The sequence below is a fragment of the Oceanobacillus piezotolerans genome, assembly GCF_003665065.1.
In the GTDB taxonomy this organism is placed as follows: domain Bacteria; phylum Bacillota; class Bacilli; order Bacillales; family Amphibacillaceae; genus Oceanobacillus; species Oceanobacillus piezotolerans.
In genome coordinates, this window is record NZ_RCHR01000012.1 from 1 (window position 1) to 57671 (window position 57671).

57 protein-coding genes and 1 pseudogene (1 of these 58 running past the window's edge) are annotated in these 57671 nt (G+C 37.6%); 22 read left to right on the top strand and 36 right to left on the bottom strand.

Going from position 1 to position 57671, the window contains the following annotated elements:
- Positions 1 to 423: 423 nt before the first annotated feature.
- A complete protein-coding gene (locus D8M04_RS18995) occupies positions 424 to 1293 on the bottom strand; it encodes a nucleotidyltransferase-like protein (RefSeq protein ID WP_121524992.1) in 870 nt (289 codons plus the stop codon).
- A gap of 281 nt (positions 1294 to 1574) precedes the next feature.
- On the opposite strand from D8M04_RS18995, the gene D8M04_RS19000 reads away from it, so the two are divergent.
- On the top strand, positions 1575 to 1958 hold the full coding sequence (locus D8M04_RS19000; protein WP_121524993.1) for a YgzB family protein: 384 nt from the start codon (positions 1575 to 1577) through the stop codon (positions 1956 to 1958).
- A 68-nt stretch (positions 1959 to 2026) separates the two neighbouring features.
- Here the strand turns inward: D8M04_RS19000 and perR are convergent, their stop codons facing one another.
- The 5 genes from perR to D8M04_RS19025 all read right to left on the bottom strand — a co-directional run bounded on the left by perR (position 2027) and on the right by D8M04_RS19025 (position 5084).
- Positions 2027 to 2470, bottom strand: a complete 444-nt coding sequence (gene perR, locus D8M04_RS19005) for a peroxide-responsive transcriptional repressor PerR (RefSeq protein WP_121524994.1) — start codon at positions 2468 to 2470, stop codon at positions 2027 to 2029.
- Between the two features lie 154 nt (positions 2471 to 2624).
- The gene (locus tag D8M04_RS19010; RefSeq protein WP_121524995.1) at positions 2625 to 3185 is read right to left on the bottom strand and encodes a cob(I)yrinic acid a,c-diamide adenosyltransferase; all 561 of its coding nucleotides are present in this window, start codon (positions 3183 to 3185) and stop codon (positions 2625 to 2627) included.
- Between the two features lie 158 nt (positions 3186 to 3343).
- Positions 3344 to 3991 carry a sugar transferase gene (locus tag D8M04_RS19015; RefSeq protein ID WP_121524996.1) on the bottom strand — a complete coding sequence of 216 codons (648 nt, stop codon included), beginning with the start codon at positions 3989 to 3991 and terminating at the stop codon, positions 3344 to 3346.
- A gap of 118 nt (positions 3992 to 4109) precedes the next feature.
- Entirely contained in the window at positions 4110 to 4580 is a 471-nt protein-coding gene (gene bcp, locus D8M04_RS19020) for a thioredoxin-dependent thiol peroxidase (protein ID WP_121524997.1), read from the bottom strand.
- 66 nt (positions 4581 to 4646) lie between these two features.
- Positions 4647 to 5084 carry a potassium channel family protein gene (locus D8M04_RS19025; RefSeq protein WP_121524998.1) on the bottom strand — a complete coding sequence of 146 codons (438 nt, stop codon included), beginning with the start codon at positions 5082 to 5084 and terminating at the stop codon, positions 4647 to 4649.
- Between the two features lie 159 nt (positions 5085 to 5243).
- Here D8M04_RS19025 and D8M04_RS19030 point away from each other — a divergent pair, with 159 nt between their 5' ends.
- A complete protein-coding gene (locus tag D8M04_RS19030; RefSeq protein ID WP_121524999.1) occupies positions 5244 to 6536 on the top strand; it encodes a glutamate-1-semialdehyde 2,1-aminomutase in 1293 nt (430 codons plus the stop codon).
- A 350-nt stretch (positions 6537 to 6886) separates the two neighbouring features.
- Here the strand turns inward: D8M04_RS19030 and D8M04_RS19035 are convergent, their stop codons facing one another.
- The 3 genes from D8M04_RS19035 to D8M04_RS19045 form a co-directional block, all read right to left on the bottom strand.
- Entirely contained in the window at positions 6887 to 8638 is a 1752-nt protein-coding gene (locus D8M04_RS19035) for an ABC transporter ATP-binding protein (RefSeq protein ID WP_121525000.1), read from the bottom strand.
- Between the two features lie 100 nt (positions 8639 to 8738).
- Positions 8739 to 9266, bottom strand: coding sequence for a nucleoside tri-diphosphate phosphatase (ntdP, locus tag D8M04_RS19040; protein ID WP_121525001.1), 528 nt, complete (start codon positions 9264 to 9266; stop codon positions 8739 to 8741).
- 217 nt (positions 9267 to 9483) lie between these two features.
- Positions 9484 to 9813: a gamma-type small acid-soluble spore protein gene (locus tag D8M04_RS19045; RefSeq protein ID WP_121525002.1), complete on the bottom strand. Its 330-nt coding sequence runs from the start codon at positions 9811 to 9813 to the stop codon at positions 9484 to 9486.
- 161 nt (positions 9814 to 9974) lie between these two features.
- Here D8M04_RS19045 and D8M04_RS20235 point away from each other — a divergent pair, with 161 nt between their 5' ends.
- On the top strand, positions 9975 to 10145 hold the full coding sequence (locus D8M04_RS20235; protein WP_187695475.1) for a hypothetical protein: 171 nt from the start codon (positions 9975 to 9977) through the stop codon (positions 10143 to 10145).
- Between the two features lie 156 nt (positions 10146 to 10301).
- Here D8M04_RS20235 and D8M04_RS19050 read toward each other — a convergent pair whose 3' ends face one another.
- Both D8M04_RS19050 and mutY read right to left on the bottom strand, forming a co-directional pair.
- Entirely contained in the window at positions 10302 to 10577 is a 276-nt protein-coding gene (locus D8M04_RS19050) for a hypothetical protein (protein WP_121525003.1), read from the bottom strand.
- 21 nt (positions 10578 to 10598) lie between these two features.
- Entirely contained in the window at positions 10599 to 11663 is a 1065-nt protein-coding gene (gene mutY, locus D8M04_RS19055) for an A/G-specific adenine glycosylase (RefSeq protein WP_121525004.1), read from the bottom strand.
- 97 nt (positions 11664 to 11760) lie between these two features.
- On the opposite strand from mutY, the gene D8M04_RS19060 reads away from it, so the two are divergent.
- Complete coding sequence (locus D8M04_RS19060) at positions 11761 to 12744, top strand: metal-dependent hydrolase (RefSeq protein ID WP_121525059.1); 984 nt, start codon at positions 11761 to 11763, stop codon at positions 12742 to 12744.
- A gap of 61 nt (positions 12745 to 12805) precedes the next feature.
- Here D8M04_RS19060 and D8M04_RS19065 read toward each other — a convergent pair whose 3' ends face one another.
- Together D8M04_RS19065 and recX are read right to left on the bottom strand one after the other, a co-directional pair.
- Positions 12806 to 13138 (bottom strand): YfhH family protein, encoded by a 333-nt coding sequence (locus D8M04_RS19065; RefSeq protein ID WP_121525005.1) that lies wholly within the window; start codon positions 13136 to 13138, stop codon positions 12806 to 12808.
- Positions 13139 to 13192: 54 nt separating this feature from the next.
- On the bottom strand, positions 13193 to 14011 hold the full coding sequence (gene recX / locus D8M04_RS19070; RefSeq protein WP_121525006.1) for a recombination regulator RecX: 819 nt from the start codon (positions 14009 to 14011) through the stop codon (positions 13193 to 13195).
- A gap of 116 nt (positions 14012 to 14127) precedes the next feature.
- Between recX and D8M04_RS19075 the strand changes: the two genes are divergently transcribed.
- From D8M04_RS19075 to D8M04_RS19115, 9 genes are all read left to right on the top strand, one after another.
- Positions 14128 to 15021 (top strand): TIGR01777 family oxidoreductase, encoded by an 894-nt coding sequence (locus tag D8M04_RS19075; RefSeq protein ID WP_121525007.1) that lies wholly within the window; start codon positions 14128 to 14130, stop codon positions 15019 to 15021.
- A gap of 299 nt (positions 15022 to 15320) precedes the next feature.
- The gene (locus tag D8M04_RS19080; protein WP_121525008.1) at positions 15321 to 15878 is read left to right on the top strand and encodes a GNAT family N-acetyltransferase; all 558 of its coding nucleotides are present in this window, start codon (positions 15321 to 15323) and stop codon (positions 15876 to 15878) included.
- A gap of 84 nt (positions 15879 to 15962) precedes the next feature.
- Complete coding sequence (locus D8M04_RS19085) at positions 15963 to 16091, top strand: YfhE family protein (protein WP_121525009.1); 129 nt, start codon at positions 15963 to 15965, stop codon at positions 16089 to 16091.
- A gap of 369 nt (positions 16092 to 16460) precedes the next feature.
- Positions 16461 to 17297 (top strand): YsnF/AvaK domain-containing protein, encoded by an 837-nt coding sequence (locus tag D8M04_RS19090; protein WP_121525010.1) that lies wholly within the window; start codon positions 16461 to 16463, stop codon positions 17295 to 17297.
- 563 nt (positions 17298 to 17860) lie between these two features.
- Entirely contained in the window at positions 17861 to 18256 is a 396-nt protein-coding gene (locus tag D8M04_RS19095) for a GntR family transcriptional regulator (protein WP_121525011.1), read from the top strand.
- Entirely contained in the window at positions 18256 to 19356 is a 1101-nt protein-coding gene (locus D8M04_RS19100; RefSeq protein WP_121525012.1) for a DUF1648 domain-containing protein, read from the top strand. The genes D8M04_RS19095 and D8M04_RS19100 overlap by 1 nt, the downstream gene beginning before the upstream one ends.
- Positions 19357 to 19368: 12 nt before the next feature.
- Positions 19369 to 19554 carry a PLD nuclease N-terminal domain-containing protein gene (locus D8M04_RS19105; RefSeq protein ID WP_121525013.1) on the top strand — a complete coding sequence of 62 codons (186 nt, stop codon included), beginning with the start codon at positions 19369 to 19371 and terminating at the stop codon, positions 19552 to 19554.
- 2 nt (positions 19555 to 19556) lie between these two features.
- Positions 19557 to 20465, top strand: a complete 909-nt coding sequence (locus D8M04_RS19110; RefSeq protein ID WP_121525014.1) for an ABC transporter ATP-binding protein — start codon at positions 19557 to 19559, stop codon at positions 20463 to 20465.
- Positions 20465 to 21241, top strand: coding sequence for an ABC transporter permease (locus D8M04_RS19115; RefSeq protein WP_121525015.1), 777 nt, complete (start codon positions 20465 to 20467; stop codon positions 21239 to 21241). The genes D8M04_RS19110 and D8M04_RS19115 overlap by 1 nt, the downstream gene beginning before the upstream one ends.
- Before the next feature lie 225 nt (positions 21242 to 21466).
- On the opposite strand, the gene D8M04_RS19120 is transcribed toward D8M04_RS19115, so the two are convergent.
- The 7 genes and pseudogenes from D8M04_RS19120 to D8M04_RS19150 form a co-directional block, all read right to left on the bottom strand.
- Positions 21467 to 22168, bottom strand: coding sequence for a hypothetical protein (locus D8M04_RS19120; RefSeq protein ID WP_121525016.1), 702 nt, complete (start codon positions 22166 to 22168; stop codon positions 21467 to 21469).
- A gap of 4 nt (positions 22169 to 22172) precedes the next feature.
- Complete coding sequence (locus D8M04_RS19125) at positions 22173 to 23027, bottom strand: ABC transporter ATP-binding protein (protein ID WP_121525017.1); 855 nt, start codon at positions 23025 to 23027, stop codon at positions 22173 to 22175.
- Positions 23017 to 23394, bottom strand: a complete 378-nt coding sequence (locus D8M04_RS19130; RefSeq protein WP_121525018.1) for a GntR family transcriptional regulator — start codon at positions 23392 to 23394, stop codon at positions 23017 to 23019. Before D8M04_RS19130 ends, D8M04_RS19125 begins: the two co-directional genes overlap by 11 nt.
- A gap of 134 nt (positions 23395 to 23528) precedes the next feature.
- A pseudogene (locus D8M04_RS20515) lies at positions 23529 to 23674 on the bottom strand (type II toxin-antitoxin system antitoxin).
- A 17-nt stretch (positions 23675 to 23691) separates the two neighbouring features.
- Positions 23692 to 24552, bottom strand: a complete 861-nt coding sequence (locus D8M04_RS19140; protein ID WP_121525019.1) for a ComEC/Rec2 family competence protein — start codon at positions 24550 to 24552, stop codon at positions 23692 to 23694.
- A 226-nt stretch (positions 24553 to 24778) separates the two neighbouring features.
- The gene (locus D8M04_RS19145; protein WP_121525020.1) at positions 24779 to 26917 is read right to left on the bottom strand and encodes an ATP-dependent Clp protease ATP-binding subunit; all 2139 of its coding nucleotides are present in this window, start codon (positions 26915 to 26917) and stop codon (positions 24779 to 24781) included.
- Between the two features lie 327 nt (positions 26918 to 27244).
- On the bottom strand, positions 27245 to 28603 hold the full coding sequence (locus D8M04_RS19150; RefSeq protein WP_121525060.1) for an MFS transporter: 1359 nt from the start codon (positions 28601 to 28603) through the stop codon (positions 27245 to 27247).
- Positions 28604 to 28924: 321 nt separating this feature from the next.
- On the opposite strand from D8M04_RS19150, the gene D8M04_RS19155 reads away from it, so the two are divergent.
- A complete protein-coding gene (locus D8M04_RS19155; RefSeq protein WP_121525021.1) occupies positions 28925 to 30055 on the top strand; it encodes a 5-methyltetrahydropteroyltriglutamate--homocysteine S-methyltransferase in 1131 nt (376 codons plus the stop codon).
- A 276-nt stretch (positions 30056 to 30331) separates the two neighbouring features.
- Here D8M04_RS19155 and D8M04_RS19160 read toward each other — a convergent pair whose 3' ends face one another.
- From D8M04_RS19160 to D8M04_RS19175, 4 genes are all read right to left on the bottom strand, one after another.
- The gene (locus tag D8M04_RS19160) at positions 30332 to 31192 is read right to left on the bottom strand and encodes a DNA-3-methyladenine glycosylase family protein (RefSeq protein ID WP_121525022.1); all 861 of its coding nucleotides are present in this window, start codon (positions 31190 to 31192) and stop codon (positions 30332 to 30334) included.
- Between the two features lie 76 nt (positions 31193 to 31268).
- Entirely contained in the window at positions 31269 to 32054 is a 786-nt protein-coding gene (gene pdaA / locus D8M04_RS19165) for a delta-lactam-biosynthetic de-N-acetylase (RefSeq protein ID WP_121525023.1), read from the bottom strand.
- A 138-nt stretch (positions 32055 to 32192) separates the two neighbouring features.
- A complete protein-coding gene (locus D8M04_RS19170; protein ID WP_121525024.1) occupies positions 32193 to 33494 on the bottom strand; it encodes a Na+/H+ antiporter family protein in 1302 nt (433 codons plus the stop codon).
- 246 nt (positions 33495 to 33740) lie between these two features.
- A complete protein-coding gene (locus D8M04_RS19175) occupies positions 33741 to 34532 on the bottom strand; it encodes a YfkD famly protein (RefSeq protein WP_121525025.1) in 792 nt (263 codons plus the stop codon).
- 148 nt (positions 34533 to 34680) lie between these two features.
- Between D8M04_RS19175 and D8M04_RS19180 the strand changes: the two genes are divergently transcribed.
- Complete coding sequence (locus D8M04_RS19180) at positions 34681 to 35850, top strand: MFS transporter (RefSeq protein ID WP_121525026.1); 1170 nt, start codon at positions 34681 to 34683, stop codon at positions 35848 to 35850.
- A 27-nt stretch (positions 35851 to 35877) separates the two neighbouring features.
- On the opposite strand, the gene D8M04_RS19185 is transcribed toward D8M04_RS19180, so the two are convergent.
- From D8M04_RS19185 to D8M04_RS19215, 7 genes are all read right to left on the bottom strand, one after another.
- Positions 35878 to 36699, bottom strand: coding sequence for a YihY/virulence factor BrkB family protein (locus tag D8M04_RS19185; protein ID WP_121525027.1), 822 nt, complete (start codon positions 36697 to 36699; stop codon positions 35878 to 35880).
- 102 nt (positions 36700 to 36801) lie between these two features.
- Positions 36802 to 37092 carry a YtxH domain-containing protein gene (locus D8M04_RS19190; protein ID WP_121525028.1) on the bottom strand — a complete coding sequence of 97 codons (291 nt, stop codon included), beginning with the start codon at positions 37090 to 37092 and terminating at the stop codon, positions 36802 to 36804.
- A 15-nt stretch (positions 37093 to 37107) separates the two neighbouring features.
- On the bottom strand, positions 37108 to 37581 hold the full coding sequence (locus tag D8M04_RS19195) for a low molecular weight protein-tyrosine-phosphatase (protein WP_121525029.1): 474 nt from the start codon (positions 37579 to 37581) through the stop codon (positions 37108 to 37110).
- Between the two features lie 476 nt (positions 37582 to 38057).
- Positions 38058 to 38723, bottom strand: a complete 666-nt coding sequence (locus D8M04_RS19200) for an SOS response-associated peptidase (RefSeq protein WP_121525030.1) — start codon at positions 38721 to 38723, stop codon at positions 38058 to 38060.
- 17 nt (positions 38724 to 38740) lie between these two features.
- Positions 38741 to 39736: a glutaminase gene (locus tag D8M04_RS19205; protein WP_121525031.1), complete on the bottom strand. Its 996-nt coding sequence runs from the start codon at positions 39734 to 39736 to the stop codon at positions 38741 to 38743.
- A gap of 61 nt (positions 39737 to 39797) precedes the next feature.
- Positions 39798 to 40577: a lysophospholipid acyltransferase family protein gene (locus D8M04_RS19210; RefSeq protein ID WP_121525032.1), complete on the bottom strand. Its 780-nt coding sequence runs from the start codon at positions 40575 to 40577 to the stop codon at positions 39798 to 39800.
- 418 nt (positions 40578 to 40995) lie between these two features.
- Positions 40996 to 41877, bottom strand: a complete 882-nt coding sequence (locus tag D8M04_RS19215) for a CAP domain-containing protein (protein WP_121525033.1) — start codon at positions 41875 to 41877, stop codon at positions 40996 to 40998.
- A gap of 452 nt (positions 41878 to 42329) precedes the next feature.
- Here D8M04_RS19215 and mreBH point away from each other — a divergent pair, with 452 nt between their 5' ends.
- From mreBH to D8M04_RS19235, 4 genes are all read left to right on the top strand, one after another.
- Complete coding sequence (mreBH, locus tag D8M04_RS19220; protein ID WP_121525034.1) at positions 42330 to 43337, top strand: rod-share determining protein MreBH; 1008 nt, start codon at positions 42330 to 42332, stop codon at positions 43335 to 43337.
- Positions 43338 to 43533: 196 nt separating this feature from the next.
- Positions 43534 to 43917, top strand: coding sequence for a hypothetical protein (locus D8M04_RS19225; RefSeq protein WP_121525035.1), 384 nt, complete (start codon positions 43534 to 43536; stop codon positions 43915 to 43917).
- Between the two features lie 435 nt (positions 43918 to 44352).
- Positions 44353 to 45519 (top strand): CaiB/BaiF CoA transferase family protein, encoded by a 1167-nt coding sequence (locus D8M04_RS19230; protein WP_121525036.1) that lies wholly within the window; start codon positions 44353 to 44355, stop codon positions 45517 to 45519.
- Positions 45516 to 46718 (top strand): acyl-CoA dehydrogenase family protein, encoded by a 1203-nt coding sequence (locus D8M04_RS19235; RefSeq protein WP_121525037.1) that lies wholly within the window; start codon positions 45516 to 45518, stop codon positions 46716 to 46718. The genes D8M04_RS19230 and D8M04_RS19235 overlap by 4 nt, the downstream gene beginning before the upstream one ends.
- A 729-nt stretch (positions 46719 to 47447) precedes the next feature.
- Here the strand turns inward: D8M04_RS19235 and D8M04_RS19240 are convergent.
- Both D8M04_RS19240 and D8M04_RS19245 read right to left on the bottom strand, forming a co-directional pair.
- Positions 47448 to 47774 (bottom strand): DUF3870 domain-containing protein, encoded by a 327-nt coding sequence (locus tag D8M04_RS19240; protein ID WP_121525038.1) that lies wholly within the window; start codon positions 47772 to 47774, stop codon positions 47448 to 47450.
- A 43-nt stretch (positions 47775 to 47817) separates the two neighbouring features.
- On the bottom strand, positions 47818 to 48966 hold the full coding sequence (locus D8M04_RS19245) for a saccharopine dehydrogenase family protein (protein WP_121525039.1): 1149 nt from the start codon (positions 48964 to 48966) through the stop codon (positions 47818 to 47820).
- Between the two features lie 228 nt (positions 48967 to 49194).
- Between D8M04_RS19245 and D8M04_RS19250 the strand changes: the two genes are divergently transcribed.
- Positions 49195 to 50535 carry a sodium-dependent transporter gene (locus D8M04_RS19250; RefSeq protein WP_121525040.1) on the top strand — a complete coding sequence of 447 codons (1341 nt, stop codon included), beginning with the start codon at positions 49195 to 49197 and terminating at the stop codon, positions 50533 to 50535.
- Positions 50536 to 50748: 213 nt separating this feature from the next.
- Here D8M04_RS19250 and D8M04_RS19255 read toward each other — a convergent pair whose 3' ends face one another.
- A complete protein-coding gene (locus D8M04_RS19255) occupies positions 50749 to 51417 on the bottom strand; it encodes a hypothetical protein (protein WP_121525041.1) in 669 nt (222 codons plus the stop codon).
- A 177-nt stretch (positions 51418 to 51594) separates the two neighbouring features.
- Here D8M04_RS19255 and D8M04_RS19260 point away from each other — a divergent pair, with 177 nt between their 5' ends.
- Positions 51595 to 53313: a DNA-binding protein gene (locus tag D8M04_RS19260; protein WP_121525042.1), complete on the top strand. Its 1719-nt coding sequence runs from the start codon at positions 51595 to 51597 to the stop codon at positions 53311 to 53313.
- Positions 53314 to 53362: 49 nt separating this feature from the next.
- Here the strand turns inward: D8M04_RS19260 and D8M04_RS19265 are convergent, their stop codons facing one another.
- Positions 53363 to 55243 carry an ABC-F family ATP-binding cassette domain-containing protein gene (locus D8M04_RS19265; RefSeq protein WP_121525043.1) on the bottom strand — a complete coding sequence of 627 codons (1881 nt, stop codon included), beginning with the start codon at positions 55241 to 55243 and terminating at the stop codon, positions 53363 to 53365.
- Positions 55244 to 55431: 188 nt separating this feature from the next.
- Between D8M04_RS19265 and D8M04_RS19270 the strand changes: the two genes are divergently transcribed.
- Positions 55432 to 57189, top strand: coding sequence for an extracellular catalytic domain type 1 short-chain-length polyhydroxyalkanoate depolymerase (locus D8M04_RS19270; RefSeq protein ID WP_246001350.1), 1758 nt, complete (start codon positions 55432 to 55434; stop codon positions 57187 to 57189).
- 252 nt (positions 57190 to 57441) lie between these two features.
- On the opposite strand, the gene ribH is transcribed toward D8M04_RS19270, so the two are convergent.
- Positions 57442 to 57671, bottom strand: partial view of a 6,7-dimethyl-8-ribityllumazine synthase gene (gene ribH, locus D8M04_RS19275; protein WP_121525045.1) — the final stretch only. 238 nt of this gene lie beyond the right edge of the window; 230 of the gene's 468 nt are visible here — the last part of the coding sequence; its start codon lies off the right edge, out of view — the gene reads right to left on this strand; it ends in the stop codon at positions 57442 to 57444.

The following is a 57671-nucleotide window of genomic DNA, read 5'->3' on the forward strand; positions in this document are numbered from 1 at the left end:
CCAATCAATTCTATGTCTTAGCTTTTAGAAGTGTTACCTTCTATTTAAAAGAAAAAACGAGTTTTCTTTTTGTCCTAACATACTGGTTGTTTTGTTCAGTTTTCAAAGAGCAAATTTGTTTTTGGCTGTTTCGCAACAGCGACTTTATTAATATAACACACTTCGCAATTTCATGTCAACCAATATTTTTAAAAATAAATGTTGTTAACTTGGTTGCTGTCTTTTTTGCGACATGGATTACTTTATCATGGGCCCATATGAAAGTCAACGTATTTTTTAAAAATAATAACCCAATGATCTAATTAACTCGATTCTTGTGTAAGGTAAATATATTTAAGTATAGAAAAAAGCTAACTAATTTAATCTTAGCAGCTAATTTTAATTACAAATTTATTGTATGATAACCGACTTAAAACGTGACGATTATCCACTAATTTTATATTTCCGTTGGTAAACACCCTTACCTTTCGTTTCTTCTAATATAGCAGAAATAACTCCTTTTTCTTCCAAATAGGAGATCATCGCTGATAAGTCTAACTTGTAATTTTTTATCTCCGGCATGTTAATCAGCTCTGCATAAGCCCATGGCTCTTCTCTTTCCTTCATAATGTCCAGTAAATGCTCTACAGATAATTCAGCTCTGCTCTTAATGACAAAATCAAGGGCAATCACCATTAATTCGATCTTCTTCTTAAGGTCTTCCTTGCTTTCAATAAACTCCTCATATAACTTATAAACTTCTAAATCAATTTGTTTTACTTGATTCCAAACAGTCACTTCGGGATAGAAGCCTTTTTCGATTACAGCTAACCGGGCTAAATAATGAAGCGAATATAAAACCTTGCTGTTGGCATCTTTATATTCTTCAGAATCAAATAGCGCTTTTGCTTCATTAAAGTTTTTGACCAGTTTGCCAAATTCCATTGCCTTACGTAAACTTCGATTATCCTCCGGAAACTCTCTTAGTTTCTCTTTTAAATGGGTTATGTACTCATTCCGGTCAAAAACCACTTTTCCATTGATAATCCATTCCACAGCTCTGCGATACCCACTTGTATCAATCCAATTGATTAGCTTTTCCTCCATTATAACGTGCAATGCTGCAGTTTCGTTCTCACTTTCGTAATGTTTCACATACCAGGCTTGTTCTGCTTCCCTAACAATAATTAGTAAGACGATATCAAAATTATCTGTTTCAGGACTATTCGGTTTGGTTTTTTCAACTGTTAATATTCCTAATGTGTTCAGATCGCTCGCTCTTTCTTGATAGATAGGCCTTAGGAAATTCTCCATTCTATTTCCCCCACTCATTCTCATTCACTAAATAAAATTAACATATCAGTGTTCTTTCTCTCTGGCTACTTATTTGTCCCCAAAATTCGACAAAATAAGCTTTTCCTTATATATTTCGTTAAATATAAAGAAATTCCTTCTTTTATAAAGCATATTTTTTATCTTTCTTCCTAATTTTATAGCATTCATCCCACTTTAAAGGCATGCAAATGAAAAGATTTATATTTTTCTAACGAGCGGGAAAATATGCTATACTAAATTTATGTACAAGGGGGAACATTATGGCTGAGGAAAAGTTAGTCTACTCAAGTAAAATTAATAAAATACGCTCATTCGCATTGATTCTTGTATTCGCAGGAATACTACTTATGTATGTTGGAATCTTACTTAAGAATGTCGAATGGTTAATGTTAATCTTCTTTATCCTAGGGGTTCTTGCAGTAGTCTTTAGTTGTGTTGTTTATTTATGGATAGGAACTTTATCGTTAAAAACGGTGTCTGTTATCTGTCCAAACTGTGAAAAGCCAACCAAAATGCTGGGACGTGTGGATGCTTGCATGCATTGTAAACAGCCATTAACGATGGACAAGAACTTAGAAGGACTAGAATTCGATGAGAAGTACAACTCACGTCGGTATATGAAAGAACAAGAAGAGCATAAGTAACTAGAAACACAAAAAATCCAAATGCGCAGAATAGCCATTTGGATTTTTTCATATTAAGCAGTCCGAGATTAATGCTTTTTGGTTCCTACTTTTTGACAATCTGGACAAGTACCGTATACCTCTAATCGGTGATGACTAACATCAAAACCTGTTACTTGCTCCGCCAGTGCTTCTACTTCATTCAATGGAGGATAATGGAAATCCACGATTTTCCCGCAGTTATTGCAAATCGTATGATAATGATCCGATGTATTACAATCAAATCTGCTTGAGGAATCTCCATACGTTAGTTCACGAACAAGTCCAACTTCACGCAACACTTTTAAATTGTTATACACAGTAGCAACACTCATATTAGGGAATTTCCCTTCTAGTGCTTTATAAATTTCATCTGCTGTTGGATGTACCATTGAATTTAACAAATATTCCAGTACCGCATGACGTTGTGGGGTGATACGGACGCCTGACTCCTTCAAAGTCTCTATCGCTTGGTTTAAACGTTTTTCAGACACAGCCATCCACCTCACTTTCCATAAAAATATATCGTATCTAATAACATTATTTATTTATAATCTTTACAATTAGTTTACCCTGTAAACGGAAAGTAGTCAACATAAGTACATTAGCAATAGTATTAATGATGTAACTATTCTAATGATTTGTTATTTACACATCTACTTTTAATGTTCTTTCTTCTCCCCCTAATACCTTGTTAACATATCTTGCAGCAACAAAGAGGAAGTCGGATAAACGATTTAAGTACCTCTGGACAAAAGGATTCTCCAGATCTTCACCTAATGCTACCACATGACGCTCTGCTCTTCTCACAATCGTCCGAGCTGTGTGCAAAGCACTCGAAGCTTTATTTCCGGATGGCAGAATAAAATTCTTTAATGGCTCAAGGGCCTGATCCCACTCATCCATTTGTGTCTCCAACTCGTCTATATGCTCCTGCTTTAATTGCCAATTCACTTTCTTTCCTTTAGGGGTAGAAATCTCTGCCCCTACATGAAACATAATTGTTTGAACGTGATGCATGATATCTAAAAATGCTTCTTTCTCGTTCCATTTTTCTTCTTCCAGAAAACTTACGGCTAACCCAATGAATGAATTTGCCTCATCACAAGTTCCGTAGGCTTCCACTCTTAGATCATTCTTCGGAACACGGTCGCCATAAACTAAAGAAGTAAGCCCCTTATCACCTGAACGCGTATAAATTCTCGCCATAGAAATCCCCCTATTTATATTATTCTTCCCAATCGTAGTTACTAACCATTCTATTAGAAAACTTGGTATTCGCCAAGCGTTAGAGAAATTGTCTCGTATCATTTGAGCTTTCCAGTTTCACGAATGACCAAATGAGTGCAACCTCAGCTAACTTAGCCCTACTTCAACCGGCAAAAAATAAATTTGGAGATTATTTTAATATCTAATGCAAACGAGCAGTGCTGAATGTAATAGAGGTCATGTGGTGCTCTCTCAGAATATGTCAATTCATTACCAAAAAATACTCTAGTATAACCAATTAATCCAGGTCTCAATTGTAAGCTTTCCTTTTGTTTTTGATTGTAGGTATTTGCAATCTCCATATACTCTGGTTTTGGTCCGATCAGACTCATGTCTCCCTTAAGCACACTATAGAGTCGTGGAAGTTTATGAAGGTTATACTTTATTAACCAAAGTCCTGTAGAGGTTACCGTACAGTGATCATCATTTTGAAAATCAAAACGATTCGGAACACCTTCTCTCCAACTGTCCAGATAAGGTTGCTGTGGTAAAAACCGGATAACTCTTGAAGGATTTGTCATTACCCTGAAGCTATAACGAATGAAGGATTGATTATCTTTCCCGGCTAAAGCCTCGCGAGATAGAATTGGTCTTCCTTCTTTCTTTGCAATCCGATAAGATATGATGCATATAAGTGGAGACAGTATACATAAAAGAAGAAAACTGACAACGACATCCATCAATCTTTTCACTGTTAAATACAACCGAGATGGGGTTAGCGGTTCACGCACTTCTATTTTCTCCATGGCCAAACACCTCTTTTTGTTAATAGATGTAATAGACTTGTACTACATCCTATTCAAGAAAAAGAGAGCATATACCAAAAAAAGAGAAGGAAACTATCGCTAGTTCCTTCTCACCTTCTTATTTTAAATTCTCTCGTATGAATTGTAATGCTTCTTCTACATGTCCTTTAACGTTCACTTTACGGTATTCCTTCTGTAGAACACCTTCTTTATCTATGATAAAGGTAGAGCGCTCAATTCCATAATATTCTTTACCAAAATTCTTCTTTAATTTCCATACATCAAAGTCATCCGCTACCTTATGGTCCTCATCTGCTAATAATAAGAAAGGTAGGTCATGCTTATCGATAAACTTCTGATGCTGTTCGACTGGATCAGGACTAATCCCTATGATTACAGCGTCCAGCTCTCCAAAGCTTTCATGATTATCACGGAAGTCACATGCTTCAGTCGTACAGCCAGGTGTCATATCTTTTGGATAAAAATACAGCACGACATGCTTGCCTCTAAAATCTGATAAACGAACCTCTTCACCGTTTTGGTTTGGTAACGTAAAGTCTTCTACTACACTTCCAACTTCTACTGCCAATTCGTTCCCCTCCTATAATTCCTATAATCCTTATATCATCCACTATAGCATATCGATTAGAAGGTTTCATTTATCTCTACTTCTCTCTCTAGATTCAAATAGCTTCATTACAAATGCAGTAGGCAGAACATAACCTATAAGTGCTTGCAATAGGGCAATAAACCTGCCAATTCCCAGTGGGGTAATGTCCCCATATCCAATGGTTAATAAAGTGACCCCACTAAAATACAGAGAATGAATCATTGAACCAATTACACTAACCTGTCTTAGTTCTCCATTTTCTACAAGGACGATTCCTTGAAGTGAAAGAATAAAATAAACGAGGCCAAAACCAATAATGACAATTAAATAAATAAGAATCAAGGCAAGAAATAGCTCTCTAGAAAACTTGCTGTCTCTTAATTCAAATTTGACATATACCCTTTTCCCTCGAATAAACTCCGTAATACTAATTAAAAGGACAATGCAAATTACAATAAATACTAACCAAGGAATAAAAGTCATTTTATACTCTCCTAAGGCTTGTCTCCTTCTAATATATGCGGATTTTTATTTATTTTTCCCTTTTTCTAAATTATGCAGGGATGTTCGTACCTTTCGTGTTATCTAGTAATTTTTGGTATAGTAGATAAGGGTTGGTTTTACATGAGGAGGAATAAAAAAATGAATTTTTCAAAATCAGAAGAATTACATAAAGAGGCTTTAGAGCTTATTGTTGGCGGAGTGAATTCACCATCTCGTTCCTATAAAGCAGTTGGAGGCGGTGCACCAGTTTATATGGAAAAAGGAGAAGGCGCCTACTTTTGGGATGTAGATGGTAATAAGTATATTGATTACCTTGCAGCGTATGGCCCAATTATTACTGGATTTGGCCATCCACATATTGCAAAAGCGATTAACAAGGCTGCTACAAACGGTGTTTTATTCGGAACACCAACTCGTTTAGAAAATACATTTGCTAAAATGCTACAGGAAGCAATTCCTTCCTTAGAAAAAGTACGCTTCAATAACTCTGGTACGGAAGCTGTCATGACTACAATTCGTGTAGCTCGCGCTTATACTGGTCGGACCAAGATTATTAAATTTGCAGGCTGCTACCATGGGCACTTCGACGCTGTTCTTGTTGAAGCTGGGTCTGGCCCTTCCACACTAGGAACTCCTGATTCTGCTGGTGTACCAGTGACAACTGCAGAAGATGTCATAACAGTTCCTTTTAATGATATAGATGCATACAAAGAGGCACTGGATAAATGGGGCGACGATGTTGCTGCTGTATTGGTAGAGCCGGTCGTTGGAAACTTCGGAATCGTGGAACCAAAAGAAGGCTTCCTGCAAGCAATTAATGATTTAACTCACCAAGCTGGGGCAATCGTTATTTATGATGAGGTAATTACAGCATTCCGCTTTACATACGGAAGTGCACAGCAGTTATACGGCGTGGAGCCAGATATGACAGCTTTAGGCAAAATTATTGGTGGTGGTTTACCAATAGGTGCTTATGGCGGCCGAAAAGAAATCATGGAACAAGTGGCGCCACTCGGACCGGCATATCAAGCTGGTACGATGTCTGGAAATCCAGCATCCATGTCTGCTGGCATCGCTTGTCTAGAAGTGTTAAGCGCTGAGGGAGTATACGAAAAATTAGATGAGCTTGGTGCACGCTTAGAAAAAGGGATTCTTGAAAAGGCAAAAGAATTCAACATGCACATTACTGTCAATCGCCTGCGTGGAGCATTAACCGTTTATTTCGGAGTAGATAAAGTAACAAATTACGAAGAAGCGCAAGCAAGTGATAGTGAAGCGTACGCTACATTTTTTAAACTTATGCTGAATGAAGGGATTAACCTTGCACCTTCTAAATATGAAGCTTGGTTTTTAACAACAGAACATACAGAATCAGATATTGATGAAACCATTGAAGCAGTTGGTCGGGCTTTTGAGAAAATGTCTAAGTAAAAGTAGAAAACTCCTCCACATACAATGTGAAGGAGTTTTTATATTACACAGGGAAATTAAAAAATATGATCCGAGGACTTTTATTAATAAAAGAAAGTCCACGTCCAGCTCCAGTGCCCAGCAACTAGCAGATCTTTTGGTGGGACGAGCATTGCGCAGTCCCAAACTTCACACTCCTCCACTACGATAACGTTCAACATAGTTGAACTTCATTAATCAAGTTAAAGGAAGTGCCGACTAAAAACGGCTTTTGCCAACGTCGGCATACCCCTAAAGGGGCATATTTCCTTTATTTCATTGCGGAGTGCTCCAGTTTGTACGTTGCTAAACGGGCACTTGCGCTTTTGTTCTTATTCATTATCCAAATTCTGTACTTGATACAAATCATAATAGCTTCCTTGTTTTTTCATTAGCTCATCATGAGAACCAATTTCAACAATTTCCCCATCTTCAATCACTACAATACGGTCAGCATGGGTAATGGTTGCAAGTCGATGCGCAACAATAAAGGTGGTTCTATCCGAGGCTAACTTTTCCATTGTTTCCTGAATGAGATGCTCACTCTCAAGGTCTAGCGCGGATGTTGCTTCATCAAAGATCAGTATTGGTGGGTTCTTTAGGAATACCCGGGCAATAGCAATTCTTTGCTTCTGCCCACCAGAAAGCTTAACCCCTCTTTCCCCCACTAAAGTATCATATCCATTTGGAAGTTTCTCAATAAAATCATGAGCGTTTGCTGCTTTTGCTGCTTCTACGACCTCTTCATCTGTTGCATCTGGATTTCCCATTCTGATATTCATTGCAATGGATTCACTGAATAGGATGTTATCCTGAAGCACCATCCCAATATTGTCTCTTAAAGATCTGGCTTTTACATCTCGTACGTCATGGCCATCTACTTTAATCGTTCCATTGGTTACATCATAGAAACGAGGAATTAAACTGATAATGGTTGATTTACCACCACCACTCATACCAACAAAGGCGATTGTCTCACCCTTCTTGACATGCAGCGTGATATCATTTAGTACAAGATTCTCTTTATTGTCATAGCGGAAGGAGACACGCTCTATGTCGACCTCTCCTTCGACTCTGCCTAATTCCTTTGCCCCGTCTTTATCTACTATGTCATATTTTTCATTCATAAATTCCATAACACGATCAATCGAAGCAATTGCTTGAACAAGTGTAGTCGACGAGTTAATTAATCTCCTTAATGGACTGTAAACTTGATTCATAAAGCCAACAAACGCCACCAATGTACCTAAACTCATCGCTCCTATTATTACTTGATAACCACCAAAAGCTACTACTAACAGTGGAGCCAAATCTGTAATTGTATTGGTCACTGCAAAGGTTTTTGCATTCCAGTCAACATGCTTCATTGCTTTATTGATAAAATTATGGTTTCTTTTATTAAATTCTCCTTGCTCATAATCTTCTAATGCAAAGCTTCTTGTTACCGGAATTCCTTGTACACGTTCGTGAAGATGTCCTTGCACCTCTGCTAAAGCTTGCGATCGTTCTCTAGTCAATTTGCGTAGTCTGGAATAAAAATATTTAACCGCAAAACCAAACAGGGGAAATAATATAATGGATACGATTGTCATTTTCACATCCAGGAAAAACATGATAATAATTGCTATTAGAATCGTAATGATATCTAACCACACGTTCATTAGACCAGTTATGACAAAATTCTTCGTTTGTTCGACATCATGTATTACCCGGGAAATAATCTCCCCGGTTTTTGTCTGGGAATAATATTTCAAACTTAGCTTTTGAAGATGATCAAATAGTTTCTCTCGGATATCATAAAGAACTTTATTACCGACCCATTGCGCAAGATATTGCCGTATATATTCAATAGGCGGTCTTAAAACAAGAAACACAACAAAAGCAATTCCCATAATCCAGAAAAGTTCATTCAGCTTATCCGAACTCGACATTGTTTCTGAAGCAATTATATTATCAATGACATACTTTAAAATAAGCGGCATTAATAAGGGGATTCCAAATTTAATAATCCCTACAATAATTGTCCAAAAAATCCGCCATTTATATGGTTTAACGAACTCCATGTACTGTTTTACACTGCTCATTTATATCTTCCTTTATTCGTAATTGCAAAGGAGACCGTCACAAAGCCAAATAAACATTATCTACCTTTGACTTGTTTGAACAGCCTCCTATTTTTCTTAGTTAACGATACGTTAAATAACGTTCATACCAATTATCGACAAAGTCTGGAGCAAAAGGCCCCTTACGTTGGCGAACCCATCGAATTAAATAGTCTATATTATTATGTAGAATTCTGTCTAAAACGACAGGATAATTCATTGCCTTCTTGTGGACAAGATATTCATCCTTATCTAAGATATCATATGTCATATCTGGGTATACCTTTAAGTCCAGATCATAATCGATATATTTAAGCGCCTCATCATCATAAACAAAAGGCGAACTAATATTACAATAATAGTAAATACCATCCGTCCTGAGCATCCCGATAATATTGAACCAATACGTTGCATGGAAGTAACATATTGCTGGCTCTCTCGTAATCCAGGTCCTTCCATCACTTTCCGTAACCGGTGTTTTATCATTCGCACCAATAATAATCGTTTCCGTACCCTTTAAAACGAGGCTGTTTTCCCAAACACGATGTAGTTGCCCATTATGCTTATAGCTATGTATTTGTATTTTAGATCCTGCTCTTGGAGCAACCATTCTATCTACCTCTCTTATTATTCCGAGTCACCTTTCACTTATTATATAGATAATAATGGAAAAATTAAAGTGAAACTGCTTGCAAAAGGTTTCCGGGGGAGAAAGAAAGGATGAGTAAAGATAGAGAAATGATTACAAACCCTTATTTATATTCACTTAAACATATAAAAGGGTTTCCTGATTAGGAAACCCTTAAAAGTAAATTCGGAATAATAATTTACTTTTTATTAGCTTCAGATTGTTGGTTCTGTCTTCTCACTTCTTGAACATTTGTTTCAGAAGCAAACTCAGTTCCAAACTGACTAGTTCCTTGTGCAGATTGTTGATTTTGTCTTCTTACTTCTTGAGCATTTGTCTCAGAAGCAAACTCTGTACCAAATTGACTAGTTCCTTGCTGAGACTGCTGGTTTTGTCTTCTTACTTCTTGAACATTTGTCTCAGAAGCAAATTCAGTACCAAATTGTCCAGAACCTTGAGCAGCTTGTTGGTTTTGCTGTCTCACCTGCTGAACGTTAGTACCTGAAGTAGTGTTTTTTGGATTAGCCATCAATATCACCTCCGCACGTATTAATCTATCCAGTATTAAAATTGTTATCCGAGAAATTCAGAAAGATTAATATGTCAGTTATGGTAAAAGTTGTTAGGTTATAGATGGCGGAAATCACACAAATTATAGTTGAAAAGATTCCCTCTACAGGAGGAAAATAAATGAATCCAAGAGACTTCAGTGAGTTGTCCATGATGAGCAAAACCCAGTGGAAAGAAGATGAATTACAATATTATCAGCAAGCTTTATCCCAAGTTCTCCCATATATTAACGCAGAAGGATTATCTATTTTACATGAAATTAATGAGGAATTGCATCAGCGAAACGAGTAAATGTCGATTCTCAACCTTAGAGAATCGACATTACATTTTCACCAGGCTTCCGGAAAGGTTTCCTTAGAAGGTGAAAAGCACCTTAGGAGTGACTGTCTCTTCTTCTCAGGCTTCGAAAATATCATCTTTTAAATTGGATACATCACCCTTGAATTCCTAATCTTCACCTTCGAGATCCAATTTATCGCCATCGAATTCCATTTCTTCACCTTCGAGATCCAATTTATCGCCATCGAATTCCATTTCTTCGCCTTTGAGACCCAATTCATCGCCCTTGAATTCCATTTCTTCGCCTTTGAGACCCAATTCATCGCCCTTGAATTCCATTTCTTCGCCTTTGAGACCCAATTCATCGCCCTTGAATTCCATTTCTTCGCCTTTGAGACCCAATTCATCACCCTTGAATTCCATTTCTTCGCCTTTGAGACCCAATTCATCGCCCTCGAATACAAACTAATCAATATACTTCATCATCTTCTGGTGAGAGACAGGGAATGGATAATCCTTTAATTCATATTTTTTTACAAACCGTGCTGATTCCTTTGTAACTGTACCCATCTTCGCTTCGGCAGCACGAATTTCTAAGTCCCATTTAATATGAGAGAAAACGTGGGTTAACTTCCCTTTAGACACCATTAACTCCAGATGAACTCCATAGTTCTGGAATACAAAATCAGTAATCTGGTTAACTTTAGCGATTGGAATCATTGGGAATTGCCACAGATCTGCTAGTAATCCATTACTAGGTCTCTTTTCGATTAGGTATTCTTCTTTGTCATTCTTAATAAGCAGTACAACATATTCCATTAGCTTTTGCTTCTTCGCTTTCTTTTTTACTGGCAACTGTTCTTGAATTCCCTCTTCGTATGCTTTACAATGCTCAGCTATTGGGCAAAGCATACATCCTGGGGATTTTGGTGTACAAATCGTTGCACCAAGATCCATAATTGCCTGATTGAAGGAAGAAGGGTCCTCTTTTGAGATAACTTCTCGTACATATTCTTCCATTAGCTTCCGTGTCTTGGCTTGAGCTATATCATCTTCTATTTTAAGCACTCGGGAAAAAACGCGCATGACGTTCCCATCTACGGCAGGCTCAGGCTGGTTATACGCAATAGATAGTATAGCTCCCTTTGTATAAGGTCCAACACCTTTTAATTCTCCTAACTCTTCCGGTGTATCAGGAACTTTACCATCGTATGTTGCAACTACTTCTCTTACTGCGGATTGAAGGTTTCTGGCACGTGAATAATACCCTAATCCCTCCCAAGCTTTTAATACATCTTGTTCATCTGCTTCTGCAAGGTCATAAACAGTAGGGAATTTTTCCATAAATCGGTAGTAATACGGGATAACTGTATCTACCTTCGTTTGCTGAAGCATAATCTCTGAAACCCACACTCTATAAGGGTCCTGGCTCTTTCTCCATGGCAAATCCCGTTTATTCGCATAATACCATTGCAGTAAATCTTCTTGGAATTGTAAAATGTTAAATGATTTTAATACTTGCTTTACCAAAGTTGCACTTCCTTTATGTTACAATAAAAATAAATTAATTTTTCTAGGGAAAGATAACATTACATCCTATACTTATACAGTTAGGAAGGAGTCGAATATGGATACTGGAACGCATATTGTAATGGGGGTCGCGCTAGGCGGTTTAGCAACAATTGACCCTGTCGTACAAAATGATCCAACACTTTTTCATGCCGTGTTAGTTGGAACGGTTGTTGGCTCACATGCACCCGACTTTGATACTGTCTTTAAACTGAAAAATAATGCTACTTACATTAGGCATCACAGAGGTGCATCCCATTCCATACCAGCTGTTATTCTTTGGGGTCTCCTCGTTTCCGGGATTATTTTTCTATTTGTTCCGGAAGTAAATTACTTGCACCTATGGCTTTGGACATTCTTAGCCGTGTGTATACACGTATTTGTAGACCTATTTAATGCATACGGGACCCAAGCATTTCGCCCGTTTACCAATAAATGGATTGCCCTAGGTGTCATTAATACTTTTGACCCATATATTTTCATGCTGAATGTAGGAGCTATTCTGGCATGGATGTTAGGTGCAGACCCTGTCTATTCATGGTTTGTGATTTATTCTGTAATTGTACTATATTACATTAAAAGATTTATGGATAAAAGAGAAATTGTGAAAAAGATTAAGGAAAATATTCCCAGCACTGTGGCAATTGCTACTTCCCCCACCCTTAAACACAACAATTGGCGGGTTGCAATTACGACAGAGGATAAGTTCTTTGTAGGAATAGTGGAGAATGGACATATCGAAATCGTGGATGAGTTTAGGAAAGTGCCATTACCAGATATGGATGTTATGAATAAAGCTTTAACAGATAAAAATATCCAGTCCTTTTTAAACTTTTCTCCTGTTTACCGTTGGGAGATAAGTGAATATGAGCATTTTACCGAAGTTCGCTTTACCGATTTACGTTATCGTTCCAAAGAATATTATCCCTTTGTTGCTGTGGTGAAACTGAATCCTGACCTGGAGATTATTAGTTCCTACACAGGCTGGATTTTCTCTGAACATAAGCTGCAGCGTAAATTAGTTGTTGAGGATATCCTATAAAAATGTAACATAGTAGAGGTGCGAATTTAACCGAAGTTCGCACCTCTACTGTTACCAAATACTATTTTACCTTTTTTCCTAATAAAGAAATCGGTAATGCTTCTTCTTTTTCATACATTTCATTTAAGATATTAATTCTATGTCCCCAAGCAAACACACCATTAATATAATTTATTTTAAACGTAAACCCCGGCTCCATTTTTAATTGATAGATTTCATCTGCTGAAAAATCTTCCGGATTCATGGTATAAGCCATTGCAACTTGCATTTTTCTTTCGTTAATTTGAACCTCTGATATATTTCCTAATTGCTCCGCTTTTTGGGCCTTTTCCTTCAATCTCCCTATTTCTCTATATAATTCTTCAACTGAATAATCACTATATCTATAGTTCATCTAATCTCCCCCTATGTCCTATTTTACATGTAAACAGAAATGAATTACAGCAGACTATAAGCCGGTATTCACATACTCCTCCAAATACCGGTTTATTAGATCCATAGAAAATCCTTTTCTATATAAGCCTTCTTTTATTTTGTTTTGCAGCATATAGCCCTCATGCTTAGCCTGATATCTTCTGTTTAACTTGTCCCCTTGGTAAACCACAGCTTCCCATTCTGCTGTTTCATCCTTCTTGTCATCTACTTCTGCCAAAGCGTCTTGGATAACCGGTTGGGTAAATCCTTTTTGCATCAATGTAACCTGAAGCTTTTGGAGTTGATTTTTAAAAGCTTCTTTTTTACTAGGCTTCAGCTTTTTTTCAACCCATTTATGCACCTTTTCTATCTGTATTTCATATGGATATAGGGTGATTGCATTTGCTGCAATAGATTCGGAAACGCCCTTTTCCATTAGTTCCTTCTTAATTAATTGCGGGCCTTTAATAGATGTATTGATTCTGGTTTGAACAAACATCTCAGAAAACAGCCTATCATCTAGTAATTTTCTATTTAGCAAACGCTCCATAATTACGGAAATATGATTAGGCTCTATTTCCTTCTTCATTAAGTAATCCTTCATTTCCTTAACGGTTCGCATTCGGTAACTTAGATAATTAATAGCTAATAAATAGGATTTCTGCAGGTTGTCTTGTTCAAGCAGTTCTTCAATGGTCTCCTTATCAAGTTCAAGCCCTTTACGCAATTGGAACTCTATCAGAATAGCTTCATCTACACTAAAAGCATAATCTTCTTTCTGGCCATCTGTTAAATAAATATTATATCGATCTTTTCGTTTTTGTTGTGTGGTAATTCGGGATATTTTCTTCATTGTCTTCACCCCTATTTCTATTATCCTAACATAAAAGCCCAAGTCTTCGCACTAACTAATAGAAAGCGTTATCGGTTAAACTATAATTATAATTGGAGAAAATAAGGAGGAAGCTAATGAATTTCTTACTAACTGGCGGTACAGGATTTGTAGGTAAGAAAGTGACGGAAGCTTTGCATGACAATGGACATCATACCTTCATCATAACGAGAACTCCAGACAAATACGAAAACACAGAGAAAACAACCTATATTGATTTCAACTTTCCAATGGAAGAGCTCCCATTAATTTATGGTGTCATCAATCTAGCTGGTGAATCGCTCTTTGGGTACTGGACTGAGAAAAAGAAAGAAGCCATCCTGAGTAGTAGAATATCTATAACTAACAAAGTAATCGATACAATTAAAAGATTAAAGGAAAAACCGAAAGTATTCATTAATGGGTCTGCTGTGGGGTTCTATGGAAATTCCAATGAACTTATTTTCACAGAAGCTACAAAAGAAGCTGGAAGCGATTTTCTAGCAGATGTTGTCGTGAAATGGGAAGCAGCAGCAAAACAAGCTGAAGAATTAGGAATTCGCACAGTCTATTCTAGATTTGGGATTATATTAGGACATGGGGGCTCACTGCCTTTAATGAGCCTGCCTATTAAACTATTTGCCGGTGGCAAGATAGGTTCTGGGGAGCAGTGGTTATCATGGATTCATATAGACGATGTGGTTCGTTTAATGTATTTCTGTCTATTCCATGAGGATATTAGCGGTGCCGTTAATTTCACGGCCCCGAAACCAAAACGGAATAAAGAGTTTATGAAAACATTGGCAGCTGCATTAAAGCGTCCCTATTGGCTTACGACACCTTCCTTTGTCATTCAGACTGTTACAGGTGAAACGGGACAATTAATTACAAAGGGCCAATATGTAATCCCGCAAAAAGCACTGGATCACCAATTCCAATTTTCTTATCCAGAGCTCAAGATAGCGCTAGAACAAATATTTAATAGAGATTAATTTATTGTTAAAAATTCCATAGAAATTTAACAAAAAAAAGATTTGCATTTTGAATAAATCATTGTAAAATGTAAGTATCAAATGATAAGTGAGATGAACGTTATATAGATTATACGCATACATCATAACTACATAGGGAAGGCAAATGGTGCGCCACCAGTTAATACTGGTTCTAGTGGGTTCGATTCCCACCCCGAATTTTTGTTGAAATTTTAAATAAAAATTCGTGGGTGGGACATTCACTAGTATCCTTATGGAGTCTAGTCTTGTACCCGCCTGGATTAAGGAGGGTATTTTTTATGCTAAAAATTCGCGAGCTACACGAGGTACCAGTATTATTTGAACTGATGTCACACCCAGATGTATTCCCTTATGTCAGACACAAAGCTTATACAACAGATGAATTCTATTTCTTAACAAAGAAAACTATCGAGGAAGAAGAGGAAAGAAAATTAATTTCCCGCACCATCCTTGATGAGTATCAGCATCCAATAGGTACAATAAATTTATTTGATATAGAGGATAACTACGGATTTCTAGCAACTTGGATTGGCCAGCCTTTCTTTGGCAAAGGCTACAACAAAACTGCTAAAGAACAATTTTTTGATGAATTATTTTATTCTCATGACATTGAAGGTATATTTATGAAGGTAAGAAAGACAAATACCCGTTCACTTAAGGCGGTATTCAAATTGCCTTACGCTGCTTTTGCAAATGAAACCTATCCAGAAGTATATCAAAGGATCAATGCAAAAGAAGATGTTTATGATTTGTTTGTGATTACCAAAGAGCAGTATGCTGCATATCAGCAATTTACTGGAAATGCAGATGAAGCAACTGGTGAAGAAGTTTCTTAAAAACTGATTATTCTTAATCCCTCTACTCATGAATATTTCTGCTTACAGAGGGTAAGCTAAGATATAAAAAAGTGAGGGATGACCATGGCTAAATATAGTCCTAACCAACGAAATAAGGTGCTCAATAAAACGCAAGAAGTTCTCTATCAAAAAGAATTTAAACAAGCAGATCGTATCTATCAACAATTATCACAAAGAGGAAGAGGACAATAACTAGCCAACACAGCTAAAAAAAACGGTTCCGTTTATCTATTTTTGATGAACAGGAACCGTTTTTTTAATATATTTTATTATTTGGCGTAGTTGCTATATTCCCTCATTCCCTTTTCCCTTACAGGCAATCTGAACAGTCCTCTCACTATAATCTTCTAAAGACCATGTAAAATCCTCTGTTTCGCACCCCATATTCTTCTCAAACAGAACAAACTCCCGATGGGATTGAAAATTAGTAACATCCCCGAGCCATGATGTAAATGTAGCCGAAGCCTTTTTTAAAAGCTAACCTCGCTAAACTTAGTTTTAATGTTTTATATAATAGAATACGGGAATACAAAAAGCACAAAACGATAGGAGGTATTTGATATGGTAAAACAAGTTATTGGTTCTTACAACTCAGAAGAAGAGGCTATTCTAGCAGTGAATAGACTTGAAAGAGATGGTTTTGAAGCACAAGATCTTACTATCGTTACAAATAGAAGAGGAAATACAGAAGCATTAGAAAGACAAACAAATATAAATGTAGAAAACGGTACAGCATCATCAAAAGAAGATGAATCATTCTGGGAAAGTATTAAACGACTTTTCACCGATGAAGAGGATACTAATTCCGTTAACCCAACTGATCAACTGATTAATTTAGGTTTAACAGAAGAAGATGCTGCAGTATACAGAGAAGATCTTGCAGCTGGAGGAATTTTGCTGCTATCAGATAGAAATCCTGCATTAGAGACTCCGTTCGATGAAGTAGCAGCTACTCTGACAGATACAGAACCTGATGTAGTTGACAGAGAAAAAATAAAAAGACGTGAAGAAGAGCTTCTAATTAATAAAAACAAAGTTCAAACAGGCGAAGTACAAGTTGATAAAAATGTAGTTGAAGAAAAGCAAAATATTGAAATTCCTCTAGAGAAAGATGAGGTTCATGTTAAGCGCAGACCTGTCTTAGACTACGACGACTCTACCGAACCTATTGAAGATAATGAATCTATCCGTATTCCTATTGTGGAAGAAGAAGTGGAAGTAAGGAAAAAACCAGTCGTCAAAGAAGAGATCGTTATTGATAAATCTAAAACCTATGATACCAAACATGTAGCTGATACTGTTAAAAAAGAAGAAGTAGATATTAAAAGTGAAGATATGCTAGAAAGGGACAAGCAGAATCGAGGTTCATTAAATAATGATTCAGATAAGTTGTTTTAAAATACAAGTTGAACAATAAACAGAAACAATCATCTCTAAAAGCAAATGATTAGCTACTCCAAAAGATCCGAACTAATTCAAACTAAAAATTTGAATAATAGTTCGGATTTTTCTTTTATTTCATTCCATGATTTTAGCAGTAATTGTTTTAGCAAGGAAGTATGACATCGAAGGCAGAAAATCTATTATATTGCCAGTGAATGAGGCTTTTTCAAATATCTCTCCACTTTATCCACTAATGTTATCCACAAACATTTAATAATTGTGGATATTTTTTCAGGATCCTTATCTTACCTCGCTTTATTTATCCACAAGGGAACGATAATGTTTTTGTCAACAAATTGTGCATAATGTGGATAAACCAGTGGATAACTGATTAATTCTAGTTTTATCGCTGTGGGTAAATACCTTCAAAAAGAAGACACTTTCCTATCATACTTAGATATCGGATACAATGCAAATGTTTTTTTTATCATGGATAAAGTATTGACCCTTTGTTCTAACTGTTATATACTTAATATAACAGTTAGAACAAATGAAAAAAGGATGTGAGGATAAAATATATGATTGTTCAATTAGATTTAGAAACCGATGAGCCGATTTATGTTCAACTAAAGCATCAAATTATTGAAGGTATTGCAAAGAAACAGCTCAGGCCTGGAGACCCGCTTCCTTCTGTTCGTTCCATGGCATCCGATATTGGAATCAATCTCCATACCGTTAATAAGGCCTACCAGCAATTAAAGCAAGAAGGCTATATTCTTATCCATAGACAGAAAGGGGTTGTCATTCAGCCAGATGGGGTACCAGAGGCAGATGAAGCCTATAAGGATGATTTGTTTAAGAAGCTTAGGCCTTTCATAGCTGATGCTGTTTGCAGGCAGATCGATGAAGATGAATTTATAAAATGTTGCAGCAATATCTTTGCAGAATTTAATCAAGAAGAAGGTGAACTTTGATGAATATTCTCCTGTTTTTAGTTGTCGTATTCCTTCCTATTTTTATCATGACCATCTTTATTCCGTATTGGACTAGAAAAACGGAAAGTTTCGGCATTACCATTCCTGAGGAAATTTACTTCGATGACAAGCTTAGAAAGATGAGAAAGCAATATGCCTTTACCATGAGTTTTTTCAGTATCCTTATCACCATTGTTTTTATTTTTATCGGCATTAGCTTCACCAATGATGAGCAAACATTAAGCATCCTTTTTGCAATTGCTACAGCAGCATATCTCGGGATTAGCTTCGCCGTTTATCTTAAATTCCATCAAAACATGAAGGCATTAAAAGCAAAAGAAAACTGGAATATGAGCAAATCTCAGCAGGTATTTGTAGATGTTCGTTTCAGAAATCAAAAGCTGATTTACTCTAACATATGGTTCATACTCCCAATATTCATTGCTGCTTTTCTTATTTTTATTACTTTTCAAGCTTACCAAGATATCCCTGAACAAATTCCAATGCAATACAACTTTGAGGGGGAAGTTACGAACTGGGCAGAGAAGTCGCATCGTTCTGTCATTCTCCATCCAGTAATGATGGTCTATCTATCTCTCATATTCGTACTAGTTAATATCAGCATTGCAAAGGCTAAACAGCAAATAAATCCGAATAACCCAAAAGAATCGATACAGAAAAATATTATCTTTAGAAGAAGATCCTCAGGCTTTTTGCTGATTACCTGTTTCGGATTGACTTTAACATTTACATTGATACAGCTTTCTTTGATTTATCCTATTAGCTCCAGCTTAATCACAAGACTTCCACTTATCATTGTAGTAATTATTATTGGAGGAGCCATTATTCTATCCGTTACTACAGGGCAAGGCGGCAGCAGATTAAAGAATCATTCACATGAAAGTACAAATATAACCGCTCGTGATGATGATAAATACTGGAAACTAGGGCAATTTTATTTTAATAAAAACGATCCAGCACTTTTCTTAGAAAAACGCTTCGGTATAGGCTGGACCGTGAATCTTGCCAGACCCTTGGCATGGATCATTTTATTAGCTGTTATCGGTTTGGCATTTGGTATCCCATTTTTACTAACCTAGGAGGAATGCTACATGGATATTAACTGGGCAATGATTGCACCGCTCTTTGTTATACAAGGCTTACTGCTTATTTTTGCCTTACTGGATTGGGCAAAGGCAGAGGATTATCGCGGGTCAAAATGGATGTGGCTTTTTATCATTATTTTCATTAGTATGGTTGGACCTGTTCTTTACTTTTTATTTGGAAGGAAGCGGTAAGGATGACTCTTTTATCTGTAACTGATCTTACAAAGGAATATCAAAGCAAGAAAGCTGTCAAAGCTATTAGCTTTTCCTTCGAAGAAAATCGCTGTATCGCTCTACTCGGTCCCAATGGTGCTGGAAAAACAACGGTACTGCGAACACTCGCGGGATTATTAAAGCCAACTTCAGGCACTATTTCCTTTAAAGGCTATAAACCGAATGAGGATATTCGGTCCTTGATTGGCTATTTACCGCAGTACCCTGTCTTTCATGATTGGATGACTGGTTTAGAATTTCTCATTTATAGTGGTCAACTTGCAAACATGACGAAACATGAGGCATACGAACGAGCTGATGAATTATTAGAGCGTGTCGGGATTGCTGATGCAAAGAAATTGAACATCGGCAAGTACTCTGGAGGAATGAAGCAGCGGCTAGGCATTGCCCAGGCGATTATTCACCGACCTAAACTGCTCATGCTCGATGAGCCCGTTTCTTCGCTTGATCCAATTGGAAGGCGTGAAGTGCTAACCTTAATGGAAGAATTGAAGAAGGAAATGACGATTCTATTTTCCACCCATATTCTCGGTGATGCGGAGGAAGTTAGTGACGAACTGCTTCTGCTTCGTAATGGGGAAATTATTGAATCTGGCAGAATGGCAGATTTGCGCGAGAAATATCAAACTGCGGGGATTACACTCACTTTCCATTCTGACCTGGAGAAGTATAAAGAAGAACTTCATGCTTTACCAAGTGTTCGAAGCGCTTATATCGAAAGGGAAAAAATCATCGTTTCTGCTGATAACCTGGAAAAAGCAAGACTAGAAATCTTACAGATGGCAATTAAGAATCACTGGCCTCTAACAAGCTTTGCGATTAACCGTGCCTCATTGGAGGAAATGTTTATGAAGGTGGTGGCTGAGTAATGCAATGGATGACACTATTAAAAAAAGAATTGATTGAAAATTGGAGAAACCGAAAGTTTATCTGGGTTCCGCTTGTTTTTATTCTACTCGCTATTATGGAGCCTTTATCTACTTATTATATGCCAGAAATATTGGATGCAGTTGGCGGACTTCCAGAGGGGACGGTACTTGATATGCCAGAGCTTCCACCCGGTGATGTACTCATGTTGAGTTTAGCTCAGTTTAGCAGCCTAGGTGTCCTGCTTATTGTTCTTCTGTCTATGGGAACCATTGCAGGCGAAAGAAAAAGCGGGGTTGCTGAACTTATTCTAGTAAAGCCAGTTTCCTATACTAACTATATTACAGCAAAATGGCTTGCCCTTTTTATCCTTGTGTTTATTGCATTTCTCCTTGGTCTAGCTGGTGGCTTCTATTACACTACGATTCTATTTGGTGAGCTGCCAATGTCTGCATTCTTTTATACTTTGCTTTTTTATAGTCTATGGTTAGCTTTTGTTGTAACGATCTCTATCTTTTACAATACAATTTTTAATTCACCAGGACTCGTTGCATTTGCGTCGATTGCAACAATTATCTTAATGAGTGTCATTACACAAGTGTTTGGCCATGTTCTAGATTGGAGCCCAAACCAGATATCTGCTTATCTATCGCAAATGATGGTAGAAGAAACGGTTTCGAAAGACTTAATTGCAACAGGATTAACAACGGCTGGGATGACCATTATTTTACTTGTGTTGTCTGTCATTATGTTTAAACGTAAAGAGCTTGCAAACTAGCTAAAAGAGGCTGGGGAATGGATGCTAATGGTAGTAGAAGGTGTTTTCCGGAAATATACTTCGCTTTCCGCGGGCAACGTCTCAGCCTCCTCGGAAGAAGAGCACTTCCTGCGGGGTCTTCGCTTGTTGCTTTTCCCGCAGGAGTCTACGTATATTTCCTCCACTAACTTGGTGCTTCGTTCGTTTTTTGGATTAAAACATTAGTTATGTCCCAGTCGCTTCTTTTTATTTTAATTTTACTGTAGTTATTCTTCTAATAAATAAGAATGTCCCTATATAGAGAATAGCACTAACGACAATCATTTGATAAAAGAATGTCATATCAATACCTGATAAGGTATCTACTATCCAATCGATCAACCAGCCTTGTGCAGTGCCTAGTAATAGAACGATGGCAATTACTCCAATAAAACTACCTGCTCCCAATAATCCGAATCGATTGAATGATAATCCAATAATCAATGATATCGTCATGAGAAGAAACATGATGGCAGTATCTAGCACAATGCGATTGATAAAAGTGTCCTCCAATAAGGCTGCAAAATGTAAGAAGTTAAAAGTGGTATGATTCACTGCTTCCATATATATGATGGTAATCTGTTGAACCATGCTAGAAAAAACTGCTTTCGTTAATGACAAAAGGAAAAAGAAGATTCCTAGGCTTATAAAGATGTTTTTTCTCGTCGCTCCAATCTTTAGTGAATATAGAATCTTTTCCTTTACAGACAAAAATCCAAATATACCTGCATAAAAATATGTAGCAAACGGAAAACCAAAATAAACCGAACCAACTTCTTCACTTAGTAAAAGATCCGAAAGGAAAACAGAAACAACTAATATACTTAATAAGATCGACCAAAAGATCATTAAATTATGACGTTGGTCAGCCCAATAATAATAAAGCAATCCTTTTATTTGTCTACCCATACCCTTACGCCCCCTCCTTTTCTGTTAGATAAATCATTAATTCCTGAATTGGTACACCTTCTACATCTAAACCATGCATTTTCGCTTCTTCTGGTTTACCGTAAACATAGGCCGTCATCATTCCTGCAAGCTGCTTTGTTTTAATCACTTCTTTATCTGCAATAAATGCTTGCACTTTTTCCAATGAGCCAGAAACCGCCATGGCGTGATCTCTTAAGATATCTGATTGTTCGTGGAGAACCACCTTACCTTCTTGCAGAATCAAGACCTCTTCGAATAACAAGCTAACTTCGTCAATTAAATGTGTAGAGAAAATAATCGTCCGTTTTTCTGACTGGTATTCCTCTAATAAAATCTCATAGAACTTTTTCCGTGATGGTGCATCCAGACCAATATAAGGTTCATCAAAAATCGTAATTGGTGCTTTGCTTGCCAATCCAACGGTAATTCCAAGTGCTGACTCCATCCCTTTTGAAAGTGTCTTCACTTTTGATTTTGGATTGAGTTTATACTCTTTAATTAGTTCGTCAGCCAATTCCTGATCCCATTTTGGATAAAAGTACGAAAAGATTTTTAGTACATTTTTTATTGATAAATCCTTCTTGAAGTTTTGTCCTTCTTTAATTAAGCAGATGGATTCCGTTAAGCGCCGATTATCAAAGGGATTTTCACCATCAATTAGAATACTTCCCCCACTTGCTAAAATTTGACCTGAGAGTATATCCATAAAAGTCGTTTTCCCCGCGCCATTCCTGCCGAGCAATCCGTATATATTGGGTCCATCGAGTGTAAAAGAAACGTTGTCTAACGCCAGATTATCGTTGTATCTTTTCGTTAGGTTCTTTACTTCAATCTTCAATTGGAACATCCTCTCTTTTTACCATTTCTAAAAGCTCTTCCTTACCAATATGCAGTTTATTTGCTTCGCTTTTTAATGGCAGCACATAGGTTTGGTAAAACGACTTTTTCCGCTTTTCTACCAATATCTCTCTTGCATCCTCTGTTACAAACATGCCAACACCCCTTCGTTTAAATAGAATTTCCTCCTCTACAAGCTCATTAATCCCTTTTGCAGCTGTAGCTGGATTGATTTTATAGAAAGCAGCAAATTCATTCGTTGATGGAACACGCTCTTCTGCTTTTATCTCACCATTGATAATCGAATCCTCGAGTTGTTCTTTGATTTGAAGGAAGATTGGCTTGCTTTCATCTAATGATTTTTTCATGAATAGGTTCCTTCCTTGATTGGTTAATTACTTATGTAACTAACCATATAACTTATTAGATTGATTGTCAATATTTTAAATAAAAAAAGTGCACAGGAATTTCATCCTGTGCACTTTAGATAGGAAAGACAGCTTTATTCTTCTCTATTATTTTTATTTTGTGTTTTTGGCAGTCGTCCAGCCTTCTTAATCGATTCACGGAGTAAAAATTCAATATGACTATTTACGCTCCTGAACTCATCATTTGCCCACGCAATGGAAAATTCTTCTTTTTCGCCACAGGAACCCCTGCTGCCTCTATGCTCTCTTCTCAATTAGATTATCAGTAGGCTGTCTCTTCGGTAAAACAATTAAATGCTCTCCATCTGTATTGATAACAATATCACCATAGGATGCAGTAGAGTAGATTAGTGCATCTATCCGATCTAAATTCTCTATAACCCTTTCCACTGGATGTCCATAGTGATTATTCACACTATAGGTTAGGATGGCAATTTGAGGCTTAACTGTTCTAAGAAAAGGAAAGGATGTGCTGGTATCTGAACCATGATGTGCTACTTTAACGACTTCTGCTTCGATATTGTTATTCATGATCTCCACTTCCTGTTCTATTTCCACATCACTCATCAGCATAAAATCTACCTCTTTATAGCTTATCTTCAATGCGATGGACGATTGGTTATTATTCTTATTTTTCCCATGTGCATTTAGCACTTTGATCTTCACTTTTGTATCTAAGCGGATGGTTTGATTTTTTTTTGCTATTGCTGTTGGAATATCCTGTTTGCGAATTTCCTTCATATAGTTAGCAAATGATTTGGTTAGATGAAATTTACCTGTATCTAGAATTTGTTTCACTTTAAATTCTCTCATTACCTTAGGAAGACCACCGATATGGTCATAGTCAGGGTGTGTCGCGATCAGTAAATCTATTTCTTTAATGTGCTTCTCTTTCAAATAAGTCACTACCTTCTCTCCCGCTTCAGGAGGGCCAGCATCGATTAGAATCGTTTTATCTGATGGAGTTTCAATGAGAATACTATCTCCTTGACCAACATCTATGAAATGGACATTCATTCCTGATTCTTTCTCAGCATGAGCCGTTATTGGAAAAAAGATAATGAAGATAAGAAAAGATAAATATACCTTTTTCATCATAACACCCTTTGTTATTGGCTTTTCGTTAGTTTGTGAAAAGCAGGCCGATATTATTTATTGTGTTACTCCTATGCAAGAAAAAATTATGAAAGAAATATAACGTTCATGTTTTAAACGTGAACTCTAGCCCTTTTACTGTAAAAATCAGCGGATTCCAATAAATTTTAGCGTAATGAAAAAAAGAAGCCCCACACTATAACATGTGGAGCTTCTCCTTCTCAATACATTATGCTTTTTGTACTACAATTTCTTCATCTATCACATCAACATTCACTTTCTCGATATCTGTATCTTCTAACAGTAAGTCTGTTAGTTGATCTTCCACCTTATCTTGGATGACTCTGCGTAATGGTCTTGCACCAAAGCGAGGATCATAACCAAGTTTTACAAGTGCACGTTTAGCTTCTTCTGTAATGTTGATGGTAATGTTGTTTTCTTCAATTGTTTCTTCAAGCTCAGCAAGCATCAAGTCAACGATAGCCAATAAGTTATCTTCTGTTAATTCATTGAACTTCACAATTGCATCAAATCGGTTCAAGAATTCTGGCTTGAAGAAGTCACTTAATGTTTCTAGTGTTGATACGGATTCATGTGTATTCTTATTAAACCCAACATTTACTTGTTTTGCACCTGTTCCAGCATTACTTGTCATGATAATGACAGTTTCTTTAAAGCTAACTTTTCTGCCTTGAGAGTCGGTTAAATGACCATCTTCCATGATTTGCAAGAACATATTTTGTACGTCTGGATGTGCTTTTTCAATTTCATCCAGCAAAATAATGGAATAAGGATTACGACGTACTTTCTCTGTTAGTTGACCCGCTTCTTCATGACCAACATAGCCTGGAGGGGAACCAATAATTTTAGACACAGAATGTTTTTCCATATACTCACTCATGTCCAGGCGAATTAACGCTTCCCGGGAGCCAAATAGTTCTTCAGCTAACGCTTTTGTTAATTCTGTCTTCCCTACACCTGTTGGACCAACAAATAAGAAGGAGCCAATTGGACGATATTTAGATTTCAATCCTGCACGGCTGCGGCGGATTGCCTTAGCGATTTTGTTTACAGCATCTTCTTGACCAATCACTTTTTCACTTAAGTTACTTGCAAGATTTTTCATTTTTTCTTGCTCATCGCTTTGCATTTTTGTTACAGGAATACCTGTTTTTTCTTCGACGATTAATTGAATATCAGATACATCAACGTCGACTACTTTTTCACTATCAGAAGCTTTCTCCAATTGTTTTTGCAATTGGATTTCTTGATAACGCAGGTTTGCTGCGCGTTCATAATCTTCTTTTTCAGCTGCTTCTTGTTTTTCTTTAACAATTGCATCTAAACGTTCTTTAATAGATTGCGAATCGCTTTGTGAATTCTTCAAGTTCAAACGTGAACCTACTTCATCCATTAAATCAATTGCTTTATCTGGTAAGAATCGATCTTGAATATAGCGACTGGACAATGTTGCAAAAGCTTGAATTGCTTCATCTGAATAGTGTACATCATGGAATTTTTCATATCGATCTTTAATTCCATTCAAGATTTTGATTGTATCTTCTACAGATGGCTCTTTCACAATAATCGGTTGCAAACGACGTTCAAGAGCAGCATCTTTTTCAATTTGACGATATTCTTTAAGTGTTGTTGCACCGATGATTTGCAATTCACCACGTGCCAACGCAGGTTTTAAAATATTCCCTGCATCCATTTGTGAATTCTCTGCTGTACCTGCACCAACTATGAGATGAATCTCATCAATAAATACAATGACATCTTTACGAGATTTTAGTTCATCGATTAATTGTTTCATACGTTGTTCAAATTGGCCACGTATCCCTGTATTAGCTACTAATGATGCAACATCTAATAAGTAAATTTCCTTATCTAATAGCTTTGTTGGCACATTACCTTCGACAATTTTCACAGCTAGTCCTTCTGCGATGGCGGTTTTACCTACACCAGGCTCCCCGATTAGAACAGGGTTATTTTTATTTCTTCTATTTAAAGTTTCAATAACTCGTTTCACTTCTTGATCACGGCCGATAACCGGATCAATATTTCCAGCACGAGCTGAATCGGTTAAATTCGAACCTAATTGGTCTAATAGACTGTTTCTTCTGTTTGTTTGTTGTTGTTGTGTTCTTGTATTGGCTTTAGCCTTACCATTTCCTTGTTGAAATTGATTAGAAAATGCTTCAGCATTGCCAAATGGGAACCCAGAGAAGAAACCTGACTGATTCATGATTTGTCCTTGGATTTCTTGAAAACAATCCGCGCAAAGATGCATTTCCATCTTTTGATTATTCATTTGCATCGCCGCATTCACAGTTGCTTCATTTACACCACATTTTTGACATAGCATTTTCCATTCCTCCTTATATAATTACCTCTACTTCATGTAGAGTTTGACTTTGACTATCTTTGACTATATCTACATTATACTCTGACCTTTTTTGACTTTCAAGTGTTTTGATCAAATTTTTTCGTGATTTATTTTATAATAAAAAAAACAGACGAGGATGAAATCGTCTGTTTGGATTTTTGATTTATTATCAGATGTTGAATGTGGCTGTTGATTTCTCCTCCTCTTGCGTTTAATTCTTTGCTTTTTTAAACTTTGATAATGGATATAATTGAACTATTGCGTCATCATGGATTGTCTTTACAAGGTATTATTCGAGTTTGTTAATTAAGCTGTATGCCTTCTCTCTAGTTGTACAACCCGATCAAAACTAGCATATTTTTCTTGAACGATCATAAAGGATATGGCTCCAAGAAGACTCGGAATAGCAAATGCCATGAATGCATGCTGCGGAGCTAAATTCGTCGTCAGTAAAAATGCGATGGCCACAGGAGCAAGAATTCCTCCAATTCTCCCAACTCCCACTGCTATACTTAATCCTGTTGCTCGAATCTCTCTAGGATAGTATTCCGAGACATATGGATTAACTAAATTCTGTGTTCCGACTGTACAGGCACCAGTTAAAGCAATCAGTAAATATAAAATAAGAGTATGGGAGGTCAAGCTTAACAAAACAAAACTAAGAGCCCCTATAAAGAACATGGATACTAACACTCTGCGATGTCCGATGCGCCCTACTAAGATACCACCAAATATAGATCCGGTCATTTGACCAAGTGAGAGGACAAGATTAAAAGATAAGCTTGAAGATAATCCATGTCCAGACTCCATCATGATTTTTGGAAGCCATGTTGTTAAACCGGTAATCACTAACATCGAGCATCCCATTGCAAGCCAAAAGGCCAATGTACTGATAATCCTATTATCAGAAAACACTTTTTTAATAGGCAATTTCTTGGTACTTTCTGTAAGAACCTTATAATCAAATTTATCTGTTGCTTGATAGTTGCCATCCGGTTCGATTTTATTAAGAATACTAGCGATCTTATCCCCTTGTTTACGGCGGAGATAATAAGAAACGGATTCTGGGAACTGTTTCATGAAAAACGGCAAAGCTATGAATGGGATTATGCTAATCCAATATAAAAATCTCCAACCCAAGCTTTCCATCCAATACATCCCTATTAAAGAAGCAAAGATGGCTCCGATAGAATAACCACAATACATAATTGCAACCGTTAATGCCCTTATTTTCTTAGGAGCGTACTCTGTCATCACAGCTACGAGAATTGGCATAACTCCACCAAGCCCCATACAAGCAATAATGCGCATGATTAGGAAAATATCTGCGTTCGGTGCAAATCCTGAGAAAAATGTAAAGCAGCTAAATAATATTAAACAAATGGCAATCGCTTTTTTTCGCCCAATAACATCAGATATTGAACCAAATAAAAATGTACCAATCATTGTACCAATGACGGAATAGCTGCTGATTGCCCCTGCTTCTACCACGGTAATATTGAAATCCTCCATCATCATTGGCAATCCGATACCATATAAAGCAACATCATAGCCATCAAAGGTAATAGCAAAAAAACACCAAAGAAATACTAGTAAGTGAAACTTATTAAATTTACTGTTGGCCAGAACTTGTGACGTTTGAACAGTTTGCATAAACTTTCTCATTCCCTCCATGTTTTGTTAACCCTGCTCCTGTATTTATTCCGTTACCATTCTTATAGCTCGGGAAAAGTAATTAAGTTGAATCTTACCATTTGATAAACGATATTAGGTAATTCAAAAAATGTATCATTCACCATAGTTTAAAACTATAACGAGTGTCTGATTTTAGCTACAGCACTATAAAAAGCTTTCAAATGAACAGATATAGCTTAAAACTATGTCAAGAGATAGATTTTATGTGTAACGCTATATAGCTATTCAAATGTTACACTTAATTCACAACAATAAGATGAGAATCTTCTCATGAAGGGAGAATGGGTACATATGACAAGTAAATTACCATTGAGGGCTGACCATGTAGGGAGCTTTCTAAGAACAGAAGCTATTAAAAAGGCTAGAGAAGCATATGCGAACGGAGAAATTGATCAACTAGCTCTTAAAGAAGTGGAAGATAAAGAGATTGAAAAACTTGTACAAAAACAAATTAAGGTGGGTCTTAAATCAATAACGGATGGTGAATTTAGACGCTCTTGGTGGCACTTAGATTTTTTATCGGGTTTAGAGGGTGTAGAACAGTTTGAAACAGAATACGTTAGTAACTTTAAAGGGGCAAAAACAAGGAATACTGCCATTAAAGTTGTTAGTAAAGTAGACTTTAATAATCACTATATGTTAGAACACTTTAAATTTTTAAAAGAGGCAGTTGACAAATATGGCGATGGCAGTCAAATTCCTAAGTTTGCCATTCCAAGTCCTAATATGTTATTCACTAGAATTCAGGGTGATGAGTATTATAAAGAAAACAGAGAACAGTTCTATAAAGATACAGTAGCAGCTTATCAAAAAGCAATCCAAGCTTTCTATGATGCAGGTTGTCGCTATTTACAATTAGATGATACTTCTTGGATCGATTTTGTTTCGGAAGAACGTATAAATGCAGTGGTTGAAAGACTTAACATAGGGGTACAGGACATCATCAATACGAGAGTTCGTTGTTTAAATGAAGCCATTTCTAAGAAACCCGAAGATATGATTATCACGATGCATATTTGTCGCGGAAACTTCAGGTCTACATATATTACAAGTGGTGGTTACGATCATATTTCTGATGCCATATTTGCTGACTTAAATGTAGATGGACTTTTCTTGGAATATGATGATAAACGCTCTGGAGATTTCGAACCATTAAGAAGTTTTAAACGTGATGACCAAACTGTAGTGCTAGGTTTGATCACATCTAAGTTCCCAGAACTAGAAGATCCAGATAACATTAAAGATAGAATAAAAGAAGCTAGTCAATATATTCCTTTAGACAACTTAGCATTAAGTCCTCAATGCGGATTTGCTAGTACGGAAGAAGGTAACATTTTAACAGAAGAGGAACAATGGAATAAAATAAGTCACATCATTAACATTACTGAGAGTGTATGGGATAAAGTTTCAACCAATAAATGATAATCAATATTAGAGTAAATAGCCTCTCAGGAGTATCGATAAAAGCCAAATTTCTCAAATAAAATGACTGATATAGGTACCGTACCCCAAAAGTTAGAGTTAAGAATCTAACTTTTGGGGTGTTTTGTTTTGCGATAATAATGAAAAATTACAATCGTAATTGGATATTTAAGAGGAAACCTAGGATATTACTTATTTAGCAAAAAAATAGGATTGTTCTTTACCCCTGATCCGCCCGCCTCCACAAACAGTTTCCATTCCTCACCACTTCAAGAACTACTCAATACTGCGCCACAACGTCAAAGATGCATAGCTGCGATAAGGTTCCCACCCCAAGCTCATTTCGGAAAGCTCATCTACGGTTGGCTTTTTGTCCATGGTCAATAATTGCTTTACTGCATTTTGAATTCCAATATCGGCTTTCGGGAATAAATCTTTTCTGCCAAGACCAAATAAAAGCCAGTTCTCAATTGTCCATGGTCCTATGCCGCGGATTTTGACTAATTCAGCAAGCACTTCCACATCTAATTTCAACCGCAAATCATTTAAGTCTATTTTTCCTTCCACTATTAGTTTGGAAGTATCTATTATATATTCTGCCTTTCTCGTACTGAATTGCATACCTCGTAATTCTTCTACTGTTAAAGATGCAACACGCTCTGGAGTTGGGTAAAACCACACCCCATCTACTTTCTCCCCATATGCTTCTATAAAACGGGTAGACAGCACATAGGCAAATTTCATATTCAATTGCTGATGGATGATTGTTTTTATTAAGCAGAAGTAGAGATCAAACTCACGTACAATTGGTGTTCCAGGATATTTCGTGAACAAACTCTCCAATATCGTCCCAGTAAAGTGTTCTGCAACTACTGACAAATCAAATTCCCATTGAAATAAGTCATAAATATAGGGCAAAAGCTTCTCTTTATTTTTCTCACCCGTTATTAAAAAGGATGGTTTCTCGGTTGTACCTGTCGCTTGAACTTGTACAATTTGCCGTTCTTCTTCCATTACTACGGGCACTTTAACCGATCGTTCCTCCATATCAAGGGCAATAACCGGGTCAAAGGATAAACGGTATAATGTATAGTCGAAATCATAAATGGTAGGCAATACTACTTTTTCAGTCCACATATCATCACTCTCCCTTCCTTTACTATATCCAATTATGAGCACAGAGAAAAGCGAGACAGAATTCTGTCTCGCTGCTTTACAACCCAATTATTTCTTTAGGGAAGATATCTTTCATTAATAAATCATCCAAGCTCTTAAATTGATAGCCTTGTTTCTTTAGTTCCTTAATGACTTTTTCCAGTGCTTCTGCATTATCAGAAGAAACTGCGTGAAGCAGAATGATTGCACCTGGATGCACTTGAGTCATGATTTCGTCATACGCATACCGCCAACCCTTTTGTTGATCGGTTTTCCAATCATTGAAAGCAACGGACCAGAATACATGTACAAGTCCTAATTCCTTCGCCCACTTTAATGTTTGCTCATTAAACATGCCACGAGGTGGTCTTAAGTATTTAATTTCCTTCTGGTCCGTAATATCTGCTACCGCTTTTTCTAATGTACGAAGCTCTTCTCCAATTGCCTCTTTGTTCATGATGGTGAAGTCAGGGTGATGATAGGAATGGTTTCCAATAATATGTCCTTCATCTACCATTCGTTTAATTAAATCAGGGGCACTTTTCACATAATGGCCAGTAACAAAAAATGTTGCCGGAACTTCTTCCTTTTTCAATACATCTAATATCTCATCACTGTAGCCTTGTTCATAGCCATTATCAAATGTTAAATAGACAACCTTATCCCCAGAGAAATCCGCATAGTAGGCCCCATATTTCTCTAGCATCTCACGATATTTCCCAATGTCTGGGATTTCATGGTTACTATTCTTTTGATAGCCCCATCCATAAGCATTCACACTGCTTAAAGGGATAAGAACAAGGAGAAAGGTAAGTAAAAAGATAATGAACGTTTGTTTCCGCATAAAAACAACCCACCTATTTTTTTCTTACCTTTCCCAGCCGCTGATGAAATTATTCTATAATTACGTAACATATGAGTGAAACACTTTGCCAGTGGAAAAGCATTCAGTTTATCATTTTCACCGAACTTTTAACATCTTCTATAAAACCATTGCGGCAATCCACCCAAAGATAAATAGCGGAATATTAAAGTGAATAAATGTTGGTACACATGTATCCCAAATGTGATTATGTTTACCATCTGCATTTAACCCCGCTGTAGGTCCTAATGTACTGTCAGATGCAGGTGAACCAGCATCCCCCAGTGCTCCGGCTGTCCCAATTAATGCTGCTGTCGCCATAGGTGAAAATCCTACTGCCATACAGATCGGAACATAAAGGGCTGCTAAAATAGGTACTGTACCAAATGATGAACCTATACCTATCGTAACGAGCAACCCAACCGCAAGTAAGATTATTGCAATGATCGCTTTGTTATCCCCTAAGACAGACGATACTTCTACTAATGCATTGACTGCTCCTGTCTCCTCTAATACCGTAGCATAACCTGACGCAGATAACATAACAAAGGCAATTGTACCCATCATCTTTACACCATCTGTGATAATGTCGTCCCCTTTATTATAAGGAACAACTAAAGTAGCGAACATAACAACTAAACCTACTAACGCACCGATGATTAGATTGTCCGTTATAATCTGTGCGATAAAAGCTGCTAGAATCGCAACGATGGTAAGGGCATGTTTCTTATTAAACCTTATTTCCTCTTTTGCTTCATTTACAACGAATGATTCCCCTGATGTTCCTTGTACCTCTCGATCTTTTCGATACGTAATGAATATCGCTATAAGTAAACCAACAATCATTCCTATACCAGGAATAATCATCGATAATGCAATTTCATTCATCGTGATGGCTGCGCCGCTCTGTGCCATTCCATCATAGATGGTTTGGTGGAAAATAATCCCATAGCCAGCTGGAATCATGATATATGGAGCCTTTAATCCAAATGTCAAAGCAGTTGCTACTGCTCTTCGGTCCATTCGCATTTCATCAAATAACTTTAATAATGGCGGAATAAGTATTGGAATAAATGCAATATGCACAGGGATTAAGTTTTGAGATAATGATGCAACCCCAGCAATAACGAGTAGCAGCATCGTTTTCTTCCCTGTTAAAACTCTAATGAGATAATTTACTAAAATACTTGTTATCCCCGTATACGTAACTGCAACAGCAAAGGCACCAAGTAAAACATAGCTTAAGGCTGTATTCGCTTGACCACCCATTCCACTAACAAATAAATCTATAGATTCAACTACGGATAATCCTGACATCAAGCCAGCAACAAGTGCCGCAGCAATAATCGCTATAATGACATTAACACGCAATAAGCTTAGGATTGTCATGACAATTACTGATATTACTACAATCCATTCCATTTATGTTTCCCCTCTCTTACTCTTTTCTCTTCATTACTTCACCATGATAAAGTAATGAAGTGTATAAATCAACCCCTTCTATATAAGAAGTAATTTTAAAAAAACTTTCATTTAGTGTGAAGTTACTCTTTCACTTAAAGAGCAATTTACTAAAGAGTTGTTGTTCTCTACTTAAACTATGCTGCTCCCAAACATCTCTTTTTACAGTAAAAAAACTCTGAGCAATAACACTCAGAGCATCTCCGTCTATTTTAAATGGAAAGAAAAGGATACATGATCCTGAATCGGTATCCATCCACCAATACCTTGTTTCGTTACATTTTTCACAACAATTGCTTTATTTGAACCTTTTAATTCGATATAAACTTCGCCAAAGGTTACTTGACCTTTTTCGTTTACAGCTGGAGCATATGCTTGCAGTGTTCCATATTTTTCAGCTGGAATGGCATAGGAGTTTTCCTTTTTCGTATTCTTGCCAATTATCGTGTTGTAGGATAAAGGAAGTTTCGTTTTTTCCTTTGTTTTTAACAACATCATTCTTTTTACATTTTCAGGATTTGATATTTTATTTGTTAAGGCACCTCTAATTTCTTTTTGCTCTTGTTGAGAGTAGCGCATTTCTTGACTGCTGTCTCCTCCAAGGTTATTTAATTCATTTAAATTTATCTTTTCGTATTCCCAGTTAATGCTCGTCTCTAATGATTCATAGTTCAATGGCCAGCGTCCTAAATAAACCATTCCTCGATAACCAATCGCTACTGGAGAAGGATTTAGTGTTGTTTCATTTAGCATTTTGATTAACTCCGGGTTTTCAATTGGGATCTTTAACTCTTCTATTAATTCCTTTGTTAGCTCACTTGGTTCAAATACCTCTTGATCATCTGTAGAATTAGGATACGTATTTTCTTTAGATATATCTAAAACATGGCTTGGTATAGCATAGGGATTCTTCTCCTCTGACTCTTCAGCAAAACTCATAGTAGAAAATAACAGCAGAAAGGAAAATCCGATTATGGCAGCAAAGATCTGTTTATTCATGTTTCCCATCCTTTCGTTTTCGCATAGTTTCTTCTAGCAGGCAGGAAATTATACCAAGAATGCATTGAATTTTTCTTTTAAACCATTTAGATTTAATATAGAAATAGACTTTATTACAGTTAATAACAACTAGAAATTCGGAGGAATTATGGTCTCAGCAAATACTCGATTTTGGATTTTAATTTTATTAGTAGCAATATCAGGTTTTTCTCAAGGAATGCTTATGCCCCTCCTGTCCATTATTTTAGAACAGAATGGCGTTCCTTCTTCTATTAATGGCCTCCATGCAACAGGGTTATATATTGGTGTCTTAGTCGCTTCCTTTTTCATGGAAAAACCCCTGCAGCGCTTTGGGTTTAAACCTATGATCCTGATTGGGGGGCTTACCGTTGTTATCTCGCTGGCACTCTTCCCTTTTTGGCAAGCTTTATGGTTTTGGTTTGTATTAAGGGTTGCAATAGGAATCGGGGATCAAATGCTTCACTTTGGGACACAGACATGGATTACCACGACTACACCAAAGGAAATTCGAGGAAGACGTGTTGCTTATTATGGCATGTCGTTTGGGTTAGGTTTTGCAATTGGTCCATTGATGACACGACTTCTCTCTATCCATGAATCACTCCCATTCTTTGCCTCTGCGGCATTAAGCTTTCTTGTATGGTCTACCATGCTTTTTGTTCGTAACCAATGGCCACAGGAGGATATAAATTCAGTAAAAGCAACCTCGTCATTCAGCCGCTTTGCCGATACATTAAAGCTAGCCTGGATTGCATTATTGCCAGCGTTCGGTTATGGATTTTTGGAGGCATCTTTACATAGTATCTTCCCAATTTACGGGCTCAGAATTGGACATGAAGTGGGGATGCTCTCCTTAATCATTCCTTGTTTTGCTGCTGGTAGTTTAATCACTCAATTACCTCTAGGTATTCTAAGTGACAAAATTGGAAGAAGAAATACGCTGCTTATTGTCCTCATATGCGGAACACTTTGCTTTGTTGGCGCAGCTGTTTTTGAAACATCTGTTATTGCATTGTTCTTGTTCTTTACACTAGCAGGTATGCTTGTTGGGTCCCTATATTCCATGGGAATCGCCTATATGACAGATTTATTGCCAATCCATCTTCTGCCAGCTGGAAACTTAATGATCAGTATTGCATTCAGCTTAGGAAGTATTGGTGGTCCTTTTATAGGTGGAATATTCGTGGAACTGTTCAAAGAAATATCCTTCTTCTACCTTATTGTTATGGTCTTAGTAGTGATTACAGCCATGATTTCATTGAAAAAAAGCTCTCTTTCTAATATGAGTAATTCATAAGAAAAGATAGCTGTCATAATCTGACAGCTATCTTTTCTTTCGATATTGTTCTATAGTAGCATTAACGACACCGCCTAATAGAATTATTATTCCAAAGAGATAGAACCATAACATAAGTATAATAATTGTTCCGAGACTTCCATAGTTAGCTGAATAGTTCGCAATCTCATTGACATAAAATGAAAAACCAAATGAAACAATTTGCCAAAGAATGGTACCTAATATAGCACCCCAAACAGCATCACGGAAATAAATTATTTTATTTGGTGCCAGCTTATACAATGCAAGTAAGACAATAAAGAAAATCACAGTGGAAATTACCCATCTAAGTGTACCCCAAACTTGCAGGAAATCATCCGATAATCCAAAAAACGAAAAGATAAATTCTCCAATTATTCTGCCAAATATCGGTAGAAGGAGTGAAATAATAATAACCATGACCATAGCAACAGTTAATACAACAGCAAGTAACCTCATAGCAATAAAAGAACGGTCTTCTTCAATCCCATATGCCTTGTTAAATGCCTTCATTATCGCATTAACCGCATTAGATGCTGCCCATAATGTCCCGATAATCCCAATGGATAACAAGCCGCCATTTTGCTGGTTTAATATTTGATTGACATTCGTTTCGATGAGCGTTGTTATTTCACTAGGAGCATACTGCCCAATAAAGTCTAATATCATCTGCGAGTCAATTGGTATGTATCCAATTAGGTTGAACAAAAACAATAAGAACGGGAAAAGGGATAAGAGAAAAAAATACGCTAATTGTGCGGCCCAACCAAATACATCCACTTCATCTATTCGCTGATACAACCTCTTGCCAATGTTTATTACATTACTCATGCAACTCTCTCCCATACAACAAGGTATATTTTTTTATAAAAAAATCGGCTTTTGCGGCCGATTTCTTTTAATAATATATACCCTAAGGGATTTTTTATTAACTTATAATTCTTGATGATTCTTATTCGTAAATTTTTCGATTGTTCCTTCCACTTGTTCCAAAGCGTTAATAGCATTATCTGCTCCGCTTGCAATAGTCTGATTCATACGATCCACTGACTCACGAATATTCTCAATTGCTTCAGAAGGATGTTGAATGTAATAAGACGAGCGCTCTTTTGCTACTTCTAATCTGTCTTTCGCATAATCTCTAGTGTCTTTATCCAATAAAGCAATGATACTTCCAACTGTTGCTCCGATAACCATTCCTGAAACTAATCTGCGTCTACCCATCATCAATCTCTCCTTTTATGTAAGTGAATGTTGCTTTTTAATATAGTTTAATAATTCCTTGCATCCTTCAGTCACTAACGAGTAAGTATAATCAAAATCACCTGTGTAATAAGGATCTGGAACATTGGACTCTCGTGGTTCCTCAATGAAGTCCATTAATTTCCTAACGACGATACCATCGATTGGTTTAGAAAATTTCTTTAATCCTTCTATATTCTGATCGTCCATTGCAATAATATAATCGAATGATGACCAATCCTTCTCACTTATCTGTCTAGCGACGATCCCCTCATAAGTAATTTTCTCCCTATCCAACACCTCTCTTGTACCTCGATGCGGTCCTTTGCCAATATGCCAATCTCCAAGCCCACTGGAATCCACTTTGATTTTATCAGATAAGTTCTCTTTTTTCACGAATTCGCGGAAAACCGCTTCAGCCATAGGAGATCTGCAAATATTGCCTAAACAAACAAATAAAACATGAATCATGATATCACCTTTTCACTCTTTATTTCTATTATAAGCAAATCGCAACCTCTTAAGCAAAAGTTATACTAGCTATTTATCCAAACCGTCTAAAAGGTAATATAATATTTTTGGGTTTTAGGAATTAACGACTGTTTTCGTATCCTTCTGGCTTTCATTTGGTTTATGAGTGACCGCTTGGTTGTTTTCTACTTTCATTTGGGAGTTCATACAGCTCATGAATGACCGTTTAAGCGATTTCACCTTGCATAAGGGCTTTCATAAAGCTTATGAATGACCGTTTGAGCTATTTCACTTTGCATTCGGGACTTCATAAAGCTTATGAATGACCGTTTGAGCTATTTCACTTTCCATTCGGGACTTCATACAGCTCATGAGTGAAATTCCACCTTCTTTAACCATACTAGTAGCTAGAGAAGAAAAGGAAAAAGAGAAATCTGAATAAAAATCCCCACTCGCCACCCGAGCAGGGTTTCTATCTATGTGATAGGCATAATACATTGCTCATCATTATTCTTCGCAGAATTTACATAACTTGCAACATCATAAGCCTGTAAATCATCTACTTCGATAGACTGTAAAAATTCACTAGCCTCATTCGGATGCAATTTGACTGGTTCGATCCATTTCTCTTCCTTTTCTTTCGGCAGAATAATCGGCATGCGGTGATGGATTTTCTGCATAAATGGATTCGCATCCTTTGTCAGAATCGTACAAGTAAACAATGTCTTCCCTTCATCTTCCCATTTATCCCAAAGACCAGCAAAGGCAAATAAACTTCTATCCTGTAATTGAATACGTTTTGGCTGTTTCCCTTCCTTTGTCGTCAACCATTCATAAAAGCTATCAGCAATAATGAGACAGCGCTTCTGAGCCATTAAACGCTTGAAGCTAGGTTTTTCATGAGCTGTTTCACTTCTGGCATTAATCATCTTATAGCCGATTTTCTCATCATTAGCCCATGAAGGCACTAACCCCCAACGTAAGTATCCAGCTCGCTTTTCCTTGCCATTATGAATAATTGCCAATACGTTTTGACCTGGAGCGATGTTATAGCTCTGATGATATTCTTCAATCGGATTTTCTAAATCAAATTCATTTAGGATTTCCAGTTCATCTGCAAGTAATGTATATCTTCCACACATTTCCCTTCCCCCTTTGATTAAAAGATGCTTAGATCCCATTGTGTTGCTATATGACGAAGCAAACGGATTCCCGCAATACTATTTCCTTGTTTATCTAAAGCTGGACCATATACACCTATTCCACATCCATCTAAAAACGGTAAATATTCATTCCTTATTCTTGGTGGCGCGAGGGCAATAATCCCACCAGAGACACCGCTTTTCGCCGGTATGCCCACGTAAGCGGCAAATTTCCCAGATGCATCGTACATCCCACAAGTAAGCATCAATGACTTTGCAAGCCGCGCAATTTGGCGAGGAATTATTTCCGTTCCTGTCTTCGGATCCTCCCCATCATTAGCTAGGACCATCCCCATCACCGCAAGATCATCCAGCTGGATTTCTATAGAGCATTGTTTGAAATATGTATCCAATGTTAGCTCAAGCTCAGATTCTAAGAAATCCATTTCAAGTAAATAATAGCCAATCGCTCGATTACGGATCGAGGTATCACATTCAGATCGATATACTTCTTCATTAATCTTTGGCCGATACCCTAACATTCTTCCGAAAAGATTTAATAATGGATTTAATTTTTCATCCGAAGTTTTCCCTTCCAACAGCGAAGCAACAGTAATTGCTCCTGCATTCACATATGGGTTGAAGGGCTTTTTTACTTGCCTCATTTCCAAATGCATAATGGAATTAAATGCTTCTCCCGTCGGCTCTACATCAATACGGTCTAAAACGTAAGAAATTCCTCTTTCCATACATGCAGTAATAAAAGTAAACACTTTTGAAATACTTTGGATCGTAAATGGCACATCGACTGTACCTGATTTAATCTTTACTCCATTAATCCCAACAATGGAAATACCTAAATCAAGTTTATTTGCTCGCTGTAACTCTGGTATATAGGAGGCTACTTCTCCATTCTCTGTATGACGCAAGTAAAACCTCACCCAATCATCGACATAATTCTGTAGCCAGTCCTCTGTCAGTTCCGTGTTTTTGTTTGGTGCTCCTTGTACCAATTCAACCACCTCCATCATAGTATTCATCATTTAAAGATAAATATTGCAAAAAAAAGAAGCGTTAGTTTGCTTCTTCATTCATTCTTTTCTCACGGACATTTCCATATGACTTTTCCTCTACTTGTATTGTTTCTAGACTCTCTCCAATAATTCCTTGAACGTTTTTCGCTAATTCAGCACTTTTCCATTTTTGGTATGTTTCAGGATAGATGGGGTCGTGTATCTCCAACGAAATGTCGGACCCTTTAATTCTTCCATTTGATCCTTCTAATATGGGATACGTACCATCTATCGTTACTGGGACAATTGGAACATTTGCCTTTGTACCCAATCGAAAGCTGCCTGGTTTAAATTCATTTAATTCCCTGCCATGGCCTCTCGTCCCTTCTGGGAAAATAACCATCGAATGACCGGCCTTTAAATGATTAATCCCTTGCCCAATAGCTTGCATCGACTGCCTTCGATCACCTCTATCGATAAAAACACAATGGATTAGTTCCATCCAGTCACTCACAATTGGCAGCTTTTTAATTTCTTCCTTAGCAATGAATCCAACTGGCTTTCCTAAATATCCAAGCATGGCAAGAATATCAAACAGTCCTTGGTGATTGGCAACAAATAAAACAGCTTCGTCAGGGAGCTTCTCTCTGCCTTTTACGCTTATGGTAGAACCTGTTGCTTTAATGACTTTTTTAGGAATGGTATTCGGTATAGTAAATATCTCTTCATCTGATACCTTCTCTGGGTTTCTTTTTAATTGATTCTTGGTTTTTTGGAGTTTAAAAATTGTACTAAGTATAAGTATTCCAGAATATATGTAGATTCCTATTGTACGAATCAATTTTTCTCCTCCTTTATAAGGTTACATTATCATTATAAAGGATGTCTTTCAGAAAAGAGAAATAGTTTGATAGAACTATTAATGTTTTACTAATAGGAACAAAGGCGCAAGAGCCCGTTTAGCAACGTACAAACTGGAGCGCTCCGCAATGAGATAAAGGAAACACGACGACCGTAGGGACATAGGAAGTTCGACTATGTCGAACTGTTATCGTAGTGGAGGAGCGTGAAGTTTGGGACTGCGCAATGCTTGTCCCACCAAAAGATCTGCTAGTTGCTGGGCTCTGGAGCCGGACGTGGCCTTTCTTATGATAAGAATTATCCACAGATTATTCATTTATAATTTCCAAGACTAAAAAAAAGAGACTAGCTAGAAGCTAGTCCCTTCATTAAAATCCATATTAAATCTGTATCCAGACTTATTTACCAATAAATTGCTGTGTCCAAACATTTCCGTTTTCTACATAGCCCACACCAATGTGTGTAAATTGGCCATTTAGAATGTTAGCGCGGTGACCTTCACTATTCATCCAAGCGTTAACAACTTCCGCTGGAGTACGTTGACCCTTAGCAATGTTTTCACCTGCTGTTTTATAAGAGATTCCGAAGCTCTTCATCATATCGAATGGAGAACCGTATTTAGGACTATTGTGGTCAAAATAGTTATTTACAGCCATGTCATTTGATTTCTCACGTGCTACTTTACTTAATTCTGTATCAATTTCAAGTGGTGCTAAACCTTGCTTAGCACGTTCTTGGTTTGTTAGCTCAACAACTTCTTGTTCAAATTGGCTTAATTCAGAAGCTTGCTTTTCTGTTTCAGCTTTAGCTGGTTGAGTGTTTTCTTTTGCTGGTTGTTGAACTGGAGCTTGTGCTTTCGGCTGTTCAGCTTTTTTAGCTGGAGCTTGTGCTTTCGGCTGTTCAGCTTGTTTTGCTGGAGCTTGTGCTTTTGGCTGTTCTACTTTCTTTTCTGGTGCTTTCTCTTTAACTGGTTGTTTTACCTCAGCTTCAGTTTCATTTGCCTTTTGTTCTTGAGCAGGCTGCTGTTTTTCTATCTTATTAATGTTGATAGAATCCCAATTTACGTTAAATTGATCCATAACACGCTTTACGATAGAATTAATTTTATCTGTATTTATATTGTCACTTGTGATTTGACCTTTTTCCCCATTAATAGAGTAGTAGACTTTATATGAAGCATTTGCAGCATCTGTATTAGCTGATGCATCTGCATTAGTAATAGTACCTCCGAAGATAAATGCTGTTGATAATACAGCTACCATTCCTACTTTTTTAAGCATATATATTACCTCTCCTTATAAGTTGGTTTAGCAAGAAGCATTGCTGCTTGTCTTGCAGGAACATCATAGCACGACTTTCTTGTAATATTTATGCCATATTCTAGCAATCGGGAAAAAGCCATATCCAGTTTTCCCCAATTATCAGGTAGGCCTTGTCAGACAAAGAGTTCTGTTGCTTCTAATTTTTAGCAGTGGTACCATAAAGAGGGTGAATATGATATATCTACAATAAATTCAGGATTGACAGGTTTTTGTTTGGCTGACTTTGTTACAAAGACCCGAAATTTGTAAATAAAATGTTACTTGATTTGGGCCTGTGAGTTCGATAAATTTATATATATCAACAATTTTAGACATATTAAGAGAAGACTTATTAGACGATGCAAAATTGTAATAATCAAACAATTATTCAAGTTAAGATAAGAAACTCATACATCATTGGAGGAACGGTTATGTTTTCAAATGCAGAAATTGGAATCGATTTAGGTACTGCCAATATCCTTATTTATTCAAAGTCCAAGGGAATTGTTTTAAACGAACCATCTGTCGTTGCAATAGATATTAATACGAAACAAGTAGTTGCAGTGGGGACGGAAGCGAAAGAAATGATCGGAAAAACGCCAAAAAATATTATTCCTATACGTCCATTAAGGGATGGAGTAATAGCTGATTATGATGTTACTGCGCAAATGCTGAAAGCTCTGCTTAAAAAGGTAAGTAAAAAAGCTGGCATTTCCACACGTAAACCAACTGTAGTAGTTTGTACACCTTCAGGAAGTACCTCCGTAGAACGCAGAGCTATACATAATGCTGTTACTAGCTATGGTGCAAAACAGGTTCATCTTATTGAGGAGCCTGTAGCAGCAGCTATCGGAGCTGACTTACCAGTTGATGAGCCAATTGCTAACGTGGTATTGGATATCGGTGGTGGTACATCCGAAGTTGGAATCATTTCCTTCGGTGGAGTTGTAGCATGCAATTCTGTTCGTGTAGGTGGCGACAGATTAGATGAGGAAATCATTCAGAATATCCGTAAACACTATAATATCCTTATTGGTGAGCGTACCGCAGAAAATATTAAGATGGAAATCGGATACGCGCATAAAAATCATAAGGAAGAATCTATGGACATCCGTGGACGTGATATGGTAACTGGATTACCGAAGACCATTACGATTACTTCTTATGAAGTCTATTCTGCCATTCAGGAATCTCTTGAACAGATTCTTGATGCAGTACGTGCAACACTTGAAGAATGTCCACCAGAATTAAGTGGGGATATTGTCGATCATGGTATCGTTATTACAGGTGGCGGCGCCTTGCTGAAAGGAATGCAGGAATGGCTCTCTAATGAGCTTAATGTACCTGTGCATATTGCAACAAATCCTTTGGAATCTGTCGCAGTTGGTACGGGAAGAGCACTTAAAATGATAAATAAATTACAAAAAGCAGCAAAATAATGAAAAGCTCATGCAGAAGTGCATGGGCTTTATTCATTTCTTTAAATTTTATACTAGGCTGAAAAAATAACTAAAGTGAGTTTTTCCTATCCAAATTCGTTAGCTTCTAATCTTCTCTAAAAAAGATGTTGAATCGCACGTTACGTGTTGTTATATACTTATAGAAGGATGCTACGAACAAGGAGGTTAGATAAATATGGATGTTGTCTATATATCTACAATTGCGGTCACGATTATGTTTGTGATGATAGCTGGTTTTCAAGTACTACTTTCACTTGGTTATCCAGTTGGCGAATTCGCAATGGGAGGCTTTTATAAAGTACTGCCAAAAAAATTACGTATAGTCAGTGCAGCAAATGCAATTCTTCTCCTTTTTATGGGATATGTTTTTCTTTCTCATTCAAAAATTATAAACGGTTACCCTTTCATACCAACTACTATATTAATCTGGATATTCACCATTTTTCTAGGACTAAATACAGTAGCAAATCTCATTTCCCAGAGTAAGAAAGAAAAATTAGTTATGACACCATTATCAAGTATTGCTTTTGTATTATGTTTAATTATTGCAGCTTCATAATGAATAACGTTTTGTATGCTTGGCCAAGCCTCTAGGGAGATTGTCCATTGTTTCTATATGGAGAGATAGTTGTTCAAGGCATTCATAATGAAATATTTTTAGAGCTTGTTTTCATTGTTCTTTCGCCGAAAATGGGCTTACATATAACACGACATATCCACTACGGCTATTATTCTTAAAAAAATTATAAAAATTCTAAAGAAACCGTTTACAAAAATATGAATATGCTCTATACTAAGAATTAATAAATCGTGTGAAGGCGAATTCTTCGTTTAACACACACGATTTAACCAATGATAACCTTACTGTCTAATCTGTTCACATTCCTCTTCAAGGTTTGTTCCAACAGTTATGAGCCAGTTCAATCTAAATTACAGGACACCTGTAACTAGATTTGAGCTGGCTTTTTTTTATCCACGTAAAGGAGGTAAAACGATGGCAGGGGCACTGGAACATATTAAAGTCCTAGATTTATCCAGAATTCTAGCTGGACCGTATTGTACCATGGTTCTTGGAGATCTCGGTGCAGCAGTTCTCAAAGTGGAAGCACCAGATGGAAGTGACGACACACGAGAATGGGGACCACCGTTTAAGGACGGTGTCAGTGCATATTATCTCTGTGCCAATCGCAATAAAAAAAGTATCACGATAAATTTAAAAGAAGAAGAAGGCATCGAGATAATTAAGGCATTAGTGAAGGAAAGTGATGTTGTTATTCACAATTTCAAAGCTGGAACAATGGAACGCTTAGGAATTGGGTATACCGCATTAGCTAAGGTAAATCCACAGATTATCTATTGCTCCATAACTGGATTTGGCGAGAATGGACCATATAAGGATTTACCAGGGTACGACTTCATCATACAGGCGATGAGTGGGTTAATGAGCATAACAGGTGAAGAAGATCATGAACCACAAAAACTCGGGGTAGCAATCACTGATATTTTAACTGGTTTATATGCTGCAGTCGGAATTCAAGCTGCTTTATTGGAAAGAACACAGTCTGGCCTAGGACAGAAGCTTGATCTTTCTTTATACGATTCCGCGGTTAGTTCACTCGTAAATATTGGAAGCAATTACTTAATGACTGGAAAAATTCCAAAACGCCTTGGAAATAAGCACGCTAATATCGTCCCGTATCAAACTTTCAAAACAAAGAACGGAGAAATGGTAATCGCAGTTGGTAACGACAGGCAATTTGAAAGCCTCTGTCGTGTGCTCGGTAAGGAGGAACTTAGTAAAGATTCGCGATTTGCTACGAATCCAGACCGCGTTAAAAATCGGGAACAGCTTATACCGATCATACAGGCTGAACTTTATAAGCAACCAACTACTTATTGGCAGTCCCACTGTAATCATAATAATATTCCATGTGGTCCCATTCAAAAGTTGGACCAAGTAGTAGATGACCCTCAATTACAAGCAAGAGATATGTTCATAGAGTGTGAGCATCCAACTGCAGGTGTAATTAAAATGATTGGCAGTCCATTAAAACTATCACGCACCCCAGTAGGCATACGTCACCATCCACCAGCTGTGGGGGAACATAACAAAGAAGTTTTATCAAAACTAAAATGGAGCAAAGGAGAGGAAAAAGAATGAATTTTGAATTCACAGAAGAACAAAACATGCTAAGAAAGACAGTGAGAGATTTTACGGATAAGGAAATTATGCCTTACATTGCGGAATGGGATAGAGAAGGCAAATTTGATCCCACTATTCTGACAAAAATAGCCCAATTAGGGCTAATGGGAGTGTGCATTCCTGAGGAATACGGCGGTGCTGGAATGGATTACAATTCCTTGGCGATTGTTTGTGAGGAATTAGAGCGCGGAGATACTGCATTTCGTACAGCTGTATCTGTCCACACAGGGCTTAACAGTATGACGTTATTACAATGGGGCACAGAAGAACAAAAGAGAAAATATCTCGCGCCACAGGCAAAAGGGGAAAAAATTGGCGCATTCGGACTTACCGAGCCAGGTGCAGGATCTGACGTAGCCTCTATGCAAACAACAGCAGTAAAAGAAGGAGATTACTATATTTTAAATGGGCAAAAAACTTGGATATCCCTGTGTGACATAGCTGACCACTTCCTAGTTTTCGCCTATACCGGTGACCGCTCAGAAAAACATAGAGGGATTTCTGCATTTATCGTAGAACGCTCGTGGGAAGGCTTTTCTTCTAAAGCAATTAAAGGAAAGCTCGGTATAAGATCTGGAAATACAGGAGAGATATTTTTCGATCATATAAGAGTGCCAAAAGAGAACTTACTTGGCAAAGAAGGAGAAGGCTTTAAAATTGCCATGTCTGCTTTAGATAATGGACGTTTCACTGTTGCTGCTGGTGCTGTTGGACAAATTATGGCTTGCTTAGAAGCAAGCGTGAAATATTGCCACGAGCGGGAAACCTTTGGTAAAGAAATCGGAAAACACCAGCTTGTTCAGCAAATGATCGCCAAGATGGAGGCCGGATTCCAAATGAGTCGCTTGCTTGTTTATCGAGCTGGTGAATTGAAAAATCAAGGGAAACGCAATACGAGAGAAACTTCTCTTGCAAAATGGCAAGCATGTGACTTTGCAAACCAGGCTGCAGACGATGCAGTTCAAATCCATGGTGCATATGGATATTCCGACGAGTATCCAGTCGAGCGCTATTTACGCAACTCCAAGGCACCCGTTATTTACGAGGGTACACGTGAAATCCATACGATTATGCAAGCCGAATATGTTTTAGGTTATCGCGAAGATAAGCCATTAAGCAAAATGCTGCCTGCGTGGGAAGTTCAGGAGTTAGTATAAAATAGAATAGTGGAGCAAATCGTGGGGAGATTTGCTCCTCTATGCTTTTTTCCTTTCAGTTGATTTGGGGATTGTTTACTTGTTCGGCTTTTTATCCTCCTTATTTAAGGCCTTTTCTCTCTGTAGGAATCGTTTGTGTCTTCATTTGGCTAATGAACGACCTTTTCTCTTTTTGCGAGTAGCATTCGTGTCTTCATCTGCCTTATGAACGACCTTTTCTCGCTTTGCGGGTAGCATTCGGGTCTTCATCACCCCCATGAAAGACCTTTCCTCGCTTTGCGGGTAGCATTCGGGTCTTCATCTGCCTTATGAACGACCTTTTCTCACTTTGTGGGTAGCATTTGGGTCTTCATCTGCCTTATGAACGGCCTTTTCTCTTTTTGGAAGTAGCATTCGGGTCTTCATCTGCCTTATGAACGACCTTTTCTCGCTTTGCGGGTAGCATTCGGGTCTTCATCTGCCTTATGAACGACCTTTTCTCGCTTTGCGGGTAGCATTCGGGTCTTCATCACCTCCATGAAAGACCTTTTCTCACTTTGTGAGAGTCATTTGGGTCTTCATCCCCCTCTTGATCAACCTTTTCCATCGCTTCCAGAACCATTAAGTTCTTCATCTATCTTATGAAAGACCTTCTCCTTTTTGCTGGAATCATTCTGGCTTCCATCTTCAGCAAACCATACAAATTCAAAAAAACCAACCAACAATATCCAGTTGATTGGCTTCCTCTATTTATTCCCCTGCAATACCAGATCCAGCATATACCTCGTACTGCTTATATAAATCTCTTAACGCAGAGGCAAGGGCATTTCCGGCTTTTCCCAAATAATGTGCTTTGATAATTTCTACAGGCTTTTCAATTCCCTCTTGGAGGCTGTAGCCTCTAAGCAAACGCTGAATAAAATCTCGTCCATGTTCGGTTGCAAGTGTGCAGTTTGCTGCTACAATAACTCCATATTTTTTATCAATCTCTGCTGTAATGGTTAATGTCTCATAAACGCTTTTTGCTGCCATTCCAGAGGGCAGTCGTGCATGACCAGCCATAAATACGGTATTCATCTCTTGCTCATACCCTTCCAATTGAAATACTAGTTCAGTATAATCATAGATGAGATTCAGTAATGGTTACTCCTCGTTTTGCCATTTCCTTGATATAAACATCTCCAGGTACAATTTTTTCTGGAGGGTAAACACCATTTTCTTTTATTATGCCATTTCCTATCAATTGTGCAACTACGGAAATCGTATTCGCTGTTGCTCTTGCCATTGCAGTTACATTAGTCACTCGGTCTTTATAGGTAACCATCTCATATTGATAGCTGTGTGATTCCCCTTCTTTTGTACCGGATACCACTACCCGTAATAGTACAACATCGTCTTTATCTTTTAAATCCACTATCGGGTCAAGCAGTTTCAAGAATACTTGGCGAGGATTTATTTGTGCTCCGTTTACTTTTACTTCATATTCTTTTCTCGTTAAGTTGAGGTCCACAAGAAGCTTGAATTTCTCTGCATGGCCAGGGTAGCGTATCGTTTTATATTCTAAGGTATCGATATTAGGAAACGAAAGAGATAAGGTAGAAGTGCCACCAGAAGTGTGAAAGGCTTCTAGCGGTCCAAATTTTTCAAAATGAACCGTTTCAATTTCTGATAGAGAGGGGATTTCCTGTTTGGTCCCGTTTCGGATAATAAGAGAAGGATCTGTGTAATGGTCAAATACTCCTTCCATGGAGAATACATGATTATACTCCAATGGCGGCTCTGGTTTAACTGGAATACCTCCTACATATAATTTAATTGATTGTGTCTCATCCAGCTTGCTTGCCCCATATCCTGATAAAATATTTATCATTCCAGGAGCAACGCCTAAATCAGGAATAATGGTTACCCCAGCCTTCTTTGCCTCGTCATCCAGTGCCAATACTTTATCGGTAATATGACCAATATGGCCACCTAAATCAACAGAATGTACGCCAGCTTGGATAGCAGTCCTCGCCACCACTTCATTAAATGAATAAAAAAGTGCATTAATTATCACATCGAACTGCTCGATAAACGCCTTTAAATCCGCTTCGTTACTTGCATCAACTTGATAAGGTGTTAGTTTAGCAGATTGGAGTGTGTCACAAACCTGTTGAACACGATTTAAATCGATATCTGCTAGCCCAACTGCTGTAACCTTTTCACTATGAATTAAGTCCCTTGCCGCTTCCTTCCCCATCAATCCTGCACCTAATACACCTATTTTCATCTAGACCCTCCATTCTACTTTTCAATTAAAATATAAGGAGTGTAACTTACTTTATTAAAAAAACATTCTTGCTATTCGAAAAATAATCAACATGCTTTCACAAAACGTATAAAAAGCACTTTATTATATTCTATTTTTGATCCTTAGATATATACGTATCTACCCATTTAATGAACGTTGCCTTTTATGTTATACTTGATAAATATTTCAACATAGAAGGGATTTATTATGCAAAGTAATCAAAAGTGGTCTTCAAAAATAGGATTTATTTTAGCTTCTGCTGGTGCTGCCATCGGATTAGGAGCTATTTGGAAATTTCCATATATGACGGGTATGAATGGTGGCGGTGCCTTTTACTTAGTGTTTATTGCTTTTACCATTATAATAGGGCTGCCTATTTTAATTGCTGAATTTATTATTGGAAGAGGCGCTGGAACAGAAGCAGTACAAGCTTATAACAAGTTCGCACCTAAAAGTTTGTGGTCTTTTATCGGGCATTGGGGTGTGGCTGGCGCCTTTCTGCTAATGTCTTTTTATAGTGTAGTTGGAGGGTGGGTACTGATATATAGTGCATTATCCATACCAGGTCTGATTATCAAGGAAAATGCCAATTATGCCGAATTATTCGCACAAATTACTGGCAGTCCTCTTATCGTTATTTTAGGTTTAGCATTGGTTATGCTTATCAACATTGTTGTCGTATCATTAGGCATTCAAAATGGGATAGAGAAGGCAAGCAAAGTATTAATGCCTTTGTTATTTATCTTTTTTATCGTACTAGTTATACGTGCTGTGACTTTTGAAGGAGCAATGGAGGGTGTTCGTTTCTTTCTTCAGCCGGATTTCTCTAAGCTGAATGCAGAGAACATCTTATATGCTTTAGGACAATCATTCTTTTTATTAGCAGTGGGAATCTCAGTAATGGTGACATATAGCTCCTATCTTAGTAAAGATGTGAGCATTCCGTTTGCTGCTGGTTCTGTGTCGATCATGAACATAATTGTTACGCTGCTAGCTGGTCTGGCTATTTTCCCAGTGGTATTTGCCTTTGGTCTAGAGCCGACAGAAGGACCTGGTTTATTGTTTATTGTCTTGCCTGAGGCATTTAGTGGCATGCCATTTGGCGAATTGTTCTTAAGTTTATTTTTGCTATTATTCCTATTCGCTGTATTAACTTCTTCCTTTAGTATGCTGGAGATTATTACAGCAGCATTTACCAATAAAAAGAAGCGTTCTCGGAAAAAAGTCGCTTTTCTGGCAGGTTTGCTCGTCTTTATTGTGGGTATCCCTGCTGCTCTATCATCGAACGTATTAGCAGAATTTAAGATCTTTGGATTAACCGTGTTTGATGCAACTGACTTCTTGGTAAGTAATATCATGTTACCTGCTGGCTGTTTGTTTATCGCATTGTTTATCGGTTACAGAATGGATAAGTCAATTGTGAAAGAAGAATTCACAGCCGCAAATCAGTTATCACAAGGGTCGTTCCAAACCTGGTATGGAATCATGCGATACTTGGCTCCCATTACGATTATTATTGTGTTTTTAACGTCTTTAGGTATTATTTAATGAATTGGTACCTCTAAAAGGCAACTACTTTAGGTATGGATGTCATAGAAAAAGCTAACGCATTCGCTCATTTAGCAAATGTGTTAGCTTTTATTTTACTTGTTCTTTATTTACCGTTCAGATACTTCTAATCTAAATTCCTAACATGAAAAAATTCAAACTGACGATTCTATGCTAATAAAATAATTGTTTGAATTTAGGCAGTATTTATCTCTAATCCTCTTCAAATTGATATAACAATTGATAATTCGATTCATCAAGCAACTCTGCAACGTGAACACGTACCCCATGCCCAAATACAACTTCATCAGAAGTCATCGCAACAATCATTGCTTTGGTATTGTTTTTAACATCGTGATAGATATCTCCAACAACTGGTTTTAACGTTTCATCATTTTCTGCTAAATAGCTAATGGATTCATCTTGTAATTGCTGCTCTTCTGGAACAAGACTCTTATCATAATAAGCAATCTCCTGACTCGCCTCCGCTTTGCCAGGAACCATGACCACATACTCATTATGCTTCACACCATTATCCCTTGTTGTAACAACATTGCCATCTTCTACACTTTCCACTTTCTCAATTTCATTTAATGAATAGTGATCAAGAAAATCTGGTGCTGGTTTCACGATTAAGATATAGTCACCAGGCTGGGCTTTTGCAGTTTCGTCTATCGTATACCGCTTCCCATAAAATATAAAGGTATCATTGTGTTTTGGTTTGTAATATTCAATCTCGCTCGCTTTCGTTAACACTTGCTTCATATCCTTTAAACGGTAAAGGTGGACGGATTTGTTAAACATTGCTTTGACACTGTATACCTTGTGCAATTCATTTTGATAAAAAACAAATTGGCCTTTTCGAACCTGTAGTAGCTTCATTTTCTTCCTCCTATCAACATATGTAGACGGTTAGTACTATATTCCCCTTATTACAGCCCATAAAACAGAATAGATGGTTCTACTATCTTAAGTTTATACCATAATGGAAATCATTTTTGAAACCTTTTCCTCTTTCACATCGTATATAAGTTATCAAATGCAGAGGAGTGTGAATATATGCTAGGAATTCTAACAACAACCATCCTTTCATTTATTCTTTATTTTATTATTAGCTTGTTTCTTATTCTTACAACTAAGAAAACACGTTTGACTACAATCAAAGCGGTTATATTTGCATTTATCATCTTGTTTATTTTAAACGCAGTGGTTGTATATCTCACTTTACCAGCCATCACAGTCCCTAACATGGCTATCCTTAATCTAGGGGTTGCCTTTATCGGAATGATAGGAATTTATTCATTTACCCTGACAAAGCCTTTTATAGGAGCAAATATAAAGTTTGACACAATCTCAGTCGGGATAATTGCAGTTTCGATTCTTGCACTTATTGTCTTTTCCATTCTTGGCATTTCAGCGCTTAATAATTCCTATGAATCCATAGCTAAGCAAGAGGTGGAAGAAGCAAAGCCTTTAGATAAAGATGCAACACCAATAGTCGTCTCACCAGAATTTGCTCGCAACAAAGTACAAAAATCAATGAGTGTTGTTCCAAATACCCAATTTTATGACCTAGGAAAGCTGCAAGTACAAAAGATTGGCGATGAAGTTGTATTTGTTGCTCCTGTCGAGTTCTCAGACTTTTGGCGTTATTTCCGAGGAAATGAAACGGAGGGATACTTCACCATTTCCGCTACCGATATCAATGCACAACCGAAGTTTGTTCAGAGTAAAATGCGGTACACAAATTCAAGTTTCTTCAATCATAACATCAATCGTGTTATTTATAGCGCCTTTCCTAATTATATTCAAAGTGGAGAAGCACAAATTGAAGTCGATGATCAAGGAAAACCGTGGTATGTTCAAACCCTTTATCAACCAATTGGTTTAACCAACAAGCCTGATATGTCGAATCTCCATGTAGCTGTTGTAGATCCTGTTTCTAGTGAGGTATCCCTGTATGACGTGGCTGAAGCACCCGCATTTGTAGAGGGCTCCATAAGTTCTGAGCTTGCCTCTACAGAGAATAATTACTTTGGTAAATATGTTCATGGTTGGTTAAACTCTATCTTTGGTAAAAAAGACGTGAAAATCCCAAATGAGTCTGGTACAGAAAGCGATGTTACTCCAATATTTGACGAAAATGGAGAGATGCATTACTTTACCGATATGTCGTCACCAAAGGAAAACATCGACTCCGCTTTAGGCTATACCTTGATTAATGCTAGAACTGGAGAACTTGTCTACTTTAATGGTGCACAGAATAACGGAATTATGGACAGCAAAGGAGCCAGAGAAATTGTAAACAAGGAATTCCCTGAAAAAAATTGGACTGGATCCATGCCCATCCTCTATAACATTGACGGAAACCCAACCTGGGTAGTTAATGTATTAGATCCAAACGGACTCTTTAAGCATTATGCCTATATTAAAGCAGCAGACTCTGACTTTGTCGTTTTCGGCGATACTGCGAGACAAACATTGGATGCTTATCGGTTAGCGCTTGCCCAAGACCCTAGTAATGTGGAGTCTACTGGTAAAACAGCTTTGGAAGACCGGAATGGTATTATTGACCGAGTAGTCGTAACAACCAAAGACACAAGCCAGCTTGTTCAATTTCTATTAGTTGGTGATAAAACCATTTATACCGTTAATTCCTCCAAAGCTCCTTTGTCTGTTTTCTTACAAAGAGGAGACCATATTAATTTAGAAGCGAATATCCTAGATAATGGAACTGCAATTGTCGAGACCATTACGATTGAAGGATTAACTGAATAGAAAATAAAAAAAATGGCGGGTCACATTCACGCCATTTTTTTCTTTCACTTTACTTATTCTTTTCAATCTCCTCAACTAGCAAGGATAATTCTTCCCATCGCTCCATTTTTGCTTCTAATTCGGACTCTACCTCTTGCTGTTGGGTAAAAAGTTCCTGTACCTTCCCAGCATCACTGCCAGCATCGATAATAGCTTGCTGCAATTCTTCCAATTTGGATTCTAACTCCATAATAACATCTTCTATTGTTTCATATTCCTTCTTTTCATTGTAAGAAAGCTTCCTTTTCGTTTCTTTCAATGGTTTTTGCTTTGGCTTCTCAAGTTTCGATTCTTTAATAATTGCTTGCTTCTTCTCCAAGTAATCACTATAATTCCCAAAAAGGTGGGTAATCTTGCCTTGCCCTTCGAATATAAACATCTCATCAATCACACGATCTAAGAAATAACGGTCGTGAGAAACAGTAATAACGACACCGGGAAAATGGTCTAAATATTCTTCGAGAACACTCAATGTCTGTGTATCCAAATCATTTGTCGGCTCATCTAAGAAAAGAACATTTGGCTCTGTCATTAACACTTTTAATAAATACAGCCTTCTTTTCTCTCCACCGGAAAGCTTGCGGATATAGCTATATTGCTCATATCTGGAGAATAAGAAGCGCTCCAGCATCTGCTCAGCAGTAATGACTTGCCCATCCTTTGTATGAATGACCTCTGCTACCTCTTTGATATAATCAATCATCCGCATTTCCCCATCGAGTTCCTGGTCTCCCTGGGTATAGTAGCCAATCTTTACGGTCTCACCAATTTCGATTTCCCCACTATCTGGCTCAATGCGACCAGCTAGCAAATTCAATAACGTAGATTTCCCAGACCCATTCGGCCCAATAATGCCAATACGATCTCCAGGTATAATCAAATTGCTAAAATCTCGAATAAGAACTCGATCCTCATAAGTCTTTGAAATATTGGTTATTTCCATGACTTTTTTTCCTAATCTAGTCGAACCAACTTGAAATTCAAGATTTTGTTTTTTTGTATCAAAGCGTTTGTCTTTCATTTCTTCCACACGTTCAATCCGTGCCTTCTGCTTCGTCGTCCTCGCCTTTGCTCCCCTTCGTAACCAAGCAAGCTCTCGTTTAAGCGTATTTTGGTGCTTCGCCTCGTTTGCTATTTCGAGGGCTTCTCGCTCTGCTTTCTTCTCAAGGAACATCTCATAATTTCCTTCATAGATGTATAAATTACCCTTGTCTAATTCATAAATTTTATTGGTGACACGATTCAAAAAGTAACGGTCATGCGTCACAAGCAGTAAGGAGCCTTTATAGGTCTGCAAGTATTTTTCCAGCCATTCTACTGTGTCATTATCAAGGTGGTTTGTCGGCTCATCCAAAATTAATAAATCTGCAGGCTGAATCAATGCCTTTGCAATCGATACCCGCTTCTTCTGACCTCCTGATAATTCCCCAACTTTCTTATCAAACATCGTGATTCCCAGCTTAGTTAACACAGTTTTTGCCGCTGTATTTGCTTCCCATGCTTCCGCTTCATCCATCTTTTGCTGCGTCTGCAGAAGCCTAGACTGAGCTAATTCGCTGTTTGGCTCTCTTTCCAGTTGAAGCAGTGCTTCTTCGTAGTCTCTCATCACTTTCATGATCGGAGCCTCACCATAATAGATATGCTCCATTACCGTTTGATTTTCATCCAATTCTGGCTCTTGGGCTAGATATTCGATTCGATAATCTTTTGCATGGTGAATCGAGCCTTTCTCCGCTGCATCGATTCCAGCTATTGCTTTTAAAAAACTCGACTTACCTGTACCATTCACTCCAATTAATCCAATTCGTTCCTTTTCTGCTATCGTACAGGAAATATCATTGAACAGTACTTTCTCACCATATGATTTATATATATTCTCTATCATTAACATAAGCAATCTTCCTCAAATCTTCTGTTAAAATTCTATCTTTCTATCTAAGTTTAGCTTAGTGACACGTTTTTTTCCACTTTATCCCGACTGGCTGTAAAATCCCCTACTTTAAAAATATATATGTAACTCATTTGTAACTTCATTCCTTTATTATGAACAACGTTCAAACTAAAAAAGGGGGACGTTACTTGTTAAATGTAAAAGCGATGTATCTGTTAGGTTGGATTGGTCTCTTGGCTGTTCTTGTATTTATTATTCCTATAAGTACAGAAGCAGCCGGCACAACGGTCAAAGGCACACATGGAGGAAAGACATACCAGCTTTATCTTCCTGATAAGTTTAGTGAAGATGAAAGCTACCCATTAATGGTAATGCTTCATGGTTGTACACAAGATGCCACCCAATTTGCAGCAGGCACAAAAATGAATGCGCTTGCAGACAAAGAAAGATTTATCGTTCTTTACCCTGAACAAAACTCTGGAGCAAACATGAATAAGTGCTGGAATTGGTTTGAGACCGCCCATCAATCTCGAGGAAGTGGCGAGCCAGCTGCTATTGCCGGTATGGTCCAAAAGATTGAAAGCGATTACGTAATTAGTGACAATCAAGTATATGTTGCTGGTCTTTCAGCTGGTGGAGGAATGAGTGTTATCATGGGGGCAACTTATCCAGACCTGTTTGATGGAATCGGTGTAGGAGCTGGATTGGAGTACAAAGCAGCAATAACTATGGTCGAGGCTTTTACAGCTATGTCAAGTGGGGGACCTGATCCGGTAAATCAGGGCAAACTTGCGTATCAAGCAATGGGCAGCAGAGCACAAACGTTGCCAGTTATTGCTGTTCACGGTACTTCTGACTATACCGTTAATCCAATCAATAGTGACCAAATCATCAAACAATGGGCTACAACTAATAATTATGTTGAGACTGGCTCATCAACTGGTTGGATAGATGACACTCCAGACCATACAGAAAATTTGCAAGTTCCAGGAGGCAGAGCTTACACAGTTTATGATTATCATAATACGGAAGGCAAGCTTTGGATGCAGAAAGTAATCGTACAAGGTATGGGGCATGCATGGTCAGGAGGAAGCACAGCGGGCAGCTATACAGATCCCCAGGGGCCGGATGCTAGTCAGATGATGTGGGACTTTTTCCAAGAGGTTGGCGACCGTCCTGATATCGTTACCACAACCGCTAATCCAAAAGGCGGAACTTATCAGGATTCCGTTGTTGTAGAACTTCAAGCCGATAGGGAAGCGACAACCTACTATACCTTAGATGGAACAGGACCAACCACTGATTCTACCGTTTATACGGAACCAATTACTATAGACAAGGACACAACCCTTAAGTTCTTCAGTCAAGATACGAGCGGAATAGCAGAAAACATTAAAGTGGAAGAATATAAGATTACAGATATTGTACCGGGTGATGAGACTGTTATCTCGTCTATTGCAAGTGAAGATGGATTTGTTGGAAGGTATGCAGTTGATGGAAAAGGAAATGGAACTGTAAAAGCTGGTGATAAAGGCATGTATAATATCGATACGTATCGAGGTATTCTTTCCTTTGACACAAGTAATCTTACCGAACCTATCCATCATGCGAAAATCAGACTGTACAAAAAAGCATCTCAAGGTGTGGTCAACTCTCTTCAAGTCGATGTTAAAAAAGGAGTATTCGGCAGCAGCTCAGCAATTGAACAAACCGACTTCGCAAGTACACCTTCTGCATCGAATATAGCAACCAGTAAAAACTTTGGAGGAGAGTACATCGAAATTCTACTTCCAGAAAGCAGTTATATTCACATTAACCAAAGTGGTAAAACACAATTCCGATTACAGGCAGCTACAACGGCAGGATTTAATGCAAATAGCATAGAGTTCTATGGTGGAGAAGAGGAAAGCAAAGCTCCGCAACTAATAATAAATAGCCAGAATTGAACCAAAGGCGTAAGCGCCCGTTTAGCAACGTACAAACTGGAGCACTCCGCAATGAGATAAAGGAAACACGATGAATGTAGTGAGTCGATGTTGACTTATCGTAGTGGAGGGGTGTGAAGTTAGCTAGTTGCTGGGCGCTGAAGCCGGACGTGGCCTTTCTTGTATTAAGAATAATCCAAACTGCAAGTTTTATAATTTCCTATATACAGAAAAAAATCGAGTAGTGCATTAAAATGCATTACTCGATTTTTATTATCCCAACTGCTTCAAAATATTTGCCATTTCAATGGCATTAGAAGCACATTCTGAACCTTTATTGCCTGCTTTTGTTCCTGCACGTTCAATGGCTTGTTCTATTGTCTCCGTTGTTAATAATCCAAAAATAACCGGCTTTCCAGTTCTTGCAGAAGCATTTGCAATTCCTTTCGCCGCTTCATTACATACGTAATCAAAGTGTGGAGTCGAGCCACGAATGACTGTCC

Bases quoted from the DNA above. Each gene is read 5' to 3' on its own strand.
- D8M04_RS18995 (WP_121524992.1), bottom strand. From the start codon at position 1,293: ATGGAGAATTTCCTAAGGCCTATCTATCAAGAAAGAGCGAGCGATCTG.
- D8M04_RS19000 (WP_121524993.1), top strand. From the start codon at position 1,575: ATGGCTGAGGAAAAGTTAGTCTACTCAAGTAAAATTAATAAAATACGC.
- D8M04_RS19010 (WP_121524995.1), bottom strand. From the start codon at position 3,185: ATGGCGAGAATTTATACGCGTTCAGGTGATAAGGGGCTTACTTCTTTA.
- D8M04_RS19015 (WP_121524996.1), bottom strand. From the start codon at position 3,991: ATGGAGAAAATAGAAGTGCGTGAACCGCTAACCCCATCTCGGTTGTAT.
- D8M04_RS19025 (WP_121524998.1), bottom strand. From the start codon at position 5,084: ATGACTTTTATTCCTTGGTTAGTATTTATTGTAATTTGCATTGTCCTT.
- D8M04_RS19030 (WP_121524999.1), top strand. From the start codon at position 5,244: ATGAATTTTTCAAAATCAGAAGAATTACATAAAGAGGCTTTAGAGCTT.
- D8M04_RS19035 (WP_121525000.1), bottom strand. From the start codon at position 8,638: ATGAGCAGTGTAAAACAGTACATGGAGTTCGTTAAACCATATAAATGG.
- ntdP (WP_121525001.1), bottom strand. From the start codon at position 9,266: ATGGTTGCTCCAAGAGCAGGATCTAAAATACAAATACATAGCTATAAG.
- D8M04_RS19045 (WP_121525002.1), bottom strand. From the start codon at position 9,813: ATGGCTAATCCAAAAAACACTACTTCAGGTACTAACGTTCAGCAGGTG.
- D8M04_RS20235 (WP_187695475.1), top strand. From the start codon at position 9,975: ATGAATCCAAGAGACTTCAGTGAGTTGTCCATGATGAGCAAAACCCAG.
- D8M04_RS19060 (WP_121525059.1), top strand. From the start codon at position 11,761: ATGGATACTGGAACGCATATTGTAATGGGGGTCGCGCTAGGCGGTTTA.
- D8M04_RS19065 (WP_121525005.1), bottom strand. From the start codon at position 13,138: ATGAACTATAGATATAGTGATTATTCAGTTGAAGAATTATATAGAGAA.
- recX (WP_121525006.1), bottom strand. From the start codon at position 14,011: ATGAAGAAAATATCCCGAATTACCACACAACAAAAACGAAAAGATCGA.
- D8M04_RS19075 (WP_121525007.1), top strand. From the start codon at position 14,128: ATGAATTTCTTACTAACTGGCGGTACAGGATTTGTAGGTAAGAAAGTG.
- D8M04_RS19080 (WP_121525008.1), top strand. From the start codon at position 15,321: ATGCTAAAAATTCGCGAGCTACACGAGGTACCAGTATTATTTGAACTG.
- D8M04_RS19085 (WP_121525009.1), top strand. From the start codon at position 15,963: ATGGCTAAATATAGTCCTAACCAACGAAATAAGGTGCTCAATAAAACG.
- D8M04_RS19090 (WP_121525010.1), top strand. From the start codon at position 16,461: ATGGTAAAACAAGTTATTGGTTCTTACAACTCAGAAGAAGAGGCTATT.
- D8M04_RS19095 (WP_121525011.1), top strand. From the start codon at position 17,861: ATGATTGTTCAATTAGATTTAGAAACCGATGAGCCGATTTATGTTCAA.
- D8M04_RS19100 (WP_121525012.1), top strand. From the start codon at position 18,256: ATGAATATTCTCCTGTTTTTAGTTGTCGTATTCCTTCCTATTTTTATC.
- D8M04_RS19105 (WP_121525013.1), top strand. From the start codon at position 19,369: ATGGATATTAACTGGGCAATGATTGCACCGCTCTTTGTTATACAAGGC.
- D8M04_RS19110 (WP_121525014.1), top strand. From the start codon at position 19,557: ATGACTCTTTTATCTGTAACTGATCTTACAAAGGAATATCAAAGCAAG.
- D8M04_RS19115 (WP_121525015.1), top strand. From the start codon at position 20,465: ATGCAATGGATGACACTATTAAAAAAAGAATTGATTGAAAATTGGAGA.
- D8M04_RS19120 (WP_121525016.1), bottom strand. From the start codon at position 22,168: ATGGGTAGACAAATAAAAGGATTGCTTTATTATTATTGGGCTGACCAA.
- D8M04_RS19130 (WP_121525018.1), bottom strand. From the start codon at position 23,394: ATGAAAAAATCATTAGATGAAAGCAAGCCAATCTTCCTTCAAATCAAA.
- D8M04_RS19140 (WP_121525019.1), bottom strand. From the start codon at position 24,552: ATGATGAAAAAGGTATATTTATCTTTTCTTATCTTCATTATCTTTTTT.
- D8M04_RS19145 (WP_121525020.1), bottom strand. From the start codon at position 26,917: ATGCTATGTCAAAAATGTGGTGTAAATGAAGCAACTGTGAATGCGGCG.
- D8M04_RS19150 (WP_121525060.1), bottom strand. From the start codon at position 28,603: ATGAGAAAGTTTATGCAAACTGTTCAAACGTCACAAGTTCTGGCCAAC.
- D8M04_RS19155 (WP_121525021.1), top strand. From the start codon at position 28,925: ATGACAAGTAAATTACCATTGAGGGCTGACCATGTAGGGAGCTTTCTA.
- D8M04_RS19160 (WP_121525022.1), bottom strand. From the start codon at position 31,192: ATGTGGACTGAAAAAGTAGTATTGCCTACCATTTATGATTTCGACTAT.
- pdaA (WP_121525023.1), bottom strand. From the start codon at position 32,054: ATGCGGAAACAAACGTTCATTATCTTTTTACTTACCTTTCTCCTTGTT.
- D8M04_RS19170 (WP_121525024.1), bottom strand. From the start codon at position 33,494: ATGGAATGGATTGTAGTAATATCAGTAATTGTCATGACAATCCTAAGC.
- D8M04_RS19175 (WP_121525025.1), bottom strand. From the start codon at position 34,532: ATGAATAAACAGATCTTTGCTGCCATAATCGGATTTTCCTTTCTGCTG.
- D8M04_RS19180 (WP_121525026.1), top strand. From the start codon at position 34,681: ATGGTCTCAGCAAATACTCGATTTTGGATTTTAATTTTATTAGTAGCA.
- D8M04_RS19185 (WP_121525027.1), bottom strand. From the start codon at position 36,699: ATGAGTAATGTAATAAACATTGGCAAGAGGTTGTATCAGCGAATAGAT.
- D8M04_RS19190 (WP_121525028.1), bottom strand. From the start codon at position 37,092: ATGGGTAGACGCAGATTAGTTTCAGGAATGGTTATCGGAGCAACAGTT.
- D8M04_RS19195 (WP_121525029.1), bottom strand. From the start codon at position 37,581: ATGATTCATGTTTTATTTGTTTGTTTAGGCAATATTTGCAGATCTCCT.
- D8M04_RS19200 (WP_121525030.1), bottom strand. From the start codon at position 38,723: ATGTGTGGAAGATATACATTACTTGCAGATGAACTGGAAATCCTAAAT.
- D8M04_RS19215 (WP_121525033.1), bottom strand. From the start codon at position 41,877: ATGCTTAAAAAAGTAGGAATGGTAGCTGTATTATCAACAGCATTTATC.
- mreBH (WP_121525034.1), top strand. From the start codon at position 42,330: ATGTTTTCAAATGCAGAAATTGGAATCGATTTAGGTACTGCCAATATC.
- D8M04_RS19225 (WP_121525035.1), top strand. From the start codon at position 43,534: ATGGATGTTGTCTATATATCTACAATTGCGGTCACGATTATGTTTGTG.
- D8M04_RS19230 (WP_121525036.1), top strand. From the start codon at position 44,353: ATGGCAGGGGCACTGGAACATATTAAAGTCCTAGATTTATCCAGAATT.
- D8M04_RS19235 (WP_121525037.1), top strand. From the start codon at position 45,516: ATGAATTTTGAATTCACAGAAGAACAAAACATGCTAAGAAAGACAGTG.
- D8M04_RS19240 (WP_121525038.1), bottom strand. From the start codon at position 47,774: ATGAATACCGTATTTATGGCTGGTCATGCACGACTGCCCTCTGGAATG.
- D8M04_RS19245 (WP_121525039.1), bottom strand. From the start codon at position 48,966: ATGAAAATAGGTGTATTAGGTGCAGGATTGATGGGGAAGGAAGCGGCA.
- D8M04_RS19250 (WP_121525040.1), top strand. From the start codon at position 49,195: ATGCAAAGTAATCAAAAGTGGTCTTCAAAAATAGGATTTATTTTAGCT.
- D8M04_RS19255 (WP_121525041.1), bottom strand. From the start codon at position 51,417: ATGAAGCTACTACAGGTTCGAAAAGGCCAATTTGTTTTTTATCAAAAT.
- D8M04_RS19260 (WP_121525042.1), top strand. From the start codon at position 51,595: ATGCTAGGAATTCTAACAACAACCATCCTTTCATTTATTCTTTATTTT.
- D8M04_RS19265 (WP_121525043.1), bottom strand. From the start codon at position 55,243: ATGTTAATGATAGAGAATATATATAAATCATATGGTGAGAAAGTACTG.